Source organism: Pseudomonas sp. Root569 (assembly GCF_001427465.1).
Lineage (GTDB): Bacteria > Pseudomonadota > Gammaproteobacteria > Pseudomonadales > Pseudomonadaceae > Aquipseudomonas > Aquipseudomonas synxantha.
On record NZ_LMGQ01000011.1, the window covers coordinates 57,672 to 114,226 of the forward strand.

At 61.2% G+C, this 56,555-nt stretch carries 53 protein-coding genes and 1 pseudogene (2 of these 54 cut by a window edge); 18 read left to right on the forward strand and 36 right to left on the reverse strand.

The window, feature by feature from the left end; translation table 11 throughout:
* The 5 genes from ASD70_RS11145 to ASD70_RS11165 form a co-directional block, all read left to right on the forward strand.
* Window positions 1–1,556 carry the 3' portion of an ABC transporter ATP-binding protein gene (locus tag ASD70_RS11145; protein WP_056846445.1) on the forward strand. Its footprint begins 46 nt before the window's first position, so only the last 1,556 of its 1,602 coding nucleotides appear in the window; the start codon falls outside the window, past its left edge; the stop codon is at window positions 1,554–1,556.
* Between the two features lie 158 nt (window positions 1,557–1,714).
* A complete protein-coding gene (locus ASD70_RS11150) occupies window positions 1,715–2,236 on the forward strand; it encodes a sigma-70 family RNA polymerase sigma factor (RefSeq protein ID WP_056846446.1) in 522 nt (173 codons plus the stop codon).
* Complete coding sequence (locus ASD70_RS11155; protein WP_056846447.1) at window positions 2,233–3,183, forward strand: FecR domain-containing protein; 951 nt, start codon at window positions 2,233–2,235, stop codon at window positions 3,181–3,183. The genes ASD70_RS11150 and ASD70_RS11155 overlap by 4 nt, the downstream gene beginning before the upstream one ends.
* Before the next feature lie 99 nt (window positions 3,184–3,282).
* The gene (locus tag ASD70_RS11160) at window positions 3,283–5,745 is read left to right on the forward strand and encodes a TonB-dependent siderophore receptor (protein WP_056846448.1); all 2,463 of its coding nucleotides are present in this window, start codon (window positions 3,283–3,285) and stop codon (window positions 5,743–5,745) included.
* 65 nt (window positions 5,746–5,810) lie between these two features.
* Window positions 5,811–6,704, forward strand: coding sequence for an AraC family transcriptional regulator (locus ASD70_RS11165; RefSeq protein WP_046072308.1), 894 nt, complete (start codon window positions 5,811–5,813; stop codon window positions 6,702–6,704).
* Here ASD70_RS11165 and ASD70_RS11170 read toward each other — a convergent pair.
* From ASD70_RS11170 to ASD70_RS11180, 3 genes are all read right to left on the reverse strand, one after another.
* Window positions 6,646–7,233: a LysE family translocator gene (locus ASD70_RS11170; protein ID WP_046072307.1), complete on the reverse strand. Its 588-nt coding sequence runs from the start codon at window positions 7,231–7,233 to the stop codon at window positions 6,646–6,648. The two genes, ASD70_RS11165 and ASD70_RS11170, sit on opposite strands and share 59 nt — an antisense overlap.
* A 117-nt stretch (window positions 7,234–7,350) precedes the next feature.
* Entirely contained in the window at window positions 7,351–7,980 is a 630-nt protein-coding gene (locus tag ASD70_RS11175) for a ribonuclease T2 family protein (protein ID WP_046072306.1), read from the reverse strand.
* Between the two features lie 45 nt (window positions 7,981–8,025).
* On the reverse strand, window positions 8,026–9,003 hold the full coding sequence (locus tag ASD70_RS11180; protein WP_046072305.1) for a Gfo/Idh/MocA family protein: 978 nt from the start codon (window positions 9,001–9,003) through the stop codon (window positions 8,026–8,028).
* A gap of 128 nt (window positions 9,004–9,131) precedes the next feature.
* On the opposite strand from ASD70_RS11180, the gene ASD70_RS11185 reads away from it, so the two are divergent.
* Entirely contained in the window at window positions 9,132–9,494 is a 363-nt protein-coding gene (locus ASD70_RS11185; RefSeq protein WP_046072735.1) for an NUDIX hydrolase, read from the forward strand.
* Between the two features lie 303 nt (window positions 9,495–9,797).
* On the opposite strand, the gene ASD70_RS11190 is transcribed toward ASD70_RS11185, so the two are convergent.
* The 12 genes from ASD70_RS11190 to ASD70_RS11245 form a co-directional block, all read right to left on the reverse strand.
* Window positions 9,798–10,055, reverse strand: a complete 258-nt coding sequence (locus ASD70_RS11190) for a hypothetical protein (protein WP_046072304.1) — start codon at window positions 10,053–10,055, stop codon at window positions 9,798–9,800.
* A 3-nt stretch (window positions 10,056–10,058) separates the two neighbouring features.
* A complete protein-coding gene (locus ASD70_RS11195) occupies window positions 10,059–10,505 on the reverse strand; it encodes a GNAT family N-acetyltransferase (RefSeq protein WP_046072303.1) in 447 nt (148 codons plus the stop codon).
* An 89-nt stretch (window positions 10,506–10,594) separates the two neighbouring features.
* A complete protein-coding gene (locus tag ASD70_RS11200; RefSeq protein ID WP_046072302.1) occupies window positions 10,595–10,924 on the reverse strand; it encodes a hypothetical protein in 330 nt (109 codons plus the stop codon).
* A gap of 120 nt (window positions 10,925–11,044) precedes the next feature.
* Window positions 11,045–12,118 (reverse strand): class I SAM-dependent methyltransferase, encoded by a 1,074-nt coding sequence (locus tag ASD70_RS11205; RefSeq protein ID WP_056846449.1) that lies wholly within the window; start codon window positions 12,116–12,118, stop codon window positions 11,045–11,047.
* Window positions 12,119–12,155: 37 nt separating this feature from the next.
* Entirely contained in the window at window positions 12,156–13,604 is a 1,449-nt protein-coding gene (locus tag ASD70_RS11210; RefSeq protein WP_046072301.1) for a class-II fumarase/aspartase family protein, read from the reverse strand.
* A complete protein-coding gene (gene purB, locus ASD70_RS11215; RefSeq protein ID WP_056846450.1) occupies window positions 13,604–15,022 on the reverse strand; it encodes an adenylosuccinate lyase in 1,419 nt (472 codons plus the stop codon). Before purB ends, ASD70_RS11210 begins: the two co-directional genes overlap by 1 nt.
* A 30-nt stretch (window positions 15,023–15,052) precedes the next feature.
* Entirely contained in the window at window positions 15,053–16,039 is a 987-nt protein-coding gene (locus ASD70_RS11220) for an HOASN domain-containing protein (protein ID WP_043051409.1), read from the reverse strand.
* Window positions 16,040–16,079: 40 nt separating this feature from the next.
* Window positions 16,080–17,075 carry an HOASN domain-containing protein gene (locus ASD70_RS11225; protein ID WP_056846451.1) on the reverse strand — a complete coding sequence of 332 codons (996 nt, stop codon included), beginning with the start codon at window positions 17,073–17,075 and terminating at the stop codon, window positions 16,080–16,082.
* Between the two features lie 261 nt (window positions 17,076–17,336).
* Complete coding sequence (locus ASD70_RS11230) at window positions 17,337–18,788, reverse strand: efflux transporter outer membrane subunit (RefSeq protein WP_056846452.1); 1,452 nt, start codon at window positions 18,786–18,788, stop codon at window positions 17,337–17,339.
* Window positions 18,785–21,961 (reverse strand): efflux RND transporter permease subunit, encoded by a 3,177-nt coding sequence (locus tag ASD70_RS11235; RefSeq protein WP_056846453.1) that lies wholly within the window; start codon window positions 21,959–21,961, stop codon window positions 18,785–18,787. Before ASD70_RS11235 ends, ASD70_RS11230 begins: the two co-directional genes overlap by 4 nt.
* Entirely contained in the window at window positions 21,958–23,124 is a 1,167-nt protein-coding gene (locus ASD70_RS11240; protein ID WP_056846454.1) for an efflux RND transporter periplasmic adaptor subunit, read from the reverse strand. The genes ASD70_RS11235 and ASD70_RS11240 overlap by 4 nt, the downstream gene beginning before the upstream one ends.
* 654 nt (window positions 23,125–23,778) lie before the next feature.
* The gene (locus ASD70_RS11245) at window positions 23,779–24,216 is read right to left on the reverse strand and encodes a DUF3995 domain-containing protein (RefSeq protein ID WP_046072294.1); all 438 of its coding nucleotides are present in this window, start codon (window positions 24,214–24,216) and stop codon (window positions 23,779–23,781) included.
* 93 nt (window positions 24,217–24,309) lie between these two features.
* Here ASD70_RS11245 and ASD70_RS11250 point away from each other — a divergent pair, with 93 nt between their 5' ends.
* Both ASD70_RS11250 and ASD70_RS11255 read left to right on the forward strand, forming a co-directional pair.
* Entirely contained in the window at window positions 24,310–24,699 is a 390-nt protein-coding gene (locus ASD70_RS11250) for a DUF2946 domain-containing protein (protein WP_046072293.1), read from the forward strand.
* 94 nt (window positions 24,700–24,793) lie between these two features.
* Window positions 24,794–26,920 (forward strand): TonB-dependent receptor, encoded by a 2,127-nt coding sequence (locus tag ASD70_RS11255; RefSeq protein WP_056846455.1) that lies wholly within the window; start codon window positions 24,794–24,796, stop codon window positions 26,918–26,920.
* A gap of 78 nt (window positions 26,921–26,998) precedes the next feature.
* Here the strand turns inward: ASD70_RS11255 and ASD70_RS11260 are convergent, their stop codons facing one another.
* Both ASD70_RS11260 and ASD70_RS11265 read right to left on the reverse strand, forming a co-directional pair.
* The gene (locus ASD70_RS11260) at window positions 26,999–28,006 is read right to left on the reverse strand and encodes an ABC transporter substrate-binding protein (RefSeq protein ID WP_056846456.1); all 1,008 of its coding nucleotides are present in this window, start codon (window positions 28,004–28,006) and stop codon (window positions 26,999–27,001) included.
* A 130-nt stretch (window positions 28,007–28,136) separates the two neighbouring features.
* Window positions 28,137–28,586 carry a hypothetical protein gene (locus ASD70_RS11265; protein ID WP_056846457.1) on the reverse strand — a complete coding sequence of 150 codons (450 nt, stop codon included), beginning with the start codon at window positions 28,584–28,586 and terminating at the stop codon, window positions 28,137–28,139.
* Window positions 28,587–28,975: 389 nt separating this feature from the next.
* On the opposite strand from ASD70_RS11265, the gene ASD70_RS11270 reads away from it, so the two are divergent.
* The 3 genes from ASD70_RS11270 to ASD70_RS11280 all read left to right on the forward strand — a co-directional run bounded on the left by ASD70_RS11270 (window position 28,976) and on the right by ASD70_RS11280 (window position 29,904).
* Window positions 28,976–29,251 carry a hypothetical protein gene (locus ASD70_RS11270; RefSeq protein ID WP_052722000.1) on the forward strand — a complete coding sequence of 92 codons (276 nt, stop codon included), beginning with the start codon at window positions 28,976–28,978 and terminating at the stop codon, window positions 29,249–29,251.
* 110 nt (window positions 29,252–29,361) lie between these two features.
* The gene (locus ASD70_RS11275) at window positions 29,362–29,592 is read left to right on the forward strand and encodes a hypothetical protein (protein WP_034120023.1); all 231 of its coding nucleotides are present in this window, start codon (window positions 29,362–29,364) and stop codon (window positions 29,590–29,592) included.
* Between the two features lie 69 nt (window positions 29,593–29,661).
* A complete protein-coding gene (locus ASD70_RS11280) occupies window positions 29,662–29,904 on the forward strand; it encodes a DUF2789 domain-containing protein (protein WP_034120024.1) in 243 nt (80 codons plus the stop codon).
* A 1-nt stretch (window position 29,905) separates the two neighbouring features.
* Here ASD70_RS11280 and ASD70_RS11285 read toward each other — a convergent pair whose 3' ends face one another.
* From ASD70_RS11285 to ASD70_RS11340, 13 genes are all read right to left on the reverse strand, one after another.
* A complete protein-coding gene (locus tag ASD70_RS11285) occupies window positions 29,906–30,109 on the reverse strand; it encodes a hypothetical protein (RefSeq protein WP_056846458.1) in 204 nt (67 codons plus the stop codon).
* Between the two features lie 199 nt (window positions 30,110–30,308).
* A complete protein-coding gene (locus ASD70_RS11290; RefSeq protein WP_003191666.1) occupies window positions 30,309–30,713 on the reverse strand; it encodes a TraR/DksA family transcriptional regulator in 405 nt (134 codons plus the stop codon).
* A 422-nt stretch (window positions 30,714–31,135) separates the two neighbouring features.
* Window positions 31,136–32,158, reverse strand: a complete 1,023-nt coding sequence (locus tag ASD70_RS11295; protein ID WP_003191668.1) for an ABC transporter permease — start codon at window positions 32,156–32,158, stop codon at window positions 31,136–31,138.
* Between the two features lie 26 nt (window positions 32,159–32,184).
* Window positions 32,185–33,738 (reverse strand): sugar ABC transporter ATP-binding protein, encoded by a 1,554-nt coding sequence (locus ASD70_RS11300; protein WP_056846459.1) that lies wholly within the window; start codon window positions 33,736–33,738, stop codon window positions 32,185–32,187.
* A 65-nt stretch (window positions 33,739–33,803) separates the two neighbouring features.
* Window positions 33,804–34,739 carry a sugar ABC transporter substrate-binding protein gene (locus ASD70_RS11305; protein ID WP_046072288.1) on the reverse strand — a complete coding sequence of 312 codons (936 nt, stop codon included), beginning with the start codon at window positions 34,737–34,739 and terminating at the stop codon, window positions 33,804–33,806.
* 49 nt (window positions 34,740–34,788) lie between these two features.
* Window positions 34,789–34,965: a hypothetical protein gene (locus ASD70_RS29125; RefSeq protein WP_173664485.1), complete on the reverse strand. Its 177-nt coding sequence runs from the start codon at window positions 34,963–34,965 to the stop codon at window positions 34,789–34,791.
* A gap of 128 nt (window positions 34,966–35,093) precedes the next feature.
* Complete coding sequence (locus ASD70_RS11310; RefSeq protein ID WP_046072287.1) at window positions 35,094–36,122, reverse strand: Gfo/Idh/MocA family protein; 1,029 nt, start codon at window positions 36,120–36,122, stop codon at window positions 35,094–35,096.
* 155 nt (window positions 36,123–36,277) lie between these two features.
* Entirely contained in the window at window positions 36,278–37,303 is a 1,026-nt protein-coding gene (locus ASD70_RS11315; protein ID WP_046072286.1) for a Gfo/Idh/MocA family protein, read from the reverse strand.
* A gap of 19 nt (window positions 37,304–37,322) precedes the next feature.
* Window positions 37,323–39,254: a 3D-(3,5/4)-trihydroxycyclohexane-1,2-dione acylhydrolase (decyclizing) gene (gene iolD / locus ASD70_RS11320; protein WP_056846460.1), complete on the reverse strand. Its 1,932-nt coding sequence runs from the start codon at window positions 39,252–39,254 to the stop codon at window positions 37,323–37,325.
* A 10-nt stretch (window positions 39,255–39,264) separates the two neighbouring features.
* Window positions 39,265–40,080: a TIM barrel protein gene (locus ASD70_RS11325; protein ID WP_056846461.1), complete on the reverse strand. Its 816-nt coding sequence runs from the start codon at window positions 40,078–40,080 to the stop codon at window positions 39,265–39,267.
* Window positions 40,081–40,105: 25 nt separating this feature from the next.
* On the reverse strand, window positions 40,106–40,894 hold the full coding sequence (gene iolB / locus ASD70_RS11330; RefSeq protein WP_056846462.1) for a 5-deoxy-glucuronate isomerase: 789 nt from the start codon (window positions 40,892–40,894) through the stop codon (window positions 40,106–40,108).
* A 3-nt stretch (window positions 40,895–40,897) separates the two neighbouring features.
* Window positions 40,898–41,785: a myo-inosose-2 dehydratase gene (gene iolE, locus ASD70_RS11335; RefSeq protein ID WP_056846463.1), complete on the reverse strand. Its 888-nt coding sequence runs from the start codon at window positions 41,783–41,785 to the stop codon at window positions 40,898–40,900.
* 149 nt (window positions 41,786–41,934) lie between these two features.
* On the reverse strand, window positions 41,935–43,872 hold the full coding sequence (locus tag ASD70_RS11340; RefSeq protein ID WP_046072281.1) for a bifunctional 5-dehydro-2-deoxygluconokinase/5-dehydro-2-deoxyphosphogluconate aldolase: 1,938 nt from the start codon (window positions 43,870–43,872) through the stop codon (window positions 41,935–41,937).
* A gap of 284 nt (window positions 43,873–44,156) precedes the next feature.
* Here ASD70_RS11340 and ASD70_RS11345 point away from each other — a divergent pair, with 284 nt between their 5' ends.
* Window positions 44,157–45,065, forward strand: coding sequence for a MurR/RpiR family transcriptional regulator (locus ASD70_RS11345; RefSeq protein WP_043050572.1), 909 nt, complete (start codon window positions 44,157–44,159; stop codon window positions 45,063–45,065).
* Window positions 45,066–45,170: 105 nt separating this feature from the next.
* On the opposite strand, the gene pdxR is transcribed toward ASD70_RS11345, so the two are convergent.
* Window positions 45,171–46,583: a MocR-like pyridoxine biosynthesis transcription factor PdxR gene (gene pdxR, locus ASD70_RS11350; protein ID WP_056846492.1), complete on the reverse strand. Its 1,413-nt coding sequence runs from the start codon at window positions 46,581–46,583 to the stop codon at window positions 45,171–45,173.
* 93 nt (window positions 46,584–46,676) lie between these two features.
* Between pdxR and ASD70_RS11355 the strand changes: the two genes are divergently transcribed.
* A complete protein-coding gene (locus ASD70_RS11355; protein WP_056846464.1) occupies window positions 46,677–47,912 on the forward strand; it encodes a multidrug effflux MFS transporter in 1,236 nt (411 codons plus the stop codon).
* Between the two features lie 101 nt (window positions 47,913–48,013).
* On the opposite strand, the gene ASD70_RS11360 is transcribed toward ASD70_RS11355, so the two are convergent.
* A complete protein-coding gene (locus ASD70_RS11360) occupies window positions 48,014–48,919 on the reverse strand; it encodes a hypothetical protein (RefSeq protein ID WP_056846465.1) in 906 nt (301 codons plus the stop codon).
* Window positions 48,920–49,247: 328 nt separating this feature from the next.
* On the opposite strand from ASD70_RS11360, the gene ASD70_RS11365 reads away from it, so the two are divergent.
* Window positions 49,248–49,931: a response regulator transcription factor gene (locus ASD70_RS11365; RefSeq protein WP_005787712.1), complete on the forward strand. Its 684-nt coding sequence runs from the start codon at window positions 49,248–49,250 to the stop codon at window positions 49,929–49,931.
* Window positions 49,909–51,300, forward strand: coding sequence for a sensor histidine kinase (locus ASD70_RS11370; RefSeq protein ID WP_046072278.1), 1,392 nt, complete (start codon window positions 49,909–49,911; stop codon window positions 51,298–51,300). Before ASD70_RS11365 ends, ASD70_RS11370 begins: the two co-directional genes overlap by 23 nt.
* Window positions 51,301–51,373: 73 nt before the next feature.
* Here ASD70_RS11370 and ASD70_RS11375 read toward each other — a convergent pair whose 3' ends face one another.
* Window positions 51,374–52,975, reverse strand: a complete 1,602-nt coding sequence (locus ASD70_RS11375) for a L,D-transpeptidase family protein (RefSeq protein ID WP_046072277.1) — start codon at window positions 52,973–52,975, stop codon at window positions 51,374–51,376.
* 40 nt (window positions 52,976–53,015) lie between these two features.
* Here ASD70_RS11375 and ASD70_RS11380 point away from each other — a divergent pair, with 40 nt between their 5' ends.
* Together ASD70_RS11380 and ASD70_RS11385 are read left to right on the forward strand one after the other, a co-directional pair.
* Complete coding sequence (locus tag ASD70_RS11380) at window positions 53,016–53,744, forward strand: murein L,D-transpeptidase catalytic domain family protein (RefSeq protein ID WP_046072276.1); 729 nt, start codon at window positions 53,016–53,018, stop codon at window positions 53,742–53,744.
* A gap of 30 nt (window positions 53,745–53,774) precedes the next feature.
* A complete protein-coding gene (locus ASD70_RS11385) occupies window positions 53,775–54,521 on the forward strand; it encodes a creatininase family protein (RefSeq protein WP_056846466.1) in 747 nt (248 codons plus the stop codon).
* 27 nt (window positions 54,522–54,548) lie between these two features.
* Here the strand turns inward: ASD70_RS11385 and ASD70_RS11390 are convergent, their stop codons facing one another.
* Together ASD70_RS11390 and ASD70_RS11395 are read right to left on the reverse strand one after the other, a co-directional pair.
* Window positions 54,549–54,890, reverse strand: a complete 342-nt coding sequence (locus tag ASD70_RS11390) for a hypothetical protein (RefSeq protein WP_043050565.1) — start codon at window positions 54,888–54,890, stop codon at window positions 54,549–54,551.
* Window positions 54,891–54,935: 45 nt separating this feature from the next.
* A complete protein-coding gene (locus tag ASD70_RS11395; RefSeq protein ID WP_046072274.1) occupies window positions 54,936–55,580 on the reverse strand; it encodes a hypothetical protein in 645 nt (214 codons plus the stop codon).
* Between the two features lie 137 nt (window positions 55,581–55,717).
* Here ASD70_RS11395 and ASD70_RS11400 point away from each other — a divergent pair, with 137 nt between their 5' ends.
* Window positions 55,718–56,002 (forward strand): hypothetical protein, encoded by a 285-nt coding sequence (locus tag ASD70_RS11400; RefSeq protein ID WP_046072273.1) that lies wholly within the window; start codon window positions 55,718–55,720, stop codon window positions 56,000–56,002.
* On the opposite strand, the pseudogene yfcF reads toward ASD70_RS11400, so the two are convergent.
* A pseudogene (gene yfcF / locus ASD70_RS11405) lies at window positions 55,961–56,555 on the reverse strand (glutathione transferase) (it continues 31 nt past the right edge of the window). The gene ASD70_RS11400 and the pseudogene yfcF sit on opposite strands and share 42 nt — an antisense overlap.

Here is a 56,555-nt window from a genome sequence, read left to right on the forward strand (position 1 = left end):
TCGTCACGGGCGAGCATCACCATCGCGTGGTCAATCACGTCAGCTTCGACATCAAGCGTGGCGAAACCCTGGCGTTGGTCGGTGAAAGCGGTTCCGGCAAATCGGTGACGGCCCATTCGATCCTGCGCCTGCTGCCCTACCCGTTGGCAAGGCACCCGTCCGGGACCATCGAATATGCCGGGCAAGACCTGCTGACCCTCAAGGAAAAGACCCTGCGGCATATTCGCGGTAACCGCATCGCAATGATCTTCCAGGAGCCGATGACCTCGTTGAACCCGCTGCATTGCATCGAGAAGCAGATCAACGAAGTACTCGGCCTGCACAAGGGCCTCACCGGCAAAGTCGCCACCTTGCGCACCCTGGAGTTGCTGGAACTGGTGGGCATCCCCGAGCCGCACAAGCGCCTCAAGGCCCTGCCCCACGAACTGTCCGGCGGCCAGCGCCAGCGAGTGATGATCGCCATGGCCCTGGCCAACGAGCCGGAACTGCTGATTGCCGATGAGCCGACCACGGCCCTCGATGTAACCGTGCAGTTGAAGATCCTCGAACTGCTCAAGGAGTTGCAGGCACGCTTGGGCATGGCGCTGTTGTTGATCAGCCACGACCTCAACCTGGTGCGACGCATCGCCCACCGCGTGTGTGTGATGCAACAGGGCTGCATCGTCGAGCAGGCCGATTGCGAGACGCTGTTCCAGTCACCCCAGCACCCCTACACCCAGGAGTTGCTGGCGGCGGAGCCCAGCGGTGGGCCGGCCAACAACGCGGTAGGGCCAGCGTTGTTGGAAGTCGACAACCTGAAAGTCTGGTTTCCGATCAAGAAAGGCTTTTTGCGCAACACCGTCGATTACGTCAAGGCCGTGGATGGGATCAACTTCAGCCTGCCCCAGGGCCAGACCCTGGGTATTGTGGGTGAAAGCGGCTCGGGCAAGTCCACCCTGGGGCTGGCGATCCTGCGCTTGATCGGCAGCCAAGGCGGGATTCGCTTCGAAGGCCAGCAACTGGACAAGCTCACCCAGCAGCAGGTGCGCCCGTTGCGGCGGGAAATGCAGGTGGTGTTCCAGGATCCGTTCGGCAGCCTGAGCCCTCGCATGTGCGTCAGCGAGATCGTCGGCGAGGGCCTGCGCATCCACAAGATGGGCACGCCTGCCGAGCAGGAAGCCGCGATCATCGCAGCGCTCAAAGAGGTGGGGCTGGACCCCGAATCCCGCCATCGTTACCCCCATGAGTTCTCCGGCGGCCAACGCCAACGCATCGCCATCGCCCGAGCCCTGGTGCTCAAGCCGCGCCTGATTTTGCTGGACGAACCCACCTCGGCCCTGGACCGCACGGTACAACGCCAGGTGGTGGAATTGCTGCGCGGCCTGCAGGCCAAGTACAACCTGACCTACCTGTTTATCAGCCATGATCTGGCGGTGGTGAAGGCGCTGAGTCACCAGTTGATGGTGGTCAAGCAAGGCCAGGTGGTGGAGCAAGGTGATGCGCGAGATATTTTTGCTGACCCGCAGCACGCGTATACCCGGCAGTTGCTCAAAGCAGCCTTTCTAGTACCTGCGTGACGGAACGTGGGGCGAAATGTGAGAGAGGGGCTTGCCCCCTCCCACATGAATAGTGCACAGCCAAGTCCCTCAATAGCAAACCAATATCATTTGCGCACATCGCTACCCTTTGCTTTAATCGCGACCAATTCTTATTTACGCCGATCCTCTTGCGCGGGATGGATATTGTGTCGACCTCTTTCACCCACCTCTACGGCACCCACCACGGCTGGCTACTTGGCCTGCTGCGCCGACGCCTAAACGACCATTGGGATGCCGCCGACCTGGCCCACGACACTTTCATCCGAATCCTTAACCGCCCGCTCAGCGAGACCGATCAGGTAGGCCAGCGCTCCTACCTCGCCACCATCGCTCGTGGCTTGTGCATCGACCACTGGCGCCGTCGCCAACTGGAAAAAGCTTGGTTGGACAGCCTGGCGCAGCGCCCGCAAGCCACCCAGTCGTCACCGGAACAGCGCGCCATCATCGTCGAGACCCTCTACGAAGTGGACGCCATGCTGGCGCGCCTGCCCAGCAAGGTGCGCGAAGCCTTCCTGCTCGCACAACTGCATGGCCTGCCCTATAAACAGATCGCCACGCAAGTCGGCGTAGGTGAGCGCATGGTCAAGAAGTACATGGCCCAGGCCCTGCTGCACTGCGCGATCCTGGAAGCCGAGCTCGACGGGCTGCTGGTGCAATGAGCCTGCCCGGCAAACTCAGCCATGCCAGCCTGGAACAGGCCGCGCAGTGGTATGTGCGCCTGCAGGATCTAGGCAGTGCTCAGGAGCAGCAGCGCTGGCAGGCCTGGATGGCGCAGAACCCCGAGCATCAGGCGGCCTGGCAGTACGTGGAACGGGTCAGCCGGCGTTTTACACCCTTGATGGAACAAGCCCATGGCGCCAGTCACGCCCTGCGCACCTCACGGCGCCAGACCCTCAAGACCCTGTTGGTGCTCTGTGCCGGTTCGACACTGGTCTGGGGCACTTGGCGTACCACCGCCCTGCCCCGTCTGGTCGGCGGCTGGAGCGCCGATTACGCCACTAGCAGCGGTGAGACCCAGGACACGCTGCTGGCCGATGGCAGCCATATCTGGTTGAACACCTTGAGCGCATTGGATGTGCGTTTCGATCCAACGCTACGCTTGCTGCGCCTGCGTTTTGGCGAAGTGCTGATCGACACGGCCAAGGACCTCAACCGTCCATTCCTGGTAGACACCGACTACGGGCGCATGCAGGCACTGGGCACCCGCTTCAGCGTGCTGCAAGGCGACGATTACACCCAGCTCAATGTGTTCGAGGGCCGGGTGAAGGTGCATGCCGTCAATGAACAGGAACGCATCATCGAGGCAGGCCAGCAGGTTTCATTCTCTCGTGCGGGCTTCAATGCAACGGTCAGCGCATCACCGGCCCGCGAAGCCTGGAGTCGTGGTGTGCTGCTTGCCGATAACCTGCCACTGGGCCAACTGATCGCCGAGCTCAACCGCTATCGTCCCGGCCATCTGGGCTGTGACCCCGCCGTGGCGCAGTTACCGGTGATGGGCTCTTTCCCGCTCAAAGACAGCGACCACGCCCTGCATCTGCTGCAAGCCGCATTGCCGATCCGGGTCGACAGGCTGATGCCGTGGTGGGTCAGCGTCAGTCCGCGGTGAAAAAACTTACAACACTCAGTTCCCTTTTCCACAACTCGTTCGGTTAACCCAGCAGACGTTTTCAATTCGCCGTTCGATTTGCTCCCAAGGGACACCTTCATGCCGCAACCTGCTCGCTTTGCGCTGCGCCCATTGGCGCTGGCCACCTCGCTGTTTTGCCTCGGCGCACCGACGGTGCACGCCGTCCAGTCGCCGTCGACCCAGGAAGAGGCCCGAAGTTATCGCATCGACGGCGGCTCGCTGATCAGTGTGTTGAACCATTTTGCCGAGCAATCGGGGATCTTTATCGCCGGCCACAACAATCTGGCTACTGGCAAAACCAGCCCAGGCCTGAATGGCAGCTACACCGCAGCCAGCGGCTTGCAGCGCCTGTTGCAGGGCAGCGGTTTGCAGGCCGTGCCCCAAGGCAACCACGGCTACGTGCTCGAGCCGGCCCCGGCCAATACTGGCGCACTGGAATTGGGCGCCACGACGATCTCCGGCCAGGCCCTGGGCGCCACCACCGAAGATACCCAGTCGTACACCACAGGTTCCATGGCTTCGGCCACCGGCTTGCCGCTGTCGATGCGCGAGACTCCACAATCGGTCACGGTGATCACTCGCCAGCAAATGGACGACCAGGGCTCTACCAGCATCGCCGACACCCTGCGCCGCGCCCCCGGTGTCAGCGTGCAGAATTACGACAGCGAACGCTGGGAGTTCTCCAGTCGAGGACTGCCGATCACCAATTTCCAGTACGACGGTGTCAACTCCACCTACGACGGCGTGTATGACTACGGCACCACCAGCACCGACATGGCGGTGTACGACCATGTGGAAATCATCAAGGGCTCGGCCGGTCTGCTCAGCGGTTCCGGTGACCCATCGGCCACGGTCAACCTGATCCGCAAAAAGCCGACCAAGGCCTTCAAGGCTTCGGTCACCCAGACCTTAGGCTCCTGGGACAACTACCGCACCGAGGGCGACATCTCTGGCCCGTTGACCGAATCGGGCAACGTACGCGGGCGCTTTGTCGGTGTCTACCAGGACCGCCAGTCGTACCTGGACCACTACCAGAACACCAAGGACATCGCCTACGGCATCCTCGAAGCGGACCTCACCCCCGACACCCTGCTGACCTTCGGCATCGACCAGCAGGACACCCGCTCCCGCGGCGCCAGTTGGACCGGTTTCCCGATGTACTTCAGCAATGGCGCGCGCACCAACTTTTCGCGCTCGTTCAACCCGGCTGCCGACTGGAGCCGCCGCGACTTCCAGAACCAGACCCTGTTCGCCTCGCTGCAACAACAACTGGCCAATGACTGGTCGCTCAAAGTCAGCCTCGACCGCAAGCGCAGCCAGCACGACACCCTGCTCGGCTCGGCCAGTGGCGGCAACCCCAACCCGGTCAGCGGCGACGGCATGTATATGTTCATCGGCAAGTACAAAGGCGATCAGGTGCAGAACACCCTGGACGTCAACCTCAGCGGGCCGTTCAGCCTGTTTGGCCGCGAACATGAGCTGATCATGGGTTTCATGGCCACCCGTTCGAAGCAGGACGTGCCGGTGTACGGCTCGATCTACCCGCCGGTGGGCGGCAGTATCTTTGACTGGCACGGTGAATACGCCAAACCAGATATCCCGCGCAGCGGCCAGAACGATATCGTGCAACGCCAGACCGGCGCCTACCTGGCCACGCGCTTGAAACCCACCGATGACCTCTCAGTGATCCTCGGTACCCGCGTGAGTACTTTCAGCGGGACCGACACCACCGATTTCTACGACCCGACCAAGGCCGACAACCACACCACCTACCACCAGAGCGGCGTGGTCACACCCTATGCCGGCATCGTCTACGACCTCAATGATACCTGGTCGGTATACACCAGCTATACCCAGATCTACCGCCCGCAAAACAGCAAGGACGCCGACCGCAAGCTGCTCGACCCGATCGAAGGCGATACTTATGAGGCCGGTCTCAAGGCCGCGTTCTACGACGGTCGCCTGAACGCCAGTTTTGCTGCGTTCCGTATCGAGCAGGACAATGTCGCCGAATACGTTTCAGGCTTTGAAACCGACTCGGTGTACCGCCCGATCGCTGGCGCCACTACCAAGGGCTTCGAGGCCGAGCTATCCGGTGAAGTGCTGGACGGCTGGAATATTTCTGCCGGCTACACCTACCAGCATACCCGTGATGCCAATAACAGCTACGTGTACAGCTCGGTACTGCAAACCACCACCCCGCAGCAGGTGGTGCGCCTGTTCAGCTCCTATCGCCTGCCCGGCGCCCTGCAGAACCTCACCGTGGGCGGCGGGGTGAACTGGCAGAGCGAGTTCTTCGGCAACGTGTTCCAGCCAGACCCGAACGACACGGTCAATTTTGGCCACACCTCACGTATCACCCAGGACAGCTACTACCTGGTAGACGTGATGGCGCGCTACCGCTTCAACGAGCACCTGAGCACGACCTTGAATGTGAAGAACCTGTTCGACAAAAAGTACTACACCGGTCTGGGCAACTTTGGCACCGGTTTCTACGGCGAACCGCGCAGCCTGCAACTGGCGACCAAATGGGACTTCTAGGCTGACGACCCTGGCGGTGTGTGTAATGATTACCCCTCGATCTCTCAAGGGATAGAGCCACCGCCATGTCGACGAACACTACTGCCCGACCCGAGCATGCGCCGCGCTTCTGGCGCGACGAACGCTTGCCGTTCATCGAGGCGCGGACCATCGCCGACGGGCGCAAGGTCACTTACACCCGGCATGCCCACGAGCACTTCTCCATCGGCGCGATCACCACCGGGCGCAGTTATTATCACTACGGTGCCCAGACCTTCGAGATCGGCGCCGGCACGGTGGTGCTGATGAACCCGGGCGACGTGCATGCGTGCAACCCTATCCATGACCAGCCTTGGTCCTATCACATGCTGTACCTCGACACGCCGTGGCTGACCGACCTGCAATACCAACTGGGTTTCAGCACCGAGCAGGGTTATCGGCCATTCGACACGCCTCACACCCGCGACACGCGGCTGTACCACGGCTTGCTTGAACTGTACCGCATACTGCTGGACGAGCACGCCGACCTGCTGCAGAAACAAAGCGCGCTGGTGAGCTATTTCACCGAGGTGCAACAGCGCCTCAATCCTTCGCTGGCACCGGTGCGTGAGGTCAACCACAAGCTGGAACGCGCCGCCGAGTACATCCGCACCCACTGCATCGAGGCATTGAAACTCGAAGACATTTGCCAGGCGGCCGAGCTGTCGCCGTCCTATCTGATTCGCGCATTCAAGCAGTATTACGGGTTGACGCCCCACGCGTTCATGGTCAACCGACGCATCCAGTTCGCCCGCAGCCAACTGCGCAACGGTGCACTGATTGCCGACGTCGCCCTGGCCGCAGGCTTTGCCGACCAGGCGCATTTCCAGCGCACCTTCAAACAGCACTTCGCCGCCACGCCGGGGCAGTACCGCGAAAACCTCAAGCCATCAGCAAATAACCCACACTGGCCACCAGCAACGCGGCCATTGAGCGGTTGAACAGGCGCACGCCCCGGGGGTTGCTCAAGTAGCGGCGCAAAAATGTCCCGGCATACGCCCAGCACGCCACCGACAGGTAGCAGATCACCAGGTACAGCGCCGCAAACAACCACACCTGCCCAGCGTCGCCATCGGCCGCAAACAGGCCCATGCCCGCCACGCATGCCAGCCAGGCTTTCGGGTTGAGCCACTGCATGATCGCGCCGTACAACATCGACGGCGCGGTTGCCGTACCGTCGGCGTCCAGGCGACCATCGTCCACCGCCAGCTTCCAGGCCATGTACAGCAGGAAGGCGACCCCGCCCCACTGGATCAGTTGGGTCAGGATCGGCCAGCGCACCAGCACTTCATGCAGGCCCAGGCCGATCAGCACCAGCAACAAGGTGAAGCCGACGGCGGCACCGAACACATGCTTCTGGCTGGCGGCAAAACCGAAGCGCGCGCCGCTGCTCAGGGCGACGACATTGACCGGCCCAGGGGTGATGGAGGTGGCGAGGGCGAAAGCGGCCATGGAAATGATCAAGCTCATTGCAGTTCCTTCTTGTGATGCCAAACGAGGTTGAGATCACGGTAACGCGTGCAACGATCAAGGTATTGAACAAAATGCCCCTCTGCCCTGCTCCATACCCACTGCTGGAATTGGCATTCAGCGTTGGGTAGGAATACGGATATCACCGTCTCGGCACTGGCTTTTCACACTGCGCGGGCAGCCGGCAAACGCCAGGTCCTTGGTCAGGCACACGCGCACCTCCGAGAGCACCTTGCCCTTGCAGATCACCGCCAGCCCGTGATTGCCCATGCGTGGGTTGCTCTCGCGAAACAGCGCCTCGATTTCCTGTGCCTGCATCGACGGCGGTGTATTGAACGGCTGCAGCTGTTGCGGGATAACCACCACGCCAAGCGCCGTGTCGGTCCTTTCCAGATACTCCAGCGGCTCGAGCCCGCTGCAGGTACCATGCTTGGCCCACTCATGCTTGAGCAACGCACGGGTTGGAAACAGCGCCGCGCCCTTTTCCATTTCTTCATCGCTCAAGCGCGACTGGGGCGCACACGAGGCCGGCCAACCGCCCCGTGCGTATTGCGGCCACAAGCCGTGCAGCACAAACCCATAGCCCTTGCCCGAGCACTGCTCATTGCCTGGGTGCGTCAGGCAGAACGTCGGTGACCACGACAGTGACAGCACATAAAAATCAAACTCTCCTGCCGACCCTTGGTTGCGCGACGCCGCCGTTGCACCTGTAGCGATCAGCAGCCACAACACCATCCAGTATTTCATCCCGGTATTCCTTTGAAAAAATGAAGCCTCACGCTATTGCAACGGCTAGGGATGCTGGGAGTAACGTTGTAACACCTTGTCCAGGATGATATCGGTCTTCAACGCCTCGATCGCCAGCGACGGATGCTCGGCCTCCCCGCGAATATGGGCGTTCATGTTCAGTACGTGGTGCCACTGGATATGGGCATGGCATGGCACTTCCAGTACTTCGGTGGTCTCGCCTTCAAGGCGCAGTGGCTGGTCCTCGAACACCGAGAACTGGATGCGCCCCAGGCTACCGATCAACTCGACACGATCCTCACGACGGTCCGCCACGAAGTTCCAGCAGCCCATGCCCAACGCACCGCTGGCAAAGGTCCAGCAGGCGGTTACCGCATCTTCTGCTGCATAGCGTCCGGCCTGTCGCGCGGTATAGCCCGAGACCTCGACGATATCGCCAGCCAGGTACTGGAAAAGATCGAAGCCATGGCTGGCCAGGTCGGCGAAATATCCGCCACCGGCAATCGCCGGGTCGGTGCGCCAATTGGCGGCGCTGCTATCAGCTGCAGCAGCCGGCTTGCACAGGGTCCAGGTCAGGTGGCGCAATGCACCGATACGACCTTCCTGCAACCAGGTACGCACTTGCTGGAAGCGGGGCAACGAGCGCCGATAATAGGAAACAAACAGATGCAGCCCGGCGCGTTCGAAGGTGCGCTGCATCAACGCACTCTGTTCAGCGTTCAGCGACATGGGCTTTTCGACGCAACAATGCTTACCCGCCGCCGCCACCATCAGCGCGTATTCAAGGTGGCTGTCAGGCGGCGTGGCGATGTAGACGGCGTCCACCTCAGGGTCGTTGATCAGTGCCTGGGCGTCGGTATAGAAGCGCGCTATACCGTGCCGCGCCGCATAATCGCGCACCGCTTCGATACGCCTGCCCATTACGGCCACCAGTGCCGAACCTGGCGCTTTATAGAAAGCCGGTCCACTCTTCAATTCAGTGACATTGCCACAGCCGATCATGCCCCAGCGTATGGTCTTCATTGAATGTCCTCGCTCGTATTCGTCAAACCGGCAGTATCCACATACCGGCACCGGCACGCCATAACCACTTAGCATGACAATTGCATTACACTTTTATGACATTGATCGCGCTGCGGGAGGTACAGGCATTGAAAATTCGTGCAACGGTCATTTGCGCACATGAGGAGCATATTCTCTTCGTGCGCAAAGCCCGGTCCAAATGGGCGTTGCCAGGCGGCAAGGTCGAGCCCGACGAGCGCCCGGTCGGCGCGGCGGAACGCGAGTTGGAAGAAGAAACCGGATTAAACGTGGACGGCTTGCTGTATTTACAGGAACTCAAGACCCGCGACACCCTGCACCATGTGTTCGAAGCCTCGGTGGTGAATATCGACCAGGCACGCCCATGCAATGAGATCGTGGACTGCCAGTGGTATGCCTACGGTGCCCTGGATGAACTGGACACCACCGATGCCACCCGCCACATCGTCAAATCCTTCCTGCGTCGTCTCTGACGCCAGATGAAATGTTCTGAAATTCAATCCCCAGGTCAAATCGCAGGCAAAAAAAATCCCAAGTAGCTGATGGAAACTTGGGATTTAAAAATGCATAAACCGTGGGAGGTGAACGCCCGGCTATAGTAGCGACTGTAAAAACCTGTAACAACAATATTTTAATCCTTTCGTCGGATTACATATTGCGTAAGTCATTCAATAACCACATGTTTTTTATGGTAACGGATAATAGGAGTGCCACTTTTTGGTGCAAGTAGCGCAGATATTCCTCAAGCAATTCCGTTTATAAAATAGGGTTATTAATCAATGTGACGTCGCCCGCTTGAATAACTGATCGCTCAGTTGCGTGCACGTTTGGCGAAGCTCGTCGTTACGAGAAGCGGTCGCACCCGCGACCCATTCCAGGTGACGGCACAGCGCGAGGCGTTCGGCGGCGTCTTCACGCTGGCGGTCTGCCTTGGCGTTGATCTGAACGAAATAGAACCCCAATAGCACCGCGACGCACAGCACGCCAACCGCGAGATAACGCAAGCTGTTGGACGCTGGCGGCGGCGCATCCATGGCCTACGGCGCCCTGCCCTTTTCATAACGAACGTCGTCGCCCTCGACACGGCCCACGACGGACCAGCCCAGGCGCTGGTAGAAGCCATTGGCGCGAATGTCATCGCGCCCGTCGGTGACCAGATACAGCTTGTCGTGGTGTTCAAACAATGCCGCCTCGGCCAACGCCATCAGCTGGCGCCCCAGCCCAAGGTTTTCATAGGTGGGCAACACGAACATCGCGAACACTTCGCCTTCGGCCAGGTCAACCATGGAAAACCCGGCCGCCTGGCCATCCACTTCCGCGATCCAGGCGCAGGGCGCCGCACTCAGGGTATCGACCAGTGCCTGTGGGGTAATGCCCAGGTCGGCCATCTGTTCAAGACTCAAATGGTTTTGCACCACCGAGGTGCGGATAGCACACAGCGTGTCAACGTCATCGGCTGTTGCCGCTCGAATAAGCACTTGCATACAGGCCTCCATGAAGAAGTGGGTGATTGTATGCAAATACCTACATTGCGATTGTCGTGGATTTGTAAGCGCCAGTGCGTGGCACGCAGTTATTTACGCGCCACCTTATACCGCAAACAATCCTGATAAAAGCTCTTGCGAATCGCCTCCGGCTTAAGCCGTGAACGACTGTCATAGGTCTGTTCGGTAATGCCCATGGCCATCATGCGCATCCACGATTTGTTGAACTTGATGCTTTGGATCTTCTGCCGAGCGGCGTACAGCGATACCCCGGAGAGCTTGAGTTCCTGGGCCCTGGCAGCAGTGCCCGCGCCCCAGCTGCACATGTACTTGTCGCCCTCGCGCAATTCCCTGGCCTGCACGGCCGCCGCGCCGCCGGCCAGGGAGCAGGCAATCAGCATCATTCCCACAGTGCGCATTTGTATCCTCGCCTAACCACCTGAAAATAAAAGCGATTTTGGCGAGGATTTAGTTACAAAGGGGCCACTAAATTGCCTTACTCTGCGAACTTCAGGCAGCCGTCGCAGGCATGGCCCACGTCAGGGCTTGAGTTCGAACAACGCCGGCATCGGCGGCCACTCCGAAGGGACTTTGCGGAAGTGGCTGAACCCGGCGGCTTGCGCCATCTGGCGGGCGCGCTTCTCGCCCATGAACGCTCCCAGCCCTGCCCCGCCATGGGACAGCGAGCAGGTCATGCAATAGAGGGTGCTCTGCGGGTACATCACCCGGCCGAACAGGTTCATGTTCTCGTGCAGCTCCTCGGACAAGTTGAGTTCGACCATCAGGTAGGTGCCGTCTGCGGCCGTGGCTGCGCGCAGGTCCTTGAGCATTTGCTGGGGGTCGGTGGCGTCGTGGATCACCACGAAGGTGGTCACGAAGTCGAATTGCTGGCCGCGCAGCGCATCGGAATCGTTCACCTCGAACTGCACCCGGTCGCCCACGCCGGCCGCCTCGGCGTTGGCCCGCGCCAACTCGATGGAGGGCAAGTGGAAGTCGCAGCCGACAATCCGCGCCTCGGGATAGGCCTTGGCCATGGTGATCGCCGCCAGGCCGGCGCCGCAGCCGAAGTCGAGCACACTGCCGCCGGACTTGAGTTTCTCTTCGACGCCGTCCAGGGAAGGGATCCAGTGCTGCACCAGGTAGTGCTTGTACCAGGGCATGGTCATGCGCTCCATGCCTTTCCAAGTCTCCAGCGGGAACGCCTCCTCGGCGCAGCCGCCGCCATTACGGAATGCTTCGATGACCTTGGGTGCCATGCTCACGAACGGCACGCTCAACTGGATGATGCCGCCGGCGAAATACGGCGAGTCTTCATCGGCAAGCACCGGCACGAACTCCGCAGGCATCTGGTAACGGCGCGTGGGCGCGTCGTAGGTCACATAGCTGCCGGTGACCATGCTGCCCAGCCATTCACGCAGGTAGCGGGCGTTATAGCCGGTCTTCTGCGCCAACTCCTCCAGGGTCACCGCCTCGCCGTCGGCCAGGGCCTTGAACAAGCCGAGCTGGTCGCCAATATAGAGCATGGCGCCGCGCAGGGTGTTGCCGTAGTCCTCCATGATACGCGCCGAAAACTGTTGGACCTTGGCTTTATCAACTGCCGTAACGTTTGACATGTGTCGCTCCTTGATAAGTCTGTTGGGTGATCACTGCTTAGCGGGCCGCCAGTTTGGACAGCACGTTGTCGACGATACGGTCGGACATCCCCAGGTGGGTCCTGGGCTCGAACAGCCGAGCCAGTGCGCCGGTGTCCATGGCGGCAACCACCCGCGCATCAGCCTCGATCGCGGTGCGGATCGACACGTGATTGCGCTGGCTCGCCTGGGACACTTCGAAGATGATTTCGTAGGCGCTGCTCTTGCCCAGCTTGCGCGCCATTTCGAACACCACGGCTTCGGTGCAGATGGCATCGCCGTAGGCGTGGGCGGTGCATTCCATCTTCTGCACGTTCACAGTGAGCCCGTCGATGGTGTCGGTGAGGATCGACAGCGCCATCAGCGCGTAGTGGGAAACGTCCGCGACCGCACACCACTCCAGGCGCGTGCCGCGGTAATCGCGTTCGTGTTCAAGGATCATCGCATCCAGTGCGAGCATGACTTGGGCCTTGGCCAGCCGCGCCAGCACCACCACCTGCTCGCAGCCTTCCGGGTTGCGTTTGTGCGGCATGGTGCTGCTGCCGATCTGCTGGTCGCTCCAGCCCACTTCCACCTCAGCGATTTCCCAGCGATTGAGCGTACGGATTTCATCGGCCACCCGGGCCAACGAGGCCGTGACCATGGCCAGGGTGCTGACGAACTCCGCAACCCGGTCACGGGACACGTGCCAGCCGGTCAAGGGCACCTGCAATGACAAGCGCTCGGCAAAACGCTCCAGCATCGGTATCGCCTCCGGACCGAACGCGGCCATGGTGCCGACCCCGCCGAACAGCTGCACCACCAGCACGCGCTGGCGTGCCTCGGCCAGGCGCTGGCGATGGCGCAGCAGCTCATCGATCCAGCCGGCGACCTTCAGCCCGAAAGTGGTCGGCAACGCCGGGATCGAGTGGGTCCTGGCGACCATCAGCGAATCACGGTGCGCATCGGCCAGCGTCGACAATTTGCCCAGCAAGGTTTCCAGGGCCTGGTCCATGGCGTCGAGGACGTCGCGCATTTCCAGGGACTGGGCAGTGTCCTGGATGTCCTGGGTGGTGGCGCCGTAGTGCACGTATTCGCGGGCACTCGGGCTGCAGTTCTTTTGCAGGGCGCTGAGCAATGGCATCAGCGAATGACCGGTAGCCGCCACGCCATCGGCCAACTGGCGCACATTGATGCCCGACAGCAACGCGGCTTTTTCGATGTCCAGGGCCGCCTCACGCGGGATGATATTGACATCGGCCTGGGCCATGGCCAGTGCGGCTTCCACATCCAGCCAGCGTTGCAGGCGGCAATGGCTGCAGAAGATCTTGCGGCTCTGCGGGCCGGCATAGCCTGAGCCGTGGGTTTTCGAGTCGAGGATGTGGCTGTGTTCATGCCGGCATTGTTCGCCGTCATGACCCAGGCCCGGGTGTTCCGAACGTGCGGTGCAAGACGCACGGGCTGCCATTTCCAACGTTTGCGCATCCATCACATACCCTCCATTGCGTACAGGGACTGACCGGTATTGCCTTGGGTTTCTACTAACCCTTCAAGACGGGGTATCGCTTTATTCGCCACCAGGTCGACCATGTCTGCCGCCAGCCCGGTGTAGGCCGCCGGGTCAAGCAGGTCGTCCAGCACTTGGCGACTGAAACAGCCGTGCAGGCGCGAGTCGCTGAGCAGGGCTTCGCGAAAAGGACGACCCTCGACCTGGGCCTGCTGGGCTATTTCGTGGACCAGCTGATGAGCCGTCTGCTTGCCGAACCGTGGCGCCAGCGCGAGCATGATGCGCTCCGACAGGATCAGCCCGCCGAGCATGTCGAGGTTGCTGCGCATGCGCGTTTCGCGCACATCCAGCCCGGCCAGCAGCACACCCTCCATACGGGCGAGCAAGGCGCCGGCGTAGACAAACAGCTCCGGCAAGGCCGCCCATTCGATACGCCACGTGGTGCCGTCGCGCTCATGCAACTGGAACGCCGCATCAGTCAGTGCAAGCATCTGCGCGCGCACCAGCCGCGACAGCGCACTGATCAGGTCCACCGTCGACGGGTTCTGCTTGTGGGGCATGGTGCTGCTCCCCACCTGCCCTGCCCGGCGGCCTTCACGCACTTCATCGATCTCGGTGCGTTGCAGGTGGTAGATCTCATTGGCTACGCGGCCCAGGGTCGCCGACGCCTGGACCAGCAGCCACGCCGCCTCCAGGATGCGGTCGCGGGCGCTGTGCCAACTGCTCAACGGTGCCCCCAGGCCGAGACGTTCCAGGGTGCGGCGCTGCACCTCCAAACCCTGCGGGCCAAGCGCCGCCAGGGTGCCCACGGCGCCGGTCAGGTTGCCTACCATTACCCGGGCATACGCCTCGTCGAAGCGTTCGAGGTGGCGATCGATCTCATCGACCCACACCGCCACCTTGTAGCCAAACGTGGTGGGCAATGCTTGTTGCCCATGGGTGCGGGCGACCATCGGCGTGTGCTTATGCCGCAGGGCGAGCGTGAGCAAATGCCCACGGATGGCGCGCAAGCGCTGCAACACCAGGCCCCAGGCCTCGCGGACCTGCAGGATCAGCCCGGTATCGAGAATGTCCTGGGTGGTCACACCGTAATGCACGTACTCACCCCAGCCATCGGCGCACAAGGCCTCGAGGGCGCGAAGGGTCGGCACCAGGATATGCCCGGTCTCCATGCTCTGGCGCCCCAGGGCGTCGAGGTCCAGCAGTTCCACACTAGCCACCCGGGCGATTTCCCGTGCAGCTTCGTGGGGGATGATGCCCATCTGCGCCTGCGTCGCCGCCAGCGCTGTTTCTACATCGAGCCACTTCTGCACCTGACTGGCATCAGAGAAGATCGCGGCAAATTCCGGGGACGAGTAAGCGCCCCCGTGGATACGGGATTCAGTGATATGACTCGGCATGTCGGGTTACTCGCGTTGTCCTAAGGAGGGCTACTTCACGCGCTGCATTGCTTCCCAGACCGCGTCGTAATAGGCCCGCTCCAGCCGGAAGTGCTCGGCCAGGGACGTGAGAAAGGCATTCTGGAAACCCAGGTCCGGGATACGCCGTGCAATCAGTGCCCATTCACGCTTGGCCCGTGGCGGCACCAGGCTGATATGCACTTCGTAGTACTCCGCGTCGTCCTGGCTCAAGCCCGCATTGCGCAAGGCGTTGTACAACTTGCCGTGGTTGCCGGGCACCACCAGCTCGGTGATGTAGAACACCGCCAGGCCCCAGCCGACATCGGGGTTGCGGAAACAACGGGCACGGTTGTTCAGGTAGGCAATTTCCTCGGGCATCGTCGAGATGGCCTCAAAATCCGCGGTCAGGCCTATGGCAGCGAGAAGCTTGGCCAACAGCCGTGGATGGGAGCGCTGTTCGTCCTCTTCGCCCAGCTCACCGTAGAGATAACGGCCAAGGGCGGCCGCCTCGTCAACATCGGTCAGGTTGACCAACAGGTCGGCGGCATCCCGGTACAGGCGGTAGGTGCGGAACCACTGGTGGCGCAGGAACACCTGCAATTGCTCGCGGGACGCCTTGCCCTCGAACACATACTGCGACATCGGGTGGTTTTCCCGTGACTGCGCGGCAATCTGCTCTTCCAGGCGTTGCTGGAACGCGGCCTCGGACAACGGCGAGGCCAAGTCCGCAGACGGCATGAAACGCTCTTGCACGCTATAGATGGCATTGGCCAGCCAGCGTCGGGTCGAGGCGGTGGCGACGTCATCGCTCAGCGACAGGATGTACAGCAATTGCTGGCACTGCGCCGCGTTCGCGGCATCGCCGCGCTGGCCCGACTCACACAGGGCACGCAGCATATTGGCGGCAATTTCGATGCGATTGAACGTCGCATCCGGCTTCAGCGCTTCGGCCAACAGGCGGGCTTCGGCGGTGTGGATATTCTGCAATTGCGGCTGCGAGAAATTACGTGGGCTCATCATGTGCTCCATTATTGTTGTTTTAGGATCGCTGGGTGGTTCAGGCAGGCAGGCGCTGCGCCTGCATCTGCTGCCACAAGCTGTCGAAATAGGCCTTGTTGATTTCGAAGTGACGCTTGAGCGCGCGCATGAACGTGCGCTGAAAGCCGTCATCGCCTGCTAACTTGGCAATCAGCGCCCACATTTCCTCGGTGTCGATCTCATCCTGGGTGCCGTGCAGGCGGTGGAATTCGCTCGGCTGCTCTGGAACGTCGAGGCGCTGCAACAGCTCGTAGATGCGCCGGTGGTTGACGCAACTGACAGACTCCACCGCATAGAGCAGCGCAAGGCCCCAGGCGACATCGGTGTGGCGCACGCAGCGAATGCGATTATTCAGGTAGGCTTTTTCCAGGGGATGCAACGCAGGAAAGTCGATGGCCAGCGGAATATCGAAATACTCCATCAGATGGGCCAGCATCGCCGGGTGCGAACGCTGCGGAGTCTCGGCCCCCGCTTCACCGTAAAGGTTGCGGTAGAACACCGAGGCATCCTCGATGGCCTCGAAGCGAAAGGCCAGCTCTGCCAGCAGGCTGTAGAAGTTGTAGGAGCGGGTCCAGTGGTGTTCCAGGAAGAAACGCACGTCTTGCACAGGCGGCGTACCTTGGAACAGGTGCACCGACATGGGGTGGTTGACCCGGCTGCGAGCGGCGATTTCAGCGTCGACCAGCTGTCGGAACTCATCCACCGGCAACGCGGTGAAGCCCGGCAGGTCAACGGCGAACTCATCTTCGGCGCGGTAGACCTCACTGGCCATCCAACGGCGGGTCGGCTCAGTGCGTGGATCGCCCGGAATGTGCAGTTGCAGCAGGGCTGCCTGGTAGTGGGCGTAGGCATCGGCATCCCCCGACAAGCCTTGCCGGGTCAGCGCGAGCAGTGCTTCCAGCGCGCGGGTGACCTGGGCGTAGTGGGCGCCGGGTTCCAGGGCACTGGCCATCAGTGTCGAGGCCGTGGTGAACAGGTCGGAATCCGAGCGTTGTAACAGGGCAGCAGTATCCATTGATAACCCCTCGATTCTTGTTTTTGTGATTTGGCGTACTCGAAGAAAAGGCTAAAGGTTCCTCTAGTGGCAAGGTCAATACCTGTAGGAAATTTCTTTTCCCAATGGACATTTACCTGGCGTGTGGAGAGCAAAATGTGGGAGGGGGCTTGCTCCCGATGGCAGTGGGTCAGTGCCAGATGTACTGACTGACCCGCCGCCATCGGGAGCAAGCCCCCTCCCACATTTGCACTGCCGTGCTGTGTTTTTGCTCGGCTGTGGCTAACGCAGCGCCGCAGCCCCACTGCAAGCCTGCCCCGCCTGTTCACAAATCTGCCAGCCACCGCCCAGCGCCTTGTAGATCCCCACCACCGCCAAGCGCTGCTGGGTGCGCGCTGCCGTTAACGCACGGCGGCTGGTGAAGTCGGCACGTTCGGCCTCAAGCACATCCAGATACATGCCCTCGCCTTCGGCAAATCGCGTGCGCGCAAACTTGGCCGCCTCGCGATTGGCCGCCGCCTCCAGCAGCCGCAGGCCCAAGGTGCTGCCCGCGGCACTGTTGGCCTGGAACGCATCGTCGGTTTCCTGCAGGGCACGCAATACGGTCTGGTCATAGGCGATCAAGGCCGCTTGGGTACGCGCCTCGCTGGCGGCGATCCGTGCGCGTACACGCCCGGTGTCCAGCAGCGACCAGCGAATCACCGGGGCGATAAAGTTCGACTGCATGCCTGCATCACCCAGGGAGCCGAGGCTTCCGGCCAGTAGTCCGATGGAGCCCTGCACCTGGATATCCGGATACAGGCCGGCGGTTTCCACGCCTATTTGCGCAGTCTCAGCCGCCAGGGTGCGTTCGGCCGCGGCAATATCAGCGCGCCGGGCCAACAAGCCGGCCGGATCACCCACTTGCAGGGTGCGCAGGCTCAAAGTCTCACGACCGGGCCTGGCCAGCGGTGGCTTGAACCCTTGCGGTGCCTGCCCCAGCAGCACCGCCAACGCGTTGTTGGAGGTTGCGCGTCGCCGCTCAAGGTCGGGCGCTACCGCCTCGACATTGCGCAGCAAAGCCTCGGCACGCAGCCGGTCGAACTCGGTGGCAGCGCCGACACTGACCAGATGCTCCACCAGGCCCAGGCTGTCGCGCTGGCTCTGGCTGATGTCAGCGACCACCGCTTGTTCAGCTTCGATCCCTTGCAACTCGAACCAGGTGGCGGCAACGGTGGCCGCCACGCTCGCCTGCACACTGCGCAGCAGCGCCTGGCGTGACCCCGCCTGGGCCTGCGCCACCTCAACCGAGCGTCGCACGCGGCCAAACAGGTCGATTTCCCAGGCCGCATCCAGGGCCGCACGGGTAGATTCAATGGAGCGCTGCTCGCCATATGGCGTCTCGACCTCACTGCGCCGTCGGTGCTCATAACCGAGGGCGGCGCCGCCGCTGGGCAAGAACCCTTGGCGGCTTTCGCGCAGCATCGCCTTGGCTTCGTCCAGGCGTGCGGCGGCGATGCCGATGTCATGGTTGGCTGCCAGCGCCTGCTGGATCAATTGGCTGAGAGCGGGCTCGTCGAACACCTGCCACCACTGCGCCTCGACCTCGCCGGTACCGAGACCGGCGACGGGCGCACCGAAGCTCGCCGGGCGCTGCGCGGCAGGCAACACAGGGGTGGAATAATCAGGGCCTACCGAGGCGCAGCCGGCCATCAGCAGCAACGGCAACAGCAACACTGGATAAGACAGTCTCATGATGCACGCTCCTCCAACTGCAACTTCGGACCCGACCCCTGACGCTCCACGCGCAGCGCCAGGCTGCGCATCACCACGTAGAACACCGGGGTGAGGAACAGGCCGAACAGCGTTACCCCGAGCATGCCGGCAAACACCGCGACGCCCATGGCATGGCGCATCTCGGCCCCGGCACCGCTGGCGAATACCAGCGGCACCACGCCGGCGATAAACGCCAGTGAGGTCATCAGGATCGGCCGCAAGCGCAGTTGGCAGGCGTGGATAACCGCCTCCAACGGGCTGGCGCCTTCGGCTTCGAGACTGCGGGCAAACTCAACAATCAGGATGGCGTTCTTCGCCGCCAGCCCGACCAGCACCACCAGCCCGATCTGCACGAACACGTTGTTGTCACCCTCCACCAGCCACACGCCGATGATCGCGCTGAGCAGGCACATGGGCACGATCAGCAAGACCGCCAGCGGCAGCAGCCAGCTGTTGTACTGCGCCGCGAGGATCAAATAAGCGAGCAACACACACAGCGGGAAAATAAACAGCGCCGACGACCCGGCAAGCTTTTGCTGGTAGGTCAAGTCCGTCCACTCATAGGTCACACCTTCGGGCAGCACCTCCTGGGCCAGGCGCTCCATCAGCGCCACGGCCTGGCCTGAGCTGACGCCCGGCATCGCCCCACCGGAGATATCTGCCGAGGGGTAGCCGTTGTAGTGAATCACACGGTCAGGGCCGGAACCCGGGGTGACGGTGACAAACGCCGACAACGGCAGCATGTCCCCGGCCGCATTGCGCACTTGCAGGCGGCCAATCGCCTCGGCCTGCATGCGATGGTCCGCATCGGCCTGGGCGGTGACCTTGTAGGTGCGGCCGAAACGATTGAAGTCGTTGACATACAGCGAGCCGAGATAGACCTGCAGTGACTCGAATACATCCGCCAGGCGCACACCCTGGCTCTTGACCTGGGTGCGGTCGATATCGACATTCAGCTGCGGCGCGTTGACGTCCAGGCTGGTCATCAAGCCGGCGACCTGCCCCGACTCGGTGGCTTTGGTCATCAGCACCTGGGTCTGCTGCACCAACGCCTCAAGCCCTACACCGCCACGGTCCTCGACCTGCAGCTTGAAACCACCGGTGACGCCAAGGCCAGGCACCGGCGGCGGCGGGAACACGCCGAGGAAACCGTCGGGAATGCTCGCGAACTTGGCTTGCAGGCGCCCGGCGATGGCGACTGCGGCCATGTCCGGCGAGGTTCGCTCCTTGAACGGATCGAGCATCACGAACATCACCGCCGCATTCGGTACGTTGACGAAGCCGTTGACCGACAGACCCGGGAACGCCACCACGCTTTCCACTCCCGGTTCGTCCAGGGCGACTTTCGACATTTGCCGCACCACCGCGTCGGTACGATCCAGCGACGCCGAGTTGGGCAATTGGGCAATGCCGACCAGGTAGTATTTGTCTTGCATCGGCACAAAACCCGCCGGCACAGCGTTGAAGCCGAACCAGGTCAGCGCGAGTAATCCGCAATAGGCCACCAGCGCCACGCCGCGACGGCCGACCACCTTGCGCACCGTGCTGCCATACGCCTGCGGCGCACGCTGGAACGGCCGGCCCAGCACCTCCAGCAGGCGCACGGCGCGACCGCGCAGGCTGCGCGGGTCATGTACCACGGCGGCACCTCGTGGGCGCAGCAACAGGCCGGCCAACGCCGGGCTGAGGGTCAACGAGTTGACCGCCGAGAGGATCGTCGAAATCGCGATGGTCAGCGCAAACTGCCGGTAGAACTCACCTTGCAATCCACTGAGGAACGCCGTGGGGATGAACACCGCAGCCAGCACCGAGGTAATCGCAATGATGGGGCCAGTGACCTCGCCCATCGCACGCCGCGCAGCTTGCGTGGGCTCCTCGCCGTTTTCGATATGCCGCTCGACGTTCTCGACCACCACGATGGCATCGTCGACCACAATGCCGATCGACAGCACCAGGCCGAACAACGACAAGGTATTCAGGGAAAAACCCATCAGGTGCATGACCGCGAAGGTGCCGATGATCGACACCGGCACGGCCATCAACGGGATCAGCGACGCGCGCCAGTTACGCAGGAACACCACCACCACGATGACCACCAGCAGGATCGCTTCCATCAGGGTGATCGCGACTGACTCCAGCGAAGCCCGCACAAACACCGTCGGGTCATAGGCAATCCGCGACACCAGCCCTTCAGGGAAGTTGGTCTGCAGGCGCTGCATGGTATCGCGCACTGCCTGCGCCACATCGAGGGCGTTGGCGCCCGGGCTCTGGATGATCTGCAAGGCCACCGCCGGCTCGCCGTCCAACAGGCTGCGCAGCGCGTAGGCATCGGCGCCCATCTCGATACGGGCCACATCACGCAGACGCGTGACCTGGCCGTTATCGCCGGTGCGGATGATGATGTCGCCAAATTGCTCTTCGTCCGTCAGCCGCCCGAGAGTATTGACCGTGACTTGGAAGGCCGCGCTGGAATCCGGTGCCTGGCCGACGGAGCCGGCCGCCACTTGCACGTTCTGCTCGCGCACCGCGGCAATCACATCGCCGGCGGTCAAGCCACGGGCGGCGATCAGGTCCGGGTCGAGCCACAAGCGCATGCTGTATTCGCCCGCGCCCCATACCAGCACGTCGTTGATCCCCGGCAGGCGCGACAGCTCGTCACGCACCTGGAGGTAGGCATAGTTGGAGATGTACAGCGGGTCATAACGTTTATCGGGGGATAGCAGGTGGACCACCATGAGGATGTCCGGCGAGGTCTTTTGCGTGACCACGCCGAGGCGCTGCACCTCCTCGGGCAAGCGCGGCAAGGCCCGCGACACACGGTTCTGCACCTGGATCTGCGCCATGTCGGCGTTGGTGCCCTGGGCGAAGGTCGCGGTCAGGATCATGCGGCCGTCGGTGGCCGACTGCGAGGTCATGTACAACATGCCCTCGACCCCGGTGATCACCTGTTCCAATGGCGCCGCCACCGTCTCGGCGATCACCTGCGGGTTGGCCCCGGGATAGGACGCGGTGACCTGCACCGTGGGCGGCGTGACCGCGGGGTATTCACTCAGCGGCAGATGAAAGAAAGCCACGATACCGCCGATCATCATCAACACCGACAAGACAATGGCGAAGATCGGCCGATCAATGAAAAAGCGTGGGAAGCTCATTGCACACCTCCCACAGTCAGCGGCGCCTCAAGCGGCTTGCCCTCGATACTGGCGGCCAAGGGTGTCACCTGCATACCGGGGCGCACCAACCCTTTGACGACGATGCGCTCGCCCGGCTGCAGGCCTTGCTCGATAACGCGCAGGCCGTCGGCCATCGGGCCCAGTTCGACCGGGCGGTATTCGGTCTTGTCGCCCTCACCGACCACCAGCACATAGCGGCGGCCCTGGTCGGTGCCGATGGATTGGTCGGCGATCAACACGCGAGGCTGCGCCACGCCGGTGTCCAGCTTGACCTTGGCGAACAGCCCTGGGGTCAGGCGCCCATCCGGGTTGTCGACCACCGCACGCACGCGCACGGTGCCGGTCTTGCGGTCGGCCGTATTGGCCAGGAAGTCCACCCGCCCGGCCCGTGCATAGGTCGTATCGTTGAGCATGGCCACCATGACCTTGGCGGCTTTGTCGCCCTTGGACCCGGCGTGTTGACGTGTGGCGGCAAGCGAGTGCAGGTAGGTGCGCTCGTCGACATCGAAATACACATGCAACGGGTCGACCGAAACGATCATCGTCAACGGCGTCTCCCCTCGGGTGACATAGTTGCCTTCGGTGACGAGGGCACGATCGATGCGGCCACTGATGGGCGCGGTGACGCGGGTGTAACTCAGGTCCAGCTGTGCCGTATCCAACGCAGCCCTCGCCGCCTCGACCTGGGCCCTGCCCGCATTCAACGAAGCAATGGCGGTATCAAGACGATCACGCGCCACCACCTTCTTGGCGAACAGTTGCTCGGCTCGCCCATGCTCGGCCTGGGCCAGCACCGCATTGGCCTCGGCCTCGCGCAAACGTGCCTTGGCCGCATTCAGCGCCGCCTGAAACACCCGCGGGTCAATCACAAACAACGGGCTGCCCTTGGCCACGAACTGGCCCTCGGGCACGCTGACACTTTGCAGATAGCCGCTGACACGCGGGCGCAGTTCCACCTGATCGATGGCGGTCAACGAACCGGTGTACTCGACAAAGGGTGTCACCGCCCGCGCTACCACCTCGGCCACCGGCACACCGGGCGGCTTGGCGGCCGCAGCCGGCGGCGCGTTGTCTGTGCATCCGCCCAGCGTCAACACCACGGCCATTGCCCCGGTGATCAGGCTAATTGGTTTGGCGTACATCGTTCACCCTCCTTGGAATTTTCAAGACAAATCGACACTGGAGGTTTTTATCGGGCTTGCCACGTTGGGAAGGTCAAGCGCTATAAAACCGGGAGGTGTGTTTTTGTCTGGAGGGTGTTTGGAGCGTGGGCTGGGTGTGCAGTTTGGGAGATCTCGGCCTTTAGGCGCTTTGTTGTGGAAGGGGGCGGTGCGACGATTCGACTTGCCCTCGATGAGCATGGGTATCTACACAACTCTGACGTGCGACCGTCAGTAACCACGATGCGAAGCGAGCCGCTCTTGATCTTGCTCTGCTTTTGATCTCAGGCGCCCCGTCAAACCACGCTGGCCGGAATTCGACAGGGATTTGGGGGGTAAACCGGCAGGGATGCCGGTTTAGCCGCCCCGCGCCATGGATGGCGCGTGGCGGCGGCCCCCCAAATCCATGGCGGATTACGGGCACACCGAGCCTGGGCGAGGTGCCGAGTGGTGGGGCAAGAGCGTTTGGTTACTTTGCGCTTTTCAAAGTGACCCGCCGTAAGGGCGGAACCAATAGCGGCCGTCACCTAAACAATGGATATGTACTCGATCCAACCGAACATCCTGGTCGGCTGTGAGGCCGCCATCGGGGGCAAGTCGAATCGTCGCACCGCCCCCACATTGGAGCTGAGACGATCAGGTCCAGGCCACCACCAAAAGCCCGGCACCTAACACCAGGCACAACGGCGAGTAGACGTAGGTATCAAGGCGCGCAAACCGGGAGCCGCCGACCTTTTTGAAAAAGCCCACCAACTCCGAATCGCCAATCGCCCTGGCAAACATCAGCACCGCAATCGCACTGATGCCCCACTGCAACGCCCCATGGGACACCGGCGTGAAATACAACCCGGCGCGCAGGCAAACGAGCAAGGCAATTGCCACCAACCCCATAGCGACCAGAAAGGTGCCCAGCGCCGAGGGCTTGAACGCCGGTCGCGGCCCGCTGGCAAATTCGCCGGGCAGTTGCGGAATCGCCGCCAGGCTGCCGAATTTGCCGCCAGCGGCCCAGTAAAGATGCAGCATGCTGATAAAGGTAAAAACCCCGACAATCCATCGCGCAATGACAAAACTCATGGCGGACGCTCCCGAAAAATGTGGGAATCAGGATAGTCGCCCTGAGATTTTTTGCAGGCATTTCGTCGGCGGCTGATGGTAAAGTGCCGCCCCATGAAACTCGCCCGTGCCGACCGCTCGCTCATTGCCTGGATGCTTTACTGCTGCGTCCTGTTCAATGTGTTCGCCTGCAGCATTGGCCACGGGCAAATGGTGGGCATGCAGCTCAACGGCATCAGCGGCCAGTTCTGCACCGTAGATCCGCGTACCCAGGCGCCCCTGCAAAACAACTCTACGGATGAGAACCTGCCAACGCTGTCGAAAGCGTTCGGTTGCCCCTTGTGTTCGACCGGCGGCATGGGCCCCGCGCTCAACAGCCACCTGAACGTGGCGGTTTTGCCACAACCCCACGCGCCGCCTGCGGCGGTCGTGCTCGCTGCTGACATTCCTGCCCGCTTCACCTGGCCCACGGCTAACCCGCGCGCGCCACCTGCCCTCGCCTGATCCCTGCGCTTTCTAATCTGCATTGCCGACCGTTTCCGCGAGGAAGACGGGCGGCCGTGCGTTTGTTTTCAAGCCAAGTTTTCAGGATTCAACCATGAAACATCTACCCCTGCTGGCAGGCCTGTTCGGCTGCCTGCCTGCCTGCGCCCCTGCCCTTGAGCTGGCACCGACCACCATTGAAGGCGAGCAAAGCGTTGAGCCCGGGCTGGCCCTGGACCAACCCAGCGGTATGGCCTCGCGGCTGGGACTGAGCGTACGGGAAACCCCGGCCTCGGTGGCCATCGCCAACCGCAACGATATCGAGCGCCATGGCGCCAAGACCTTCCGCGATGCGGCCAACACCCTGCCCGGCGTCAATGCCAGCGCGCCGCCCGGGTTTGGTGGGTTTGTATCGTACCGAGGGTTTACCAGCAGCCAGATTACCCAAATGTTCAACGGCATCAATGTTGCCACGGGCCTGGCGCGGCCAGTGGATGCGTGGGTCTATGACCGCGTCGAGCTGGTGGGCGGCCCTTCCTCCTTGATCAACGGCGCAGGCTCCGTGGGCGGCTCGCTGAACTACGTGACCAAGCTGGCGAGCCGTGAGGAGCAGGCTGTCGAAGGCCAGTTGACCTATGGCAGCTACGACACCGCGGGCATGGCGTTCGGCCTCAACCATGCGCTGACCGAGCCTGGTGCCGAGGTGCAGCACTACGCACGCCTGGACGTGAGCCGCAACACCAACCACAGCTATATCGACCGCGATCAACGAGATGCCTGGAGCTTGGCGTTTTCGCTGCTCAGCGACTTGACCCCCGACCTGTCCCACACCCTGGCCCTGGAATATCAGGACGAGCATGAAGACAGCCCCTATTGGGGCACGCCGGTGCTCAACCCCAAGGCCGGCGAACTTAAGATCGACAAGCACAATCGCTTCAACAATTACAACGTCGCCGACGGTCGTTACGAACAGCGCACGATCTGGGCGCGGTCGATCATCGACTACCGGATAAACGACAGCACCACACTGAAAAACACCCTCTATCACCTCGACAGCCAGCGCGACTACCGCAACCTGGAGACCTACCAGTACAACGCCGATAACAGCGCGGTGAACCGCTCGACCGCCTATCAGGTAAGGCATCAGGGCCAACAAAACGGCAACCAGTTCGAACTGCGCCATGACAACAGGATTTTCGGCCTCTCCACCATCTGGTCCGGCGGTTTTGAGTACAAGGTCAACAGCACTACCAACAGCCCCTTGAACGTGCCTGGCAAAAGTACCGTGGAGCCGAACAACTATGACCCGGGACACTTCTATGACATCCCCGGCACCCGTCCTGGCTTCGTCAAGGACAAGACCAACCAGGTGACCACCAAGGCACTGTTCGTGGAAAACCGCCTGGGGCTGACGGATAAGCTCTCGCTGCTGACCGGCCTGCGATATGACGCCATCGACATGGACGTGACCAACCATCGCACGGTCACCGCCACCAACCCACGGCACTTCAAGCGCAGCTGGGAACCGCTGACGGGGCGTGTGGGCCTGACTTATCAATTCATCCCGTCGGCCAATGTCTACGTGCAATACAGCACCGCCGTCGAACAGCCCAATACCACCACCCAGGTGTTCGATGTGTCCACCGGCAAGCAATGGGAGATCGGTAGCAAGTTTGATTACCTGGACGGTCGCGGTTCGGCAACGGTCGCTGCCTACAAGATCGAACGCAAGGACTTTGCCGTCACTGATCCGCTGGATCCGACCAATAGCATCCCGGTAGGCGCGCAGTCGTCCAAGGGCATCGAATTGGCCAGCTCACTGCGTATCACGCCAAGGTTGCTGGCTGAAGGCAACTTCGCCTGGGTAGACGCCGAGTACGATGAGTTCAATGAGAAAATGGCCAGTGGCGCGGTGGTGTCGCGTAAAGGCAATACGCCAACCAACGTGCCCAAGCGCGTGGGCAATCTGTGGTTGACCTATGATTTTTCCGAGGATTGGCAAGGGGGTGTGGATGCGCGGTATGTCGCCCAGGTGTATGCAGATAATGCCAATACCCAGACGGTGCCGGCCTACACGCTGTTTGGCACCTTCCTGCGCTACAGGCTGGACGCCCACACCTCGGTGACCGGACGCGTGCGCAACTTGACCAATGAGGTGTATGCCGAGTTTGCCCATGTGTCGCCGGCGTATTACCTGGGTTCGCCGAGAACGTTTGAAGTCGCAATACAAACCCGATTCTAAATCTGGAATGCAAAAAAAATGTGGGAGGGGGCAAGCCCCTCCCACATTTTGATCTCCATCAAGTAGAGACGCTGTCTATTACTTGAGGGCCGACTCAACTTTTTGCGCAACATCATCGGTCAACCACGCCTTCCACACCTCAGGATGCTCCTTGAGGAACATCTGGGCCACTTCCCGTGGTGCCGTGTGGTTTTCGCTCATCTTCGCCAGCGCTTTGTTAAGCGGCTCAATGGGAAACTCGACCTTCTCGAAGAACTGGGCAATCTGCGGATGTTCCTGCTGGAACGGCGTCGATACGCCAATGCTCAATTTGGATGCCAACGAGCGCGTGGGCTTGGGGTCAGGGTTGTTCGCATCGGTCAGGGTCTTCCACGCATCGGCATCAAACGGTGGCTCTTCCAACTGGATCAATTTATAGCGCCCCATCAACGGGGTCGGCGACCAGTAGTAGAACAGCACTGGCTTGCCCCGGCGGATCGAAGACGCAATTTCCGCATCCAACGCCGCGCCCGAACCGCTGCGGAAGTTCACGTAGCTATCGTCGAGGCCATAGGCCTTGAGCTTCTGCTTGTTGACCACTTCGGAGGTCCAGCCGATGGGGCTGTTAAGAAAGCGACCTTTGCCTGGTGATTCGGGGTCCTTGAACACATCCTTGTAGCGCGCCAGGTCCTTGACGCTTTTCAGGTCCGGAGCCAGCGGCTTGAGGTTTTTCGACGGGTCACCCTTGACCACGTACTCCGGCACCCACCAGCCTTCGGTGGCGCCTTTGACGGTATCTCCAAGGCCTACCACTTTGCCTTCGGCTTCGGCCTTGACCCACACCGGACTGCGACCAGCCCATTCTTCCCCAATCACCTGGATATCGTTCTTGGCCAGGGCGGTTTCCAGGGTGATGGTGGTACCGGGCAAGGTGTCGGTGGGCAGGTCATAACCCTTCTCGACGATAAAGCGCAGTACTTCAGTGATCAGGCTGCCGCTTTCCCAGTTCAGGTCGGCAAAATGCACCGGTGCCTGGGCAGCCGAGACCGGCAATGCCAGGCTCAAGGTCGTCAAGGACGCTGCCAACAGTGATTTCAATCCCTTCATGCGTTGCACCTCGCGTCTTCACAGTCATGGCGAACGGCTTTGCCGCCAATGCGCGAAGCCTCTGAATAGTTAAGTCAACGCAACTGTAGTAGAGGTTCCGGAACAGATCGGTACACGAAGTGTTTATCGGTTATTCGCTGGCCTTGAAGGTAACCAGCTCGCCCTTGCGCCATTTGGCGGCCTTGCCGGTCACGGCTTTCAGGGTCTTGGTCAGGCCTTCCTGCAATTGTTCATGGGCGGCAAATACCAGCATCACGCTGTGGCCTTCCTTGAACACAATGCCCTGGCCCTCGGCCGACGAAACAAAGGCGTAATCGCCCAACCCATACACGGTCAACTTGATATCGCGAAACTTGAGTTCGAACTTGCCACCTTCGCGGCTGGGTAACACCGCCGCACGGAAATGGTCGCCCACCTTGAGTTCCAGGCGTTGCTTGTCATCCACGACCAGCGCCGTTTCGGTATCGATCTCGGCGATATAGATACCTTCTGGGGTTTGTTCGGTGACGTAGACAAACCGCGATTGAAACTGCTTGACCAACTTTGCGCGCAAATCACCCAGCACGAATAACGCGTGCATATCCAGATTACTGACTGCCAAGGAAACGTCCCCACATCAAAAAAGCGCTGGCCGCTGAAGCGGGCAACACAAAAAACGGCCGTTACGGCACGATCACCCATTCGTTAAAAACTGAAGATAACCTACAAGGCTGGTACATACAGCCGCGGTGGACCTCAATCAAGGTCATCCGGTAGCACAGCAAATCACAGGTTTAGCGACCCGAGAATACAAGTCGAGCAACTTCAGAGAATAACCCAATCGAAAATGCAGTTTTCCGACGTCCAAAGCAAAAAAATAACCGCGCATGGAACCAGTCGCGAACTGCCGACGACAATACTAAAACAGCAACCCAGGTTAAACCACCCGAAACGCCACTGACAGGCCAACAAGATCGACAGGAGCTGAGCATGCAACGACGTCAACACGATGCTGCGTCTTTCCACAAGCGTTCATCATGGTCAGAAGAACGCCAATATTACTGCCTGCATAACGCTGATGGGTACTCGAACTCAGTCATTTATCAAGTTGTACCGGCTGGGAAGAACTTTTTCCACATCCTTGAAGTACCCAGTGGCCGGATCAAGGGGTTTCGCAGCGATCATAACAAGGCCTGCGAACTGGCCAAGACCCTGGAAGCCAAGTTGCAAGCCCTGTGTGACTCACTCGTTTCGTCACCTGGATGACTTTACCGCGCCGTCGTGCTTCAACAACTGCCATACTGGCCCGTCCATTGAAGTTTGCCCCCTGCGGGTCAGGTTTCATCAGTGCAGTTACCTTGAAGGGAAGGCTATACGTGACGGAATTTGATATTGGCGAATTTTTTATCCACGGCGATGCCAGGGAAGTAGACGGAGAGTTTCAAGCAGTTATCGTAATGCGTGCCAAACCACCCTTGACCACCGTCACTACGCATCAGGTAGAGAAGGACCGCTGGTTCAAAACCGTGGACGCCGCCGCCAGCGCCGCGAAGGACGCTGCCAAGGCGCTCAAGGCAGCCGTGGATTCAGGGGCGCTCACCTCCTGACAATCTGATAGAACTCTGCCGCGCCCCAAGCCTCCCATGCATACACACCTGAACCGCATGGAGTACGACATGGACACCACCACCCCCACGCTCGAAACCTTGTTCGATCAACTGGGCCTGGACTCGAGCCAGGAAGCCATCGAGCGCTTTACCGCCGAGCATCGCCTGCCGGATGATGTCAAACTCATCGACGCACCGTTCTGGAGCGAACAACAGGCGAGTTTCCTCAAGGAACAATTGCATGTAGATGCCGAATGGGCGCCTGCGGTGGATGACCTCAACGCACTGTTGCACGAATCGCCCAAGGAATAATTCAATGCAGGCTGTCTGACTGTTCCATGCGCAACAGCGCTTGCCAGGCAGTCCTGCACTCCTCGGCCTCATCGCGGCTGGCGAAGGCGGTACCGCGCTGCTCACCATTGAGCAATACCACCCAGCAAGCTTTCTGGCCCAGGGCACGCAAGGTCTGAGGTACGCCACTGCCGATCATTACGGCCACATCGACTTTGTTTTGCATGGAGTTTCTCCGCAGCATTAGTTAGCTTGCTAACAATGTTGGCCATGCTACGGTTTTATTCCAGTTGGAAAAAGCTATCTTCGGAATAGCTTCATTGCATAAATAGCAACAATCTACGCGCTGGACGCGGCCGGATGCTCGCGTAATGCTGTTGCAGGCGGGGCGGCCGGCTCACTGGCAGGCGCCCCCCTCACCCGCGTCAGGCTTGACGCTGGTGCTTGTCGATCTGCTCGTGGCGCTCTTGCGCTTCGATGCAGTACTTGGTGGTAGGACTGATCAGCAGGCGCTTGAGGCCGATAGGCTCGCCGCTGTCATCGCACCAGCCAAAGGAATCTTCCTTGATACGCTCCAAGGCCCGCTCAAGCTGCGGCAGCATGCGCTGGTCGCGATCAATGGCATTTACCAGCCAGGTGCGCTCTTCTTCCACAGAAGCGGCGTCAGCCGGGTCGGCCGGGGTGTCCAGGCTTTCAATGGCGATGCGGTTCTGTTCAATGCGCTCGTGGTGTTCCACTTTCATGTCTTGCAGCAACTTCTCGAAAAAAGCGTGCTGTTCGGCATTCATGTAGTCATCCGCCGGCATGGCCAGCAACTTTTCCTTTGTCATTGATTTCTCTATAAAAAATACGTGCATTAAGGCGAATAAGGGAGCGTTCCGGCAGGCCTCTGCAGGTCTCGGAAGGGCGCCGTCCATTTCAAGCGCCACCCGGCACTCAATTTACGAGGGGCGGCAGTCTAAGGCCGACTTGAGGGCGCAGCAACTGAAAAGACAGGCATTTTTTCCCAATTAACCCCCAAAGGCACCAGGACGGGCTTGGCGAACGGTCATCGGAGTGCGTTTATAGCAAGAAATTCAAGTTTGTGGAGCTATATAGAAGACAAACGGTTGAAAGTGGCTGATCCCGGACTAAATGTGGGAGGGGGCTTGCTCCCGATAGCGGTGTGTCAGCTTGCACATCTGTTTCTGGCTGACCGCTATCGGGAGCAAGCCCCCTCCCACATTTGATCTGATTTGGCCCTTGGATTCACTCAGCGCTTGAGCTTGCGCTTATTACGGTATTGGTCGATCACCACCGCCACCACGATGATCAGGCCCTTGATGATGTCCTGGATATACGCGTCAACGCCGACGAAGGTAAACCCGCTGGCCATCACGCCGAGGATCAGCGCGCCGATCACGGTGCCGGTGATGCGCCCTACCCCGCCCGCCAGGCTGGTGCCGCCGATCACCGCTGCGGCGATTGCATCCAGCTCATAGGACATGCCCATGCCCGCCTGGCCGGTAGCCGCACGTGCCGAAGCCACCACGCCGGCCAAGCCCGCCAGCAGGCCGGCGATGCTGTAGACGATGATCAAGTGGCGCTTGACGTTGATCCCCGAGGTGCGTGCCGCCTGCATGTTGCCGCCGATGGCGTAGGTGTATTTGCCGTACTTGGTGTAGCGCAGGGCGATATGGAAGATCACCGCTACCACCAGGAAGATAATCACCGGCATTGCGCCATGGCCGATAGCCGTATAGGAATCCGAGAGCATGCTCACCGGCTGGCCTTCGGTGTAATAACGCGCCAGGCCACGGGCCGAGACCATCATGCCCAGGGTCGCGATAAACGGCGGGATGCCGGTCACCGCAATAATGCTGCCGTTGATTGCCCCGGCCAGCAGCCCTACACCCAAGCCCATTGCCACCGGGATCCATACCGGCAGGTCGGTCAGGGACGGAAACACCGCCCGGGAAAAATCGGAGGTCTGCGCCAGGCTCGCGGCGATCATTGCTGACAAGGCCAGTACCGAGCCGGAAGACAGGTCGATCCCCGTGGTGATGATCACCTGGGTCACACCGATGGCCAGCAGGCCGATGATCGACACTTGCAGGATCATCAGCACCAGGCGCTGGGAGTTCATCAAGAAGCTCTGGTCGCGCACGATCCAGCCGAACAGTTCAAACACCAGGCCGATGCCGATCAGCACCAGGAAGATGCTCAGCTCGGTAGGCATGCGTCGACGGTTCTTGACCGGTGCCGTCGCCGGTTTGTTGTCTGTTATTGCGTTCATAACCCATCACCTTCTTATTCTGTAGATCAGTGGACCGCGGTCATGCCGGAAGCCAGCTGCATGACTTTTTCCTGGGTGGCCTCAGCGCGATCCAGGGTGCCCATCAGTTCGCCTTCGTGCATGACCATCACCCGGTCGCTCATGCCGAGCACTTCGGGCAGTTCGGAGGAAATCATGATCACCGCCATGCCTTCGCTGGCAAGGAAGGCGATCAAGCGATAGATCTCGGCCTTGGCGCCTACGTCGATGCCGCGGGTCGGCTCGTCGAGGATCAGCAGGCGTGGGTTGGTCATCAGCCAGCGCGCCAGCAAGGCCTTTTGCTGGTTGCCGCCGGACAGCGTGTCGATGCATTGCTCCAGGGATGGGGTTTTCACCCGCAGCTTCTTGCACATGTCTTCACACAACACACGCAGGGCTTTCTGCTGGATGAAGCCGTTGCCCGAATAGTGCGGCAACACTGCCATCTCCATGTTTTCCAGTACCGACAGGCACGGGAACAGGCCGCTGAGCTTGCGGTCCTCGGTCAACAGCGCAAAGCCCTTCTCGATGGCCATATGCGGGTCGGTGATGCGCACCGCCTGGCCGTCCAGGGTGATTTGCCCACCGGTGCTCGGGGTGATGCCAAAAATCGTTTCTGCCACATTGGTGCGCCCGGAGCCCATCAGCCCGGCGATGCCGAGGATTTCTCCGGCGTGCAGGTCGAAGGATACGTCCTTGAACACGCCGTCCAGGCTCAGGTCGCGCACCGACAGCAGCAGCTCACCAATGGGCGTCTCGCGCACCGGGAACAGCTGGCTGAGCTCACGCCCCACCATCATCGAGATCAGGCTGTCGCTGTCCATGCTGTCGGCACGTTGCAGGCCGATGTACTGGCCGTCGCGGAACACCGCCACTTCATCGGCGATGGCGAACACTTCGTTCATTTTGTGCGTGATGTAGACGATGCCTTTGCCCTGGGACTTGAGGTCGGCAATGATCGAAAACAGGTGGGCCACCTCCTTGTCGGTGATCGCCGAGGTGGGCTCATCCATGATCAGGATGTCGGAGTCATAGGACACCGCCTTGGCAATCTCGACCATCTGCCGCTCGGCGATGCTCAGGTTGCCGACCTGTTCTTCGGGGTCGAGGTTGATGCGAAGGCGCGCCAGCAACTCGGCGGTGCAACGATGCATTTCGCGGTGGTTGACCATGTGCAGGCTGTTGAGCTGCTCGCGGCCGATCCAGATGTTCTCGGCGATGCTCATGTGCGGCATCAGGTTGAGTTCCTGGTGGATCATCGCGATCCCGGCTTTCTGTGCCGCCAGCGGTGTGTCAAACACGATGGGCTTGCCGCGCAGGCGGATTTCCCCAGCGTCGGGCTGATAGATACCGGCGATGATTTTCATCAAGGTCGACTTGCCTGCGCCATTCTCGCCCATCAGCGCCAGCACCGTGCCGGGACGCACACGCAGTTGTACGTCGGCCAGGGCCACAACGCCGGGAAAGCCTTTGCTGATGTTGACGATTTCCAACAGGTAGGGTTCGTCCAGCGGCAACGGCTGGATACCGGGAGGCTGCGAGACAGCGGCATGAGCGAGCATAAGACAGTACTCCATCAGCAGGGCGGGCACGACCGCCCTGCCGGTTCATTGTTGTGATGTCAGGGCTACTTGAACTGGGCGACGTTGTCCGGAGTAATCAGCTGGAACGGAATGATCACGTTCTGCTCGACCGGCTCGTTCCTGGCCATCTTGCGCGCCGCCTCCACCGAACCCACGGCCTGGCCCTTGGCGTCCTGGAACGCGGAGGCGGCCATGTCACCCTTGGTGATTGCATTCAAGCCGTCCGGCGTACCGTCGACACCCGCGATCAGCACGCTGCCCTTTTCCTTGCCGGCCGATCTCAGCGCCATGGATGCACCAATGGCCATCTCATCGTTGTTGGCCAGCACTGCGTTGAACTCGCGGCCCTGGGTCAGCCAGTCGTTGACCAGGGTCATGCCCTTGTCCCGCAGCCAGATGCCGGTCTGTTCCTGTTCGATCTTGATGTCCGGGTATTTGGCGAGTACTTCCTTCACGCCCTTGGTGCGGTTGGTGGTGGAATTGTTCGCCAGGTCGCCCAGCAGGATCACGATCTTGCCCTTGCCACCGAGTTTCTCAGCGATGTACTGCATTTGCAGGCGTCCGGCCTCGACATCATCTGAGGTCACCGCCACCACGTCCTTGGGCAGGTCTTTCTGGTCGGGCCGGCGGTTGACGAACACCAGCGGAATGCCCGCCTTGGTCGCGGCATTGATGATGTTCTTGGTCGAGGCGGTATCGACCGGGTTGACGATAATGGCGTCGACTTTCTGGCTGATGAAGTTCTCCACCTGGCTCAGTTGCTTGACCACATCGGCACGGGCATCTTCAAACTGCAGTTGCACGCCATCGCCCTTGGGGTAGGACTTGGCTTGCTTGTCCATGTCTTCGCGCAGGTAGGTAAGGAAGGTGTCATCGAACGCGGACATCGTGACGCCCACCTTGAGATCGGCGGCGCCGGCAACACCACTGGCCAGCAGGATGGACAGGGCCAGCGCGGTAAAACGGATCGGGGTCTTCATGAACGGTCTGTCTCCACTTTCTTGTTGGTTTTTTTGGACGTTGCGTTGATCAGGCCTCGGCCGGCACTCGCACCACCGGCGCGCCTGGAATGCAGCAGAGCAGCGCGCCCTGGTTTTCGACGCACAGCACATTAAGGAAGGAGAAGTAGAACGGTCGGGCGCGGGGCAGGCGGCGAGGCGTTTGAGCTGGGCGTAAAACTCGCAGTACAGCGTTGAAGATTTTCATCTGACGGTACCTGGTTGTTTTTGATCTTGTTTTTGTTGAGTCGCCCCAAACGTGTGCGGGACGGACTTTATGCAACCTGGAAAAGACTCTATTAGAAAATAATTTCCATATCAACCTGTTTTAGAATTTTATTCTATTTTTGTCGAAACCACCTGCTGGCGCTCGGCACTCAGGCGCGCGGCATCCAATATACGGGTGGTTTCCAGCGCGTCATAGGCGCTTACCGGCAGCGGCCCCTGGCCGTGCACCGCCGCTTGCAGCTGGCGATAGAACTGGGTCCAGCAGCCCTTCTCCGATGGCACCCGCTCACGTTCCGGCCCCTGCTCGAACCAGCCCCAGCGTCGATGTTCCTCGGCCCCCCAATGCTCGCCTTCGGTCTTCGGCGATTTACCGGCCATCAACGCGTCTTCCTGGCCGTCCAAGCCTTCGACGGTGTAGCAACCCAAGCTGCCACTGACCCGAAAGCGTGGTGCCTGGCTGTTCTGCAAGGCGTTGCCCCACAGGTGTGAAATCACGCCATTGGCGTGGGTCAAGGAAACAAAGAAGCCGTGATCCACGCTGGGGTATTGCGCGGTGTAGTGCAGTTGGGCGAACACTCGATCCACCGGGCCGAACAGTTGCAGCGCCTGGTCCACCAGATGGCTGCCCAGGTCGCGCAGCCATCCGCCGCCACTGGCATTGCCCACAGCCTCTGGGCTGTAGCGCTCCACGCGGGATTCAAACCGGGTGATGCTGCCGAGGGCACCGGCGTCGATGAGTTTGCGCAGGGTCAGGTAATCCGAGTCCCAGCGCCGGTTCTGGTAGACGCTGAGCAGGGAACCCTGGCGCTCGGCGGCGGTGATCAAGGCTTGGGCCTGTTCGGCGTTGGCGGCAAAGGGCTTATCGCTGACCACGGTTACACCGTGTTCGATGGCTTCCAGTACTAATGCAGGGCGGCCTTTGAGGGTGGTGGAGATGACCAGGGCGTCGACGCCGGCTTCGACGATCTGGCCGATGGAGTCAAAAGCCTTCACGCCTGGAAGGTCGGTACTTAATTGCTGGCGGCGTTCGGCTGAGCGTGTGACGACGCCTACAAACGTCGCGCCTTGCAACGTTGCAATCAGCGGCGCATGAAAGAAGCGCCCTCCGTGGCCGTAGCCGACTAGTCCAATTCGCATGCATACACTCCTGACTTGAAGTGAAAACCAATCCAAATGTGGGAGGGGGCTTGCTCCCGATAGCGGTAGATCAGATACATACTGGGTGACTGACCCACCGATATCGGGAGCAAGCCCCCTCCCACATTGACCCGGTTCCACCTGTGAGATTGGGATCAGCTGTAGAAGTGTGGGCGATCCGGCAAGCTGACTTTCACAATCTGCCCGCTGCCCTGGGCTTCAATGCAGGCATCTGCCGCCACCGCCGCCGCATACCCATCCCAGGCCGACGGCCCACCCACCTGTCCAGCGCGCACGCTGTCAATGAAGGCCTGCAACTCCACGTCATAGGCGCCGATAAAGCGGTCCTTCCAGTCCATCAGGATCGCGTTGGACAGCTTCGCGTCACTGCGCAGTTGCACCTGGGACGGCTCCGGCAACTTGGCGATGCCGGTCTCCCCCACCACTTCGCACTGGATGTCGTAGCCGTATTGGCAGTTCACAAATACCTCCACGTCGATACGCGTGCCCTTGGCGGTTTCCAGCAGCACGATCTGCGGGTCGCGCAGGTGGGCCAGGGCCTTGCTGGTCTTGCGCGGGAACACCACCTGCACGGAAACGTAGTCGTCGTCGAGCAGCCAGCGCAACACATCCAACTCGTGGATCAGGGTGTCGGTGATCGCCATGTCGGTCTTGTAGTTCTCGCCCACCGTGGGGTTACGGTGCGCGCAGTGCAGCATCAACGGCTCGCCGATCTGGCCGCTGTCGATTACGGCTTTCAAGGCACGATAGCCTTCGTCATACGGACGCATGAAACCCACTTGCACCAGGCGCTTGCCATGGGCGACTTCGGCTTCGACGATCTTGCGACAACCTTCGGCGGTGACCGCCAGAGGCTTTTCACAGAACACCGGTTTGCCGGCGGCGATGGCGGCCAGTACGAACGCTTCGTGGCTTGGACCCCATGAAGTCACCAGCACCGCTTCGACCTGCGGCGAGCTGATCAGTGCATGGCCGTCCGGGTACACCTCTGCGTCCAGCTTCAAGTCCGCGACCACCTTGGCGGCCTGCTCAAGGTTGATATCGGTGACCGCCACCACCTGGCTGTTGAGCAGGGTCTGGCTGCAACGACGGATATGGTCACGGCCGATGGCGCCTGTGCCGATTACACCTATCCGCAGTGAATTAGAAAGCAAAGACATGCAAACACTCCTCTTGTTATTAGTACTGCCGGGCTTTCGCCAGGTGTTCATTGAGTTTTTTCGCAGCGGCATTGGTGCGTTCGCTGGTGGACACCTGCGCCACGCCCACTCGCCACCACGACAGGTAGCCGTGAATCATGGTCTTGGGCAGCACCTTGATATCGATCAGCGTCGAGACGCTTTGCGCGCGCGCATCCGCCAGGGCCGCTTCGAGCTGTTCCACCGTGCTGACCTTGTAAGTCTTGCAGCCATAGGCCGCCGCACTCATGGCGAAGTCCACCGGCACCAGGCCACCGTCGAGCTTGCCGCTCTCGGGGTTGCGGTAGCGGAACTCGGTGCCGAAGCTGTCCATGCCATTGCCGATCTGCAGGTTGTTGATACAGCCGAAAGCCATGTTGTCGAGCAGCACCACGTTGATCTTGCGCCGCTCCTGGATCGAGGTGGCCAGTTCCGAGTGCAGCATCATGTAGGAGCCATCACCGACCAGCGCATAGACCTCCTTGGTCGGCTCGGCCAGCTTCACGCCAAGGGCCGCGTTGATCTCGTAGCCCATGCACGAATAGCCGTATTCGACGTGGTAGGTGTTGACGCCCTTGCTGCGCCAGGCCCGTTGCAAATCGCCAGGCAGGCTGCCGGCGGCGGCGACGATGATCGCGTCGTCGGCCAGGGTCTGGTTGAGCACGCCAAGCACACGGCTTTGGGTCAGGCATGAGCCGGTCAGCTCGATAAATTCACGCAGTACTCCACGGTCCAGGTGGTCGTCGACTTCGGGGACGAACCCATCGTCCTGGTATTCCACCTGATGCACACGATCCACTTCGGCATCGAGTTGCGCCTTGGCGTCAGCGATTTGCTCACCCCAGCCGGAGCGGTAATCGCCCAGGGCATCGGCCAGCGCTTGAAGGGCGACCTTGGCATCCGCCAGCACTTGCACGCCGTCGAGTTTCAAGGCGTCGCACGGGCTGATATTGAGGTTGAGAAACTTCACCTCGGCGTGCTTGAACAGCGATTTGGACGAGGTAGTGAAGTCGGTATAACGGGTGCCGATGCCAATGATCAGGTCGGCTTCGGGCGCCAGCAGGTTGGCCGCCAGGCAGCCGGTTTCGCCGATGCCGCCGACATTCAGCGGATGGCTGGAAACCACTGCGCTCTTGCCCGCCTGAGTTTCCGCGAAGGGAATCGCAAAGCGCTCGGCGAAGGCTTGCAGCGCGGCATTGGCGCCGGAGTACTTCACCCCGCCACCGCAAATGATCAGCGGCTTGCGCTTGCCATGAAACGCGGCAAGCGCATCACCGATCATCGCCGCAGTGGCCGGGCGCCGGTCGATGCGATGCACGCGTTTTTGCAGGAAATAGTCGGGATAGTCCCAGACTTCGGCCTGTACGTCCTGGGGCAAGGCCAGGGTCACCGCACCGGTTTCCGCAGGATCTGTGAGCACGCGCATGGCCTGGATCGCCGCCGTCATCAATTGCTCAGGGCGGTTGATGCGGTCCCAGTATTTGCTCACGGAGCGAAACGCGTCGTTGGTGCTGATGCTCAGGTCGTGGAACTGCTCGATCTGCTGCAGCACCGGATCCGGCTGGCGGCTGGCGTAGACATCGCCGGGCAACAGCAGCAACGGGATGCGGTTGGCCGTGGCGGTGGCCGCAGCGGTGAGCATATTCGCAGCGCCAGGCCCGACCGAGGCGGTGCATGCATAGATCTTGCGCCGCAGGTGCTGCTTGGCAAAACCGATGGCGGCATGTGCCATGCCCTGCTCGTTGCGGCCCTGGTGCACCACCAAGTCGCCGCTGTCCTGCTCCAGGGCCTGGCCGAGACCCAACACATTGCCATGGCCGAAAATGGTGAATACGCCGGCAACAAACTTGCTCTGTACGCCGTCGACTTCGATGTATTGGTTATCCAGGAACTTCACCATGGCCTGGGCCATGGTCAATCGTGTGGTGGTCATGACGCGCCCCTTATGGTTTTTGCAGGTGGGCGATGCTTGCCCCCAAGGCCTGCTGAATATCCGCTAACCCATGCACGCTTTCGGCAAAGGGTTCGAACGACAGATAGCCCCTGTAGCCAGTACTCAGCAAGGTGTCGATCTGCGCCGCATTGCCGAGGATATCGCCCTCGCCCACCAGTACGCGGTGGCCGTCGCCGATCGCGTTGAGCGGCGCGTCGCGATCTTCCACCCCGGAGATATGCACCAGACCGGTCAGTTCGGGAAAGAACTCATGCTCGCCGGCCAGGTGATGGTGGAAGGTGTCATGCACCACTCGGAACACATCCAGGCCACCGATGGACTTGATCGCCTCCACCGCCACGCGCTTGCGACGCAGGGCGGATACTTCAAAGCCCAGGGGTTCGACGAAACCGAGAATCCCGTACTCGCGCAGGATGGGCGCCAGTTCGCTCAACGCGGTGCGCAAAGCGGCGGCGCGCTGCGCGTCGGTGCGCGTGTCGCCGGGCTCATTGAACGGGCACATCACCAGACCCTGGGCGCCGCATTCACGCGCGTAGGTGGCAAGCTCCAACGCTTGGGCACGGCGCTCGTCGTTCCACACGTCAAAGGGGTACAACGCGTTGATCGACAGCACCGTAATACCCTGCGCCGCGCACAACTCACGCACGCGAGTGGCGGGCATGCCGTATTCGATTTCGCGGTTCTTGAGGTCGTTGCGGATCTCGATGGCATCGCACTTGAGGGCCTTGGCCATCTGGATGAAATCCGCCAGGGCCAGGTCAGGCGCGACCATGCGGTTAAGGGCAAAACGTAGCGGCGACTTCATTGTTGTTGTTCTCCGTCCAAACCGTTTAAAGGTCCAGCAGCCAGCTGTGCTGCGGGTCGTTATGGAAATGCCAGGCGCGCTTGGGGCCGGCCATCACGTTGAGGTAATACGACTCGTAGCCGTATGGCACGCTGACCGGGTGGTAACCCTTGGGCACCACCACCAGGTCGCTGTTTTCCACGGCCATGGCCTGGTCGATGCTGCGGTCATCGGTGTACACGCGCTGGAAGACAAAGCCCTGGGGCGGGTTGATCTGGTGGTAATAGGTCTCTTCCAGGAAGCTCTGGTGCGGCAGGTCGTCGGTGTCGTGCTTGTGCGGCGGGTAGCTTGAGGAATGCCCCGACGGTGTGCGCACTTCCACCACCAGCAGCGAATGGGCCGGCTCGCTATCGGGCAGGATGTCGCACACATAGCGGGTGTTGGCGCCTTTGCCACGCACACTGCGCTTGCACTGCTCGGGGCGGATCAGGCGCGGGGCAAAACCCTTGGCACCCGGAGCGGCGCAGACGGCGATCTGTACATCGCTCAAGGCGCTGACCTGAGCATCGGTGCCGGGCGGCAGGTAGGCGGCGAACGGTGATTTGTCTTCGAACACCGACTGGCGATCACCGAGGTTCTGCCAACTGAAACCCGCGCCTTCGATGTTTACCCGACCGCTGAGCAACACCAGGCACAACTCCTGATCGCCCGCGCTGATCGGCAGGCTTTCGCCCAGGCTCAGGCGGTAGGCGGCAAAGCCTACGTAGTCCAGGCGCCCGGCTTCCAGGGCGACCATGGTTTGCCCGCGTTTGCTGCTTTTGACCAACAAGCTCATCACTCAAGTCCTCTGGTTGAGAAGCGCACGCAAGGTGTCATAACCCTTTTTTGCGTAGATATAGCTGGGCACCACGGCCGGGTCCTGCTCGGCTTCCACCACCAGCCAGCCCTCGTAGTTCGCCGCCAGCAGTACGTCCAGCAACGGTGCAAAATCGATGTCGCCATCGCCGGGCACAGTGAAAGTGCCGTTGACGATGCAATCGGGAAAGCTCCACATCTGGTTGCGCGCCAGTTGCACCACGGGTTTGCGCACATCCTTGAAATGCACGTGGCAGACACGGTCGATATGCTTGCGCAACACCTCGATGGGTTCGCCGCCGCCCATGTAGCAGTGGCCCGAATCGAACAGCAGGCCGACTTCAGGCCCCGTGCGCTGCATCAGCTGGTCGATGTCTTCGGGGGACTCGACATAGGCGCCCATATGGTGGTGGTACGCCAGGCGTACCCCCTGGGACAGGGTGAAGCGCGCCAGTTCGGTGAGTTTGTCGGCATAGTCCTGCCAAGCCTGCTCGCTATGGAAACGCGGGCGTTCGATCAAACGAATGCGCGAGCCCTGGATCGAATCAGCCACTTCGCCATACACCAGCACCGAGGCGCCGTTGTGCCTGAGCAGTTCGACATGACCGGCAATCGCCTCGATTTCCTCGGCCACGGAGCGACGGGCCAGGCGGCTGGAGTACCAGCCGGAGACGAGGGCCAGGTCATAGGGGCGCAACACGTCGCCGACACCCTTGGCATCCTTGGGGAATTTGCCGTTGAGTTCAAAACCTTCGTAGCCGATGTCCTTGCCTTCGCTCAGGGCCGTGCTCAGCGGGGTTTCACCGCCGAGGGCCGGCAGGTCGTCGTTGCTCCAGGAGATCGGGTTGATGCCAATTCGGATTGCGGGCATGGCTGCACCTTTATTATTCAAGTCGCTTCTCAACTGTAGGAGCGAGCTTGCTCGCGAAGATCGCTAACGATTACACCGGCATTCTGACGAAACGCGGTGTCCATGCGTTTTTCGCGAGCAAGCTCGCTCCTACAGGTATCGGTCATGTATCAGGTTCGAGCACTGCGCCAGGCATTGATGAGTTGTTCGAAGGTAGCCTGTACCTGCTGGATCAAGGTCTCATCATCGATCTCCCCCGCCATCCACGCCCGGCTCGGCTCCTGGAAGATCGTGCGGCCTACGGCAAACCCACGGCAGGTGGTGCTCAGGCGTGCTTGCTGGAAACCATCGGCGAGGCATTCGGCGGACGCGTTCAGGCCCAGCAGCACCACGCCCCGGCAGTACGGGTCGCGCTCCTGGATCAGTTCGTCGAGCTTCTTCCAATCCTCGGCCGACTGCGCCTCGATCTTCCACCAGGCCGGGTAGATGCCCAGGTTGTACAGGCGCTTGAGGCTGCGGTAGAGCACGTCGGGGTAAGTCGATGGATGATCCTTGGGCGGGATGACTTCCAGCAGCAGCTCATGCCCGCTCACGATGGAGGCCTCGTACACCGCCTTGAGTTGCGCTTCCTGCTCCAGGCGCAGCATCGGTTCGTCATCGGGGTGGAATTGCACCAGGCACTTGATGATCTGTTCCTGGGGCCAGGCAATCAGGTTGCTGCCCACCGAGCGGCCGTGTTCGAACGCCAGGGGCCGTGAGTTCTGCACTTCCACCGGGCGTGCGATCCACCAGCCGCGACCGCTGGCGGCGTTGAGGGCATCCTGGCCGAAACGTTGGTCGGCGAGCAGGCCCACGTCGGCCTCGACGCCCTGCTCGCCGAGCTTGCGCTCCACGCGTTCGATGGCCTGGATAAACAGCTGCTTGATCGCACTGATGCGCGTAGGGTCCTGGCCGCCCTTTTGCGCCAGGTCCACCAGTTGCCAGCGGTGGTCGAAGGCAAACACGAACAGTTGCTTCCAGGCCTTGCGCGGCACCGTTACGCGGTGCAGGCGTTGCAGGGTCACGTCCTGGTCCGGGCGGGTAATGGGCACCGGGCTGCTGAACAGGTAATCGAGCTCAGCGGGAGTGGGCATGGCCGGCGCACAGGCATGGCGCGAAACCACCAGGCCACCGCAGGCATTGGCCAACTGACTGCAACGTTCATCGCTGGCGTCATTGATCCAACCGCTGAGGAAGCCTGACATGAAGGCATCGCCGGCCCCCAGCACATTGAGCACTTCCACGCGCACACCGGGGTAGATCGCCCCGTCCTCCAGCCGCGCAGGAATCGCGCCGTGGATGACCGTACAACCCTGGGGACCCAGCTTGACTACCAGGGTCGCAGGCGTCAGTTCGCGTACGGTGCGCAACGCGGTGAGCAGGTCTTCACTGCCACCGGCGATAAGGAATTCTTCTTCAGTGCCGACGATCAGGTCGAAACGCGGCAGGATCTTCTGCACATGCTGGCTGACATTTTGGTCGGCGACGAAACGGGTTTCGCCATCGGCCTTGCCCGCCAGGCCCCACAGCACCGGGCGGTAGTCGATATCCAGCACGCGCTTGACGTTGTGCTTGGCGGCGTAATCCAGGGCCTGGATGCTGGCCTTGTACACGCCGTCGGTGGAGAAGTGCGTACCGGTGATCAACAGCGCTTTGCTGGAGGCAATAAAGGCTTCGCTGATGTCTTCGGCGCGCAGGGCCATGTCGGCGCAGTTTTCGCGGTAGAACACCAACGGGAAGGTTTCACGATCCTTGAGGCCCAGCAGCACCAGGGCGGTGAGGCGCTCCGGGTCGACCTTGATACCGCTGACATCGCAGCCTTCACGGGCCAGGGATTCCACCAGAAAACGGCCCATATGGTCGTCGCCCACGCGGCTCAGCATCGCTGACTTGAGACCCAGCCTGGCGGTGCCGAAGGCGATGTTGGCGGAAGAACCGCCGAGGTACTTGGCGAAGCTGGTCACGTCCTCAAGCCGCGCACCGACTTGCTGCGCATAGAGGTCGACGCCCAGGCGCCCGAGGCAAATCAGATCCAATTGACGCCCACTGGCAAAACGAGTCTGGCCCATGCTGGCTCCTGTTATTTTTATCAGCCTGCGTTGTGCCGCCGTGGCGACGGCAAACGCTCTTGGTGGGAGCAGACTAGAACGTCCAGCGGTGGCAATCAATATTTATTCCATAATTATTTTTAGTGGAATATTTTTTCCAATACGTCAGCATAGCGGCACGCCAGCGCCCGTGCATCGTTTCAGCAGGCCACACGGGCCGTGATGCCGAGGTATTTTTTTGCGCCTACCCTGTAGACTTGCGCCACCCATCAGCGCATCAGACGAACACGCCAGAAGGATTGCCCATGTCCCGCACCGATCCCGAGACCACCCTGGAAGAAACTGTCGCCAGCCCTCCGATCAATGCCGAACGCCTGTTGCAGCTGATCACCGACGAATACGAGAGCCTGCCGCGCCAGCTCAAGCGCATCGCCAGCTACATGAGTCAGCAGAGCGACCGGATCATGGTCGACCGCATCAGCGACATTGCCCGCGAATGCGAAGTGCACCCCTCGGCCATCGTGCGGTTCTCCCAGCGTTTCGGCTTCAGCGGGTTCAGCGAGATGCAGGCGCTGTTTCGCGAGGCGTATACCCACAAGACCACGCCGGTGCAGAACTACCAGCAGCGCATCCGCAGCATGATCGCCAATAAATCGCAGAAGGCCAGCGGCGGCGACCTGGCGCGCGAATGCGTCAACGCGACCCTCTCCGGCATCGAGCGCCTGGGCCTGGAGCTGGACGATACCGCCTTCGAAAAAGCCGTGGACCTGGTGGTCAATGCCGACAACATCTACGTGGTTGGCGTGCGTCGCTCCTTCGCGGTGGCCGACTACCTGGTCTACAACCTGCAGCACACCAACAAGCGCATCCACCTGATCTCTGGCCTGGGCGGCAGTTATCGCGAGCAGATGCGCAGTGTGCGCGCCAATGACCTGGTGATCGCGATCAGCTTCACGCCCTACGGCAAGGAGACCCAGCACTGTCTGCGCATTGCCCAGCATCACCAGGCCAAGACCCTGATCATCACTGACAGCAACCTGTCACCGCTGGCCAAGCGCGCGAATGCGGTATTGCTGGTGAATGAAGGTTCGTCGTTTGCCTTTCGCTCGCTGAGCGCCACCTTGTGCCTGTGCCAGGCGCTGTTTATTGCGGTGGCGTATCGGTTGGAATTGAAGGTGGATGAGATTCATGAGCAGGTCGGGTTCGACGACTGACGCGCTCCACCTGTAGGAGCGAGCTTGCTCGCGAAAACCCATAGGCATCGCGGCCATCCAGGATGCCCGCGTTATCGTTAACGATCTTCGCGAGCAAGCTCGCTCCTACAGTAATTGCGCCAGGGCCCGGCCGTGGAAGCGGATCTGCGCGAGGGTCAACGCGGTGTAGCCGATAATCACGGCGGGCGGCGACGTCACATCGACACAAAACTTGCCCAACGGTTGCAAGCTCAACCCGGCGTTGGCGGCGCGGGCGCAGAAGTCCGCCTCTTGCACCCCGGGCGGCAACCACAACACAAAATGCAGCCCGGCCTGCTGGCCACTGACCGTGACGCCCTCCGGCAGACAGGCAAGCAACGCATCCCGCCGCGCCTGATACGCCTGGCGAGAAGCCCGCAGGTGCCGCACGAAGGCACCACTGCCAAGAAATTCCACCAAGCCCAACTGGTCGGTTGCACCCACTGAATGCCCGGTCAATTGCAAGGTGCGCAGCAGTGCCGGGCGCAGGATCTTGGGCACCACCATGAAGCCGACCCGCAAGCCGGGAAACAGGTTTTTGTTGAAGCTTCCGCAATAGAGCACGCGGTCGTTCGAATCCAGGGACTTGAGCGCCGCCAGAGGTGCGCTGTTGTAGTTGTACTCGCTGTCGTAGTCATCCTCCACCACCCAGGCATCCGCCCGGTTCGCCCAGTCCAGCAGTGCCAGGCGGCGTGACACCGATAGGGTCACGCCCAGCGGCGCCTGGTGCGCTGGGCTGACATAGGCCAGCCGTGCGTGCTCGGGGAGCTGGTCGGTATCGAGGCCTTCGGCCGTGACGGCGATCGCCTGGACCCGCGCCCCGGCGAGGCCGAACAAACGCCGCGCCGGTGTGTAGCCGGGGTCTTCGACGCAGGCGGTGTCACCTGGATGGAGCAGGGTGCGCGCAATCAGGTCAAGGCCATGGCGAATGCCCGTGGTGACGATCACTTCATCAGCCTCGCACTGCATGCCGCGATAGCGGCGCAGGTAATCCGCGATCAGTTCGCGCAAGGCCGGCAACCCGCCGGGGTGCGCAGCCTCCAGCACGCCGGGACCTGCCGCCAGCAACCCGCGGGAGAGGCAGCGCGCCCAGGTTTTCAGGTCGAACAGGCTGGCATCCGGACGTCGTGCGACAAAGGGCACGTGGCTCTGCACGCCGGCGTGAGGAAAGTCGGGCTCAACCGGTCGGCGCAGGTTTTGCTTGGCCACCGGGGCTGCGATGAATTGCTCCGGAATCACCGCACACACCCGCGTGCCGGAGCCGGCCACACGCTGCACATAGCCTTCGCTGTGCAAACGGTCAAAAGCGGCCTCGAGGGTGCCACGTGAGACCTGCCAGCGCTCGGCCAGGCTGCGGGTCGACGGCAAACGACTGCCTGCCGGCAACTGTCGAGCCAGGATTGCCTCGCGCAACGCCTCGTAGGCGCCCTGCTGCTTGCCTGCATCCAGCGTATCGGGGCGCGGCAGGTCAAGGTTGGAGGCAGCTTTTCCGCGGCTCATAGTGGTCCAGTCATCCATGGCATAAGTGGTCCTGAGGATTAAACCACAAAGTCGCTAGAGTCCGGGCTCTACTCATTGCGAAGAAACCCACCCATGACTCAACGCCTTCTCGCTCCGTGGTTCTGGCTGACTTTGCTGACGGTCCTGGTGGGCCTGCCGCGCCTCACCTTGGATTTGCATTTGTCCGCCCTGCCCGCCATGGCCGACTACTTCCACACCCAGGACAGCCAGTTGCAACTGGTCCTGACCCTGTACACCCTCGGCTCGGCGATTTCCCTGCTGGTCAGCGGCCCGCTCACCGACCGCTTCGGCCGACGCCCGGTGCTGTTGGCCGGATTGACGCTGTATGTGCTGGCGACCGTGACCTGCGCCCTGGCCGATAGCCTCGGCGTGCTGATCATTGCGCGGCTGTTCCAGGCACTCGGCGGGTGCTGCACCACGGTGATCGGCCGAGTGATCGTGCGCGATTATTTTGACCGCGATGAGCAGGCGCGCCTGTTGGGGTTGATCTCCATGGCGATGGCCGTATCGCCCATGGCCGCGCCAGTGCTCGGTAGCCTGTTGTTGCCGCTCTTGGGTTGGCGTGGCTTGTTTGTATTGCTGGGGGTGATCGGTTGCGTGCTTTGCGTAATCGTCCAACGCCGCCTGCCTGAAACCCGCCCGCAGCAAGTGGCCGCTGCACCGCCCAGCCACTTGCTGCGCACCTACAGCCAACTGCTGCGCGACCGCTACTTCCTGCGTTATGCCTTGGCGATCGGCTGCGCGTACAGCACGTATTTTCCGTTTATCAGCGAGTCTTCGGCATTGCTGCAACGGGGCTTTGATTTGACGCCGACCGCCTACGCCCTGGTGTTTGCCGCGACAATCAGCGGTTATATGCTCGGCGCCAACCTGTTCCGGCGTCTGGTGCAGCGGTTCGGGGCCGACCGCTTGATCAGCGTCGCCATCGGCTTGAATGTGCTGGGCAGCGTCATGCTCGCGCTAGCCACGGCACTGCTGCCACAGACGTGGCTGGCCATTGTGGTACCGATGGTGGTGATCATGGTGTCGATGGGCCTGACGATGCCTGCCTGCCAGCTGTCTGTGTTGCAGCCGTATGGGGCGATTGCCGGCACGGCGTCGGGGCTGTTCTTTTTTATCCAGATGTTTGTCACGGCACTGAGCAGTTGGGCCACCGGGCTGCTGTCGGACGGTACTTCGCAGCCGTTGGTGATCATGACCTCGCTTGCCAGCGCATTGCTGGTCACAAGCTGGCTGACCCTGCGCAAAACGCAAAGTGGGAGGGAACAAGGTCCCTCCCACTCTTCACCGAGCCAGGCTCGGATTTAGTGCATGAAGATCGCGATCAGGATGATCAGCGGAATCGGCACGCCGAGGAACCACAGCAGTAATGAGCGCATCATATTCTCCTTAAGTGAACGGGCCTTGAATTAACGAACGTAGTTTTCGGTTTCGACATACACCACGGCATCCCGGCGGCGACCGCCAAAGGTAGCGGCGAAACTGGCGAAGAATGCACCGATCAACAGCGCCACGAAGGTCCACAGCGAGGTATAGGCGGCAACTTTCGCGGCGGTGTCGGCGGCTTGCTTGGCTTTTACCTTGGCATCTTCGATGGCTTTGCGGGCATCGCCGTAGACTTTGTCGATACGCGCTTCAGCATCGGCCTGGCTGAGGTTGGTGCGCTGGCTGATCAGTTGGGCCAGGTAGGCACGGTCTTCAGCAGCAAGTTGGCCGTCATTGCTCAGGGTGCGGGCGAAAATGCGACCGACCACGGCGTGTGCGGCGTCATCGCTGACTGCGGCTGGGCGGTCATCGCGGAACAGGCTGTCGACGTAGTAGCCGAAGTCACCACTATCGGCACCCTGTGCTGCGTTGCCGGCCGCTTGGGTCATGCCACTGGCGGCGCCAGACGCGACACTGGCACCGGCTTGCACGCCGCCGCTGACGACGCTGCTGACGGAACCGACCACCAACATCGCGGTGATCAGTGTCGCCACTGCCCAGGCCAGGAAGCCATGGGCGGTGTCGCGAAAGTACACCTCATCGCCATGCATATTGGCCCACTTTACCCGCAACCGACCGGCGATGTAGCCGCCCAGGCCCGACGCAACAATCTGGGTAAAGGCCAGCCAGACAATCGTGGAAATGCCCAGGCCCTTGGCACTGATGCCACTGTCGGCCCACGGCGAGACCGCCGAAAAGCCCAGGCCGAAGCCCAGCAGCACCAGAATTAATGACAAGGCAGCCGCCGCAGCGGCCCCGGCGAAGATCGCCCCCCAGGAAACCCCGGAGAGCGTGCTTGACTCTTGCAGCGTGGATGAGGATGTGATCATTGTTGTTTTGCTCCAGGCATGAAAAATAGTGTTACAAGTCTCAAAAGGGACAGTGCAGGCACCATGCCAGTCGCGCATAAAATTAAAATCTTTAAATTTCAAAAGCTTAGGACGATTGAACTTATCCAAACCATGCAAGTTGCAAGAACTGTCTGCTGTAGGCGGGCGTTATGCATTCCCTGTGGGAGCAAGCCCCCTCCCACATTGGATCCGTGCCAGTCGCGAACAGGTGACGGCTCTGCCTAGATGAAGTTTTATTTAGGAAACATTCAGCAACTTCTTGGCAAAATACCCGCACTTCTAGTGTGAACGCTCACCAGGTAATCCTATGACCCGCATTTTGACCATCGAGGATGACGCCGTAACGGCCCGCGAGATCGTCGCCGAGCTGAGTAGCCATGGACTGGACGTAGATTGGGTGGACAACGGCCGCGAAGGCCTGGTCCGTGCCGTCAGTGGTGATTACGACCTGATCACCCTCGACCGCATGTTGCCCGAACTGGATGGCCTGGCCATCGTCACCACCTTGCGCACCATCGGGGTGTCGACGCCGATCTTGATGATCAGCGCGCTCTCTGATGTCGACGAGCGCGTACGCGGCCTGCGTGCCGGGGGCGATGACTACCTGACCAAGCCGTTCGCCTCCGACGAAATGGCCGCCCGCGTCGAAGTGCTGCTGCGGCGCAAAAGCACGGTCAAGGAGTTCGAGACCGCCCTGCGCGTGGCCGACCTGGAACTGAACCTGATCAGCCGCGAAGCCAGCCGTGCCGAGCAACCGCTGACCCTGTTGCCTACCGAATACAAACTGCTGGAATTCCTGATGCGCAACACCGGGCAGATTCTCTCGCGGATGATGATCTTCGAAGAAGTCTGGGGTTATCACTTCGACCCCGGCACCAACCTGATCGATGTGCACATCGGTCGCCTGCGCAAAAAGATCGACCCACCGGGCCTTACGCCGTTGATCCGCACGGTACGAGGTTCCGGTTATGTCATTGCTGAACCCCTCTAAAGGCTGGCGTTCTTCCAGCAGCCGCTTGTTGGCGCTGTACAGTTCGTTGTTCGTGGCCTGGAGCTGCATCCTCATGGGGGTGCTGTACTACGAGGTATCAGGTTACCTGGGCGATTTGTCGCGCCACTCCCTGCTGCAGCGCCAGCATTTGTTCCAGCGCTTCGACGGCGAAGAACTGGTGGAGGCCTTGACCACCAGCATGACCTTCGACATGAAGGGCGTGGACGCCTATGGTCTGTTCGATGAGCAATTTCGCCCCCTGAGCGGGCCGATCCGTACGGTGCCGGCCGACCTGCCTTTGGATGGCAAGATCCACGCGCTGGCCAATTGCGTCGAATCCGACGACCCGAAACTGCCCAAGGACAGCTGCGACGCCGTGGCTACCCGCACCGGCGACGGGCGCTGGCTGGTGCTGGTGCGCGCCAACGGTTCGCTGTTCGGCGTGACCCGGATCATCTGGCACGCCTTGCTGTGGGCCCTATCGTTGACCATCATCCCTGGCGCTGCCGGCTGGCACCTGCTGCGCCGTCGCCCGCTGCGGCGGATTCGCGGGATCCAGGCCAGCGCCGAAGCCATCGTCGCCGGTGACCTGACGCACCGCTTGCCGCTGTCCAACCGCCGTGACGAGTTGGACATGCTCGCCGCCATCGTCAACGCCATGCTCGACCGCATCGAGAAACTGATGAACGAGGTCAAGGGTGTGTGCGACGCCATCGCCCACGACCTGCGTACCCCACTCACACGCCTGCGCGCACAGCTTTACCGCATCAAGCAGCAAGCCGAGGAAGACTCCGCCCACGCAGTGAAACTCGATGACGCCATTGCAGAAACCGACACGCTGATGGCGCGCTTTCGCGGGCTGCTACGTATTTCCGAACTGGAAGACCATCAGCGTCGGTCTGGCTTCCTAGTGCTGGACCCACTGCCGCTGCTGCGCGAATTGCACGACTTCTATCTGCCCCTGGCCGAAGAGGGTGAAATGGAGTTGGTATTACAGGCACCCGAATCACTGCCATGGGTGACAGGCGACCGCGCGCTGTTGTTTGAAGCCTTGGCCAACCTGTTGAGCAACTCGATCAAGTTCACCCCGCCCAATGGCAAGGTGATCCTGCGGGCGGTCAATGATATGGGCAGTACGCGCATTGAAGTACTCGACTCCGGGCCCGGAATTCCGGCAGCTGAACGCGCTTCGGTGTTCCAGCGCTTTTATCGGGTGGATGAAAGCGATCAGCACGGCGGTTTTGGCTTGGGGTTGTCGATTGTGGCGGCGATCATCAACTTGCACGGCTTCAAGCTCGACGTCGGCACCAGCGAACTGGGCGGCGCCCGGCTGGTGCTGGAGTGTCGCCAGCAGTTGATACCTGACTAGATCGTCGGGGCACAGAGAACCAAATGTGGGAGGGGGCAAGCCCCCTCCCACAGGGGGACCGAGGCATTGAGCGCTACAACACACTCCCCATGGCCTTGATCAACACCGGATCAAATGCATAGATATCCGGCGCGTAGACCAGGCTCCCCTGGCGATCCACCTCCACGGTCCAATACCCCAACAACACCGGCACCGGCGTTGCCAGCCTGAATTCATGGGTGACGCCAGTGGCCAGCAATTCATCAGTGCGGGTGCGTTCTGCCGGGGTAACCAGCAGGTCGCGCAACAGCAGCGGCTGCTCGACCCGCACACAGCCGGAACTGAACGCCCGCGGCCCCTTGGTAAACAGCGGCTGGCTGGGGGTGTCGTGCAGGTACACAGAATACGGGTTGGGGAAACGCATCACGATCTTGCCCAACGGGTTACGCGGGCCGGCCTGCTGGCGCAGCAAGATGTTGCCTGGGCGCGCCCAGTCAACCTGCTCGGGCGCCAGCGGGTGGCCTTCGGCGTCGAGCACCTGCAGGTTTTGCTGGCGCAGGTATTCAGGGTTGAGACGGATGGCCGGGAGCTTGTCCTCGCGCATGATGGTCGGCGGGATGGTCCAGGTGGGGTTGAGGGTCAACCGTGTGATGCGCGACTTGAGCAACGGCGTCTGGCGTTCGGCGCGCCCGACCTGCAGGCGGGTTTGCCACACCGGGATGCCGCTCTGGTATACGCTCAGTTGCGCGGCCGCCACATTGACCACGACGCCTTCGGGTTCCAGGTCCTGGGCCAGCCAGCGGAAACGCTCCAGGTTGATGCGCAGTTGCTCGCGGCGCATGGCCGGGCTGATATTGAGCTCGGCCACGGTGCCCGCACCGATCACGCCGTCGGCTTGCAAGGAGTGGCTGAGCTGGAACGCCTTCACTGCCTTGACCAATTCGCCCTGGTATTGCTTGCCATTGCCGCCGGGCAACTTGGCCAGGTAACCGCCACTGTGCAGGCGCCGCGCCAGTTCCGGCACGCGCGGATCTTCCATGCCGGGGCGTAATAACGGGCCACTGCCCACCGCGTCCCAGTGCGGTAAAGGCTGTTGGCGCACGTTGGAATAGGCATTGCGCAGGCTGCGATACAAATCCGCACTGGGGCGCGCCTGGTCGAACGCCTTGACCATGTCCTGCAAGCCGGTAGCGGCAAATGCCAATACTGGAGTGTTCGGGTCTGTTGTGGGCGGTTGAGAATGCCACAGCGGTTCATAGCGCGATTGCAGCAGGCGCCCGTAATGCAAATCGTGCAGGGCCTGCAGGTACTGCTGGCTGGTCGCGATATCGCTGCACAGCACGTTAGCCGTGGCATCCACCGTGGGCAAGCTATAGTGGGTGGGATCCAGGCCGTCGTCAGCGAGCATCAGCAGCTGGGTTTGCAAGGCTTTGCGGGGCTCGTCGGCCGACCACAGCGACGCATTGCCCTGCTGTTGGTAAAAGGCTTGCAGGCGCACCAACGCGGTGGCGTCGATCCGCGGGGCTAACTGGGGGCAGACGCTGGGCAATTGCGCCAAAGCCTGTTGCACGGGCGCCAGGTCGACCGGCGCCGGCGTGGTCACCGGCAACGGCTCTAGCGGCGGTGCATCGGCCATGGCGACCAATGGTGCAACGAGCAGGCAAATGCTCAAGTAACATGCGTGTTTTTTGAACAATTGACTGAGCTCCACTCCACAGCCTGGGGATCGACTGTAGATGCTGACTTTTATGCGCCGCCTCGGAATAACCACCGTGGGCTTGATGACCGGGAGCCTGGCTTTACTGAGCAATGTTGCGCTCGCCGCCAATGGCCCCCCTCCTTCCTTGTATAGCAGCCTGGCGCGCTCGGCTCCAGAACTCAATCCCGCCGTGCTGAAAAGCGCCTTGAGCGCGGTGCAGTGCGCGGTCAATAACGGCGAGGAACGTTCCGATCGCCTAGCGGTTATTGACTACTCCCAGCCCTCGACCGCTCGTCGGCTTTGGATCTTCGATTTGCGCAAACAGACCCTGGTGCTGCGTGACCTGGTGGCCCATGGAGCCAAGTCCGGGGAAAACTTCGCCACCCAGTTCTCCAACCTCGAGGGCAGCCACCAGTCCAGCCTCGGCTTGTTCCGCACCCAGGAAAGCTACCTCGGCACCCACGGCTACTCGCTGCGCATGGATGGCCTGGAACCCGGCTTCAATGACCTGGCGCGCGACCGTGCCATCGTGATCCATGCCGCCGACTACGTCAGCCCCTTGTGGAGCAAGCGCGAGGGCCGCATCGGCCGCAGCCAGGGTTGCCCGGCGGTGCGCCCACAGGTGGCGCGCCAGGTAGTGGACAAGCTCAAGGGTGGGCAGTTCATGTTCTCCTGGTACCCGGACCAGCGCTGGTTGAAGTCCTCGACCTACCTCAATTGCAAACCCCAACAGGTGGCGAGTAGTCGTACAATCCGTGGCGGATAGCCTGTCCCCACAGATAAAAGAGAGCGTCGCATGCTTCTACACACCTCCACCTGGATCGAAATCGGGCAGTTTCTGGAACGCAGTCGCACGGTGGTGATTCCCATCGGCTCCAACGAACAACACGGCCCCACCGGCCTGCTGGGCACTGACTGGATGTGCCCGGAGATCATCGCCCATGAGGCACAGAAAAACGCCGACATCCTCATCGGCCCGACCTTCAATATCGGCATGGCCCAACATCACCTGGGCTTCCCCGGCACCATCTCCCTGCGCCCTTCCACCTTTATCGCCGCGATTGGCGACTGGGTGCGCTCGCTGGCCGGGCATGGTTTCGAGAAGATCCTGTTTTTGAACGGCCACGGCGGCAATATCGCCACAATCGAAGCAGCGTTTTCCGAGCTGTACGCCGAAGCCAGCTTCGCCCGCCGCCCGGCTGGGTTCGCACTGAAGCTGGTCAATTGGTGGGACCTGGAAGGCGTAACGGACTTGGCCCACCGCCAATTCCCGGTCGGCCACGGCAGCCACGCCACGCCGTCGGAGATTGCGGTGACACAGTGGGCGTACCCGCAGTCGATCAAGTCGGCCGAGTACTCGCCGCAAATTGCCAACACCGGCCCGATCCGCGAAGCCCTGGACTTCCGCGCACGCTTCCCCGATGGGCGCATGGGCTCGGACCCGGCGCTGGCGACGGTGGAGAAAGGCGGCGAGCTGGTAGCGTTGGCGGCGCAGGGGTTGATCAAAACGGTCGATAGTTTCAGTAACGAAGCCACACCCTGAGCCGAATGCTGGTCCAAATGTGGGGGCTTACTTGCAGTCCTGGGCCGCCTGCTCAAGCCGCGACGGCTTGATCGCCGAGGCCAGCGGTTTGCGCTCATATAGGAACACCTTGGTGCCGTCCTGGGACTTGTAGGCCTCCAGCACATCATCGGCAGCAATCTTGCTGGTCAACAACACCTTGGCGTGGCGCGAGTTCTGCGTCACGGTCGAGGTGATGCCGTGTTTTTCCAGCTTGGGCAATACGCACTGCACATAGCCTTCAGGGGTCTTGGCGGTTTGCAGGGTCAGTGAGGGAGCATTCGGGGCAGTGATACATCCGGTCAGCGACAAAGCAGCGAAGGCCAGGGCCGGGGCAAAAAAAGAGCGCATACAGATTCCTGAAAATAACCAATAGAATTTACATCCATTCGCGGGTCAACCTGCGCGAACCAGGGCCTTGAGCGATACGTCGAATTGCTTCAGGGCGTCTTGCTGGACATCGCGTTGTTGCTCGATCAGCGCGGCAATTTCAGGCGCCGCCTTGTCGTGCACCCACACCGACGGTACTTGCTTGCCCACCGAGCCCTCAGCCTTGGCGATGTACTGCAGGTTCGCGTCATAGAAGCGTGCGGCAAAGCGCGCCTCGACCCGGTCGTTACGCTGGGTCAGCAATTGGTTATGGGCATCGAGCACCACCACCACGTCCGGATGTGCCCGCACCAGGGCATCCAGGCTGCTGTAGACCGTCACCGAGACAAAAGTGCCCTGTAGCGAATTCATCAACCAGTCGATGGCCAGTTCCGGATCGGAGCTGTTGACGAACGCCTCGCGAATCCGCCCATCCAACGCGTCCTTGGCGCCGTTCAGCGCCATGGCGTGGTAGCGCTCAAGGTAATTGAGGTTCTCGCGAGTGTTTTCGCTGAACAACACTCCCACTGACTGGGCGCGCTGCAGGGAGTCTACGCTAGCGGCAAGTGGCAGCAAATGGCCTGTACGCAGTTCATCGGCAATCGCCGGGGTGGTCATGGCCGCCGTGCCCAGCATCAGGGCCATTAGTGCAAACTGGATAATTGTCCTCATCGCGCATTTCCTTGAGCCGCGTTTCGATGTGCAGATTCTGCGCGATTGGCGAAAAAACAGAACTTGTGATCCTTGATGGTGACTATCATTTGAACCGATAGTGTCAGGCAGCCGATAAAATCTATAAGGACCCCGCCATGAAGCCCTACCAGAAAACCTTCGACCGCATCCGCGAAGCCGTACTGCCGGAGTTTCGCGAGCGGGTCGCCGATTACCTGGTCGATTATGAAAACGTGCTGCTGGACCCAAGCGCCGATGCTGAACAACGCTCGGCTAGCGCCCAACAACTACGCGGCTACCTGCGGGGCTTGAACACCACACGGGTGCTGGGCATGGCCCACTGGGAGGAGCTCGACCGACGTGTCGAGGAAGAGTGGCAGCTAGAGCACCGGCCGTTGCAGGTTGACCCACTCCTGCACTGACGGCCGTTGCCACTGGCGCTGCGCGTACACCATCAGCTCGGTCGGTACAGCGTCGCCGTTGAGGACCAGGCGATTAAGCATCACCGCCAGGTCCACATCGGCAATCGACCATTCGCCAAACAAATACTTAGGGTTGCCTGCCAGAAGTGCCTGAGCAGCAGTGATCAGCTTGCCCGCAGCGGCCTGAGCCACCGGCGATAAAGGCGGCATCTTCTGCCCGTAGAACACCACCAGCGTCGAACGTTCCTGGCGAATCGGCAGCAAATCGCTGCGCAGCCACGCCTGAACCTGCCGCGCCCTCGCTCGCTGCTGCAGATCAGTTGGGTAAACACGGGCCCCGGGGTAGGCCTGCTCCAGGTATTCCGTGATCGCCGAAGACTCCGATAGTGCGAAGTCACCCTCCTCCAGGGTCGGCACTCGCTGGGTCAGGGAGCGCAGGGTGAAATCTGCTGTCTGGTGCTGCCCGGCATCGAGGTTCCGGTTTCGAATGCCAGGCCTTTTTCCCGCAGGGTAACGTATACCGACATGGCGTAAGGGCTGGTAAACAGCGAAT

What these genes read in the sequence shown, in the direction of transcription:
- ASD70_RS11150 (WP_056846446.1), top strand. Translation starts at nt 1,715, where the DNA reads ATGGATATTGTGTCGACCTCTTTCACCCACCTCTACGGCACCCACCAC.
- ASD70_RS11155 (WP_056846447.1), top strand. Translation starts at nt 2,233, where the DNA reads ATGAGCCTGCCCGGCAAACTCAGCCATGCCAGCCTGGAACAGGCCGCG.
- ASD70_RS11160 (WP_056846448.1), top strand. Translation starts at nt 3,283, where the DNA reads ATGCCGCAACCTGCTCGCTTTGCGCTGCGCCCATTGGCGCTGGCCACC.
- ASD70_RS11165 (WP_046072308.1), top strand. Translation starts at nt 5,811, where the DNA reads ATGTCGACGAACACTACTGCCCGACCCGAGCATGCGCCGCGCTTCTGG.
- ASD70_RS11170 (WP_046072307.1), bottom strand. Translation starts at nt 7,233, where the DNA reads ATGAGCTTGATCATTTCCATGGCCGCTTTCGCCCTCGCCACCTCCATC.
- ASD70_RS11175 (WP_046072306.1), bottom strand. Translation starts at nt 7,980, where the DNA reads ATGAAATACTGGATGGTGTTGTGGCTGCTGATCGCTACAGGTGCAACG.
- ASD70_RS11180 (WP_046072305.1), bottom strand. Translation starts at nt 9,003, where the DNA reads ATGAAGACCATACGCTGGGGCATGATCGGCTGTGGCAATGTCACTGAA.
- ASD70_RS11190 (WP_046072304.1), bottom strand. Translation starts at nt 10,055, where the DNA reads ATGGATGCGCCGCCGCCAGCGTCCAACAGCTTGCGTTATCTCGCGGTT.
- ASD70_RS11195 (WP_046072303.1), bottom strand. Translation starts at nt 10,505, where the DNA reads ATGCAAGTGCTTATTCGAGCGGCAACAGCCGATGACGTTGACACGCTG.
- ASD70_RS11200 (WP_046072302.1), bottom strand. Translation starts at nt 10,924, where the DNA reads ATGCGCACTGTGGGAATGATGCTGATTGCCTGCTCCCTGGCCGGCGGC.
- ASD70_RS11205 (WP_056846449.1), bottom strand. Translation starts at nt 12,118, where the DNA reads ATGTCAAACGTTACGGCAGTTGATAAAGCCAAGGTCCAACAGTTTTCG.
- ASD70_RS11210 (WP_046072301.1), bottom strand. Translation starts at nt 13,604, where the DNA reads ATGGATGCGCAAACGTTGGAAATGGCAGCCCGTGCGTCTTGCACCGCA.
- purB (WP_056846450.1), bottom strand. Translation starts at nt 15,022, where the DNA reads ATGCCGAGTCATATCACTGAATCCCGTATCCACGGGGGCGCTTACTCG.
- ASD70_RS11220 (WP_043051409.1), bottom strand. Translation starts at nt 16,039, where the DNA reads ATGAGCCCACGTAATTTCTCGCAGCCGCAATTGCAGAATATCCACACC.
- ASD70_RS11225 (WP_056846451.1), bottom strand. Translation starts at nt 17,075, where the DNA reads ATGGATACTGCTGCCCTGTTACAACGCTCGGATTCCGACCTGTTCACC.
- ASD70_RS11230 (WP_056846452.1), bottom strand. Translation starts at nt 18,788, where the DNA reads ATGAGACTGTCTTATCCAGTGTTGCTGTTGCCGTTGCTGCTGATGGCC.
- ASD70_RS11235 (WP_056846453.1), bottom strand. Translation starts at nt 21,961, where the DNA reads ATGAGCTTCCCACGCTTTTTCATTGATCGGCCGATCTTCGCCATTGTC.
- ASD70_RS11240 (WP_056846454.1), bottom strand. Translation starts at nt 23,124, where the DNA reads ATGTACGCCAAACCAATTAGCCTGATCACCGGGGCAATGGCCGTGGTG.
- ASD70_RS11245 (WP_046072294.1), bottom strand. Translation starts at nt 24,216, where the DNA reads ATGAGTTTTGTCATTGCGCGATGGATTGTCGGGGTTTTTACCTTTATC.
- ASD70_RS11250 (WP_046072293.1), top strand. Translation starts at nt 24,310, where the DNA reads ATGAAACTCGCCCGTGCCGACCGCTCGCTCATTGCCTGGATGCTTTAC.
- ASD70_RS11255 (WP_056846455.1), top strand. Translation starts at nt 24,794, where the DNA reads ATGAAACATCTACCCCTGCTGGCAGGCCTGTTCGGCTGCCTGCCTGCC.
- ASD70_RS11260 (WP_056846456.1), bottom strand. Translation starts at nt 28,006, where the DNA reads ATGAAGGGATTGAAATCACTGTTGGCAGCGTCCTTGACGACCTTGAGC.
- ASD70_RS11265 (WP_056846457.1), bottom strand. Translation starts at nt 28,586, where the DNA reads ATGCACGCGTTATTCGTGCTGGGTGATTTGCGCGCAAAGTTGGTCAAG.
- ASD70_RS11270 (WP_052722000.1), top strand. Translation starts at nt 28,976, where the DNA reads ATGCAACGACGTCAACACGATGCTGCGTCTTTCCACAAGCGTTCATCA.
- ASD70_RS11280 (WP_034120024.1), top strand. Translation starts at nt 29,662, where the DNA reads ATGGACACCACCACCCCCACGCTCGAAACCTTGTTCGATCAACTGGGC.
- ASD70_RS11285 (WP_056846458.1), bottom strand. Translation starts at nt 30,109, where the DNA reads ATGCAAAACAAAGTCGATGTGGCCGTAATGATCGGCAGTGGCGTACCT.
- ASD70_RS11290 (WP_003191666.1), bottom strand. Translation starts at nt 30,713, where the DNA reads ATGACAAAGGAAAAGTTGCTGGCCATGCCGGCGGATGACTACATGAAT.
- ASD70_RS11295 (WP_003191668.1), bottom strand. Translation starts at nt 32,158, where the DNA reads ATGAACGCAATAACAGACAACAAACCGGCGACGGCACCGGTCAAGAAC.
- ASD70_RS11300 (WP_056846459.1), bottom strand. Translation starts at nt 33,738, where the DNA reads ATGCTCGCTCATGCCGCTGTCTCGCAGCCTCCCGGTATCCAGCCGTTG.
- ASD70_RS11305 (WP_046072288.1), bottom strand. Translation starts at nt 34,739, where the DNA reads ATGAAGACCCCGATCCGTTTTACCGCGCTGGCCCTGTCCATCCTGCTG.
- ASD70_RS29125 (WP_173664485.1), bottom strand. Translation starts at nt 34,965, where the DNA reads ATGAAAATCTTCAACGCTGTACTGCGAGTTTTACGCCCAGCTCAAACG.
- ASD70_RS11310 (WP_046072287.1), bottom strand. Translation starts at nt 36,122, where the DNA reads ATGCGAATTGGACTAGTCGGCTACGGCCACGGAGGGCGCTTCTTTCAT.
- ASD70_RS11315 (WP_046072286.1), bottom strand. Translation starts at nt 37,303, where the DNA reads ATGTCTTTGCTTTCTAATTCACTGCGGATAGGTGTAATCGGCACAGGC.
- iolD (WP_056846460.1), bottom strand. Translation starts at nt 39,254, where the DNA reads ATGACCACCACACGATTGACCATGGCCCAGGCCATGGTGAAGTTCCTG.
- ASD70_RS11325 (WP_056846461.1), bottom strand. Translation starts at nt 40,080, where the DNA reads ATGAAGTCGCCGCTACGTTTTGCCCTTAACCGCATGGTCGCGCCTGAC.
- iolB (WP_056846462.1), bottom strand. Translation starts at nt 40,894, where the DNA reads ATGAGCTTGTTGGTCAAAAGCAGCAAACGCGGGCAAACCATGGTCGCC.
- iolE (WP_056846463.1), bottom strand. Translation starts at nt 41,785, where the DNA reads ATGCCCGCAATCCGAATTGGCATCAACCCGATCTCCTGGAGCAACGAC.
- ASD70_RS11340 (WP_046072281.1), bottom strand. Translation starts at nt 43,872, where the DNA reads ATGGGCCAGACTCGTTTTGCCAGTGGGCGTCAATTGGATCTGATTTGC.
- ASD70_RS11345 (WP_043050572.1), top strand. Translation starts at nt 44,157, where the DNA reads ATGTCCCGCACCGATCCCGAGACCACCCTGGAAGAAACTGTCGCCAGC.
- pdxR (WP_056846492.1), bottom strand. Translation starts at nt 46,583, where the DNA reads ATGAGCCGCGGAAAAGCTGCCTCCAACCTTGACCTGCCGCGCCCCGAT.
- ASD70_RS11355 (WP_056846464.1), top strand. Translation starts at nt 46,677, where the DNA reads ATGACTCAACGCCTTCTCGCTCCGTGGTTCTGGCTGACTTTGCTGACG.
- ASD70_RS11360 (WP_056846465.1), bottom strand. Translation starts at nt 48,919, where the DNA reads ATGATCACATCCTCATCCACGCTGCAAGAGTCAAGCACGCTCTCCGGG.
- ASD70_RS11365 (WP_005787712.1), top strand. Translation starts at nt 49,248, where the DNA reads ATGACCCGCATTTTGACCATCGAGGATGACGCCGTAACGGCCCGCGAG.
- ASD70_RS11370 (WP_046072278.1), top strand. Translation starts at nt 49,909, where the DNA reads ATGTCATTGCTGAACCCCTCTAAAGGCTGGCGTTCTTCCAGCAGCCGC.
- ASD70_RS11380 (WP_046072276.1), top strand. Translation starts at nt 53,016, where the DNA reads ATGCTGACTTTTATGCGCCGCCTCGGAATAACCACCGTGGGCTTGATG.
- ASD70_RS11385 (WP_056846466.1), top strand. Translation starts at nt 53,775, where the DNA reads ATGCTTCTACACACCTCCACCTGGATCGAAATCGGGCAGTTTCTGGAA.
- ASD70_RS11390 (WP_043050565.1), bottom strand. Translation starts at nt 54,890, where the DNA reads ATGCGCTCTTTTTTTGCCCCGGCCCTGGCCTTCGCTGCTTTGTCGCTG.
- ASD70_RS11395 (WP_046072274.1), bottom strand. Translation starts at nt 55,580, where the DNA reads ATGAGGACAATTATCCAGTTTGCACTAATGGCCCTGATGCTGGGCACG.
- ASD70_RS11400 (WP_046072273.1), top strand. Translation starts at nt 55,718, where the DNA reads ATGAAGCCCTACCAGAAAACCTTCGACCGCATCCGCGAAGCCGTACTG.